Origin of the sequence: Flavivirga aquimarina, assembly GCF_030540835.1 — a bacterium.
GTDB lineage: Bacteria > Bacteroidota > Bacteroidia > Flavobacteriales > Flavobacteriaceae > Flavivirga > Flavivirga aquimarina.
On sequence record NZ_JAUOEK010000140.1, the window covers coordinates 1 to 57,671 of the forward strand.

Below are 57,671 nucleotides of genomic sequence, written 5' to 3' on the forward strand. Positions count from 1 at the left end.
TAGAGGTATTTCGCTGGTTTCATTTTGACCTAAAAAGGTCAAAAACCGAAATTCTGTATTTAGATTCCCGTTTTCACGGGAATGACAATTTCAACGGAAACCCCGAGGCAGAGCCTCGAGGAATTCTTTTCGATTAAATTCGAAAAATCCCTCCAACTGCAATAATGCGTTCTAGAAATAGAAAATTCTGAGATGCTCTGTCTTCGATAGATTCTGTTGTTCTTATATCTTTCATATTAATATAACCTCCTTTAAGTTCTGCTTGTACAAAAAAATATTTCAAAAAAGTTAAATTCAAACCTCCTTTTAATGATAAGCCATAACCTGAAATATGGAAATCATCATGTCTCTTTTTCCCTAATAGAGTTGCGTTTGTTTTTGGGTAAAGTAAGCCCCCAGATATTCCTTCGGTTAAATTAATCTGTATAATGTCTGTATTCCGAATTCTAAATATCTTTGAAAGGTCATCCATTCTGGCAATTTCAATGTTTATGTAATTAAGCCCATCGGTATGTTCAAATTCCAAAAAGTTTTCTGTTAAAAAGATGGGGACATCATTGTACACGCCATTAAAAGTTGCTCCTGTTTCAGTATCTGGTAAATTTATTGAACCTGAAATGTTTGCCCTCTGATTTTTGGTTACTACATATTTCATGTGGTCAACTCCAATAGATACATTATAATGATTCGTAAAAAAATAGCCCAACCTAAAATTAGTTTGAGGAATTGTCATTCGGAATGGATTAATATAATCTATATGATACCCTTTAGGTTTGTCGTGGGCAACCATATTATTTAATGTGAAGTTATAATCTTTACCCTTAAATGTTATGTCTGTCTTAGAAAAATAACCTCGGTTCCCTCCCCAATAAAGAAATATCTTTCCTTTATTGGTAGATGTATATTTAACTTGATCTAAATTCGTTTGCTGACCGTAGGTTTGATTTAAAAAGAGACTTATATATAGTGTTACTAAAATTAATTTTTTAATCATAAATAGTTTATTCGAGGTATTGGTATTTCTGCTATTAGGGTCTTTTATTTATAGAGTTTTTTTACAAACGTTCCTATACTTAAACCTTGTACAATAATTGAAAATATTACAATGATATATGTTATGTGTAGTATTAATTCTCCAGAAAGAGCTTTGTTCAAACTTAAGGCTAGCGCAATGGAAATGCCTCCACGTAATCCTCCCCAAGTTAAAATAGCAACAGTCTTAATAGGCTTTTTCTCTTCGTGCTTTAATAATGAATACGGTAAAAACACAGAAATAAACCGTGCTAGCATCACAATTAAAATAGCTAGTAGACCTAACAAAATATAAGTTGAATTAAAATTTAATAAGTGAATGGCAAGTCCTATAAGGACAAATAAAATGCCGTTAAAAATATCATCTAAAATTTCCCAAAAAGAATTGATGGCTTTTTGTACAGGGTTTTCATCTTTATTGATGTGTACTTTATTTCCAATTAACAAGCCTGCAACAACCATCGCTAATGGTGCCGATATATGCAACATAAATGCGCCTGCTGTTCCACCCATAACTACAGCAAGGCTTATCATTACTGCTAATTGTGGGTTTTCTTTTAATGACTGAATACATTTTAATCCTAGAAATCCAATGGCTAACCCATAGAGTAATCCGCCTATAGCTTCTTCTAAAAATAACATGCCTATTTCTGCTCCAATCTCTGCGGTACTATGTTCTCCTGTTGCAGTTGCAATTAATAAAACTCCTGAAAAAACAACAACTCCAATACCATCGTTAAATAAGGATTCACCTTCAATTTTAATACCTAAGCTTTTAGAAATATTTGCTTCTTTTAAAATGGCCATAACAGCAATTGGATCTGTTGGTGATATTAAAGCACCAAATAAAAGTGCATGTAGAAAGGGTAATTCTAAACCAATCAATTGTGCTGCAAAAAAGACTAGCCCACCAACCAAGAATGTAGATATTAGGACACCTAAGGTCGCAAATAATAGAATTGACTTCTTCTCTTTTGCTAGTGCTGCCAGATTAACGTGCAATGCTCCTGCAAAAAGTAGAAAACTTAAAATACCATCTAGTAATAGTGTTTTAAAATCTGCGTTAATTATAATATCACAAAAGAAGGTGTAAAATTCTGGAAATACTGTCTTACTTAGTGTAATAGGAATAATCAAGATTAAACTTAAAATCATTAAACCAATGGTAGTTGGTAATTTTAACCACTTATAATTGACATAATTAAAAAGAGCCGCAATGGTAAATATGATACTGAAAGATTCGAACATTTATTTAGATTTAACGTTAATATACTTGCCTACAAATACACCAATAACAATGGCTAGATAAAATTGACCTATAATATTCATAACAAGGGTAAGGGATTGTGCTGAAGTTGTTACTGGAGTAATATCTCCATAACCAACAGTTGTAATACTTATAAAACTGAAATAATAGAAACTATAACCAGAGAAACCTTCTATTAATTGAAATGAATTTGAATCGAAGTAATGAATAGCTTCAAATAGAATACCTCCAATAATTCCCAAGTAAAGAAAACCTAATAAGGGACCTAGGATAAACTGGAGGTTAACCTTTTTTATTTTTAATAACTGCCTAATAAGAATGATACAAAAACAAGCAAACAGTAAAAAAGAAAATACTAATCTGCAAATTAAGATTGATCGAGAATTCGTGTTAGAAAATTCTAACCAAATAGCTAATAATGTTAGAAAACCTATGATATATGTAATAAGTTTTGCTCTTTTTTTAGAAGCAATTAATGCGCTACTTAAAATAACCAAAGTATAATTTATAACTATAATATAAGCAGGGTTAGAACTATTTATGGCTATATGAATTGGTGTCAATAAAAAATTGAACGTAGCCGTTAGCGCTATTAAATACTTATATTTAGTAACTTTTTTCCAATTACTTATTAATTGTAATCCCATTTATTTTGAAAAATTGGCTTCAAGAGCTATTACCTTCCCTTTTCTTAAAACTTCAATAAGTACTTTGTCACCAACTTTGAGACTTTCTATCTGTTTTTTAATAGTACCCAAATCGTGAGGTGCGTTACAGCTTAAACCTTGAATGCTTAATATAATATCGCCTCCTAGCCATATTTTTTGACCTAATATTTCTCCTTGAATAACTCCAGGTTTTATACCTATTTTATCAGCAAATGAATTAGGAGTTACACGTTGTATTAAAACTCCAGATTTTTGGGGTGTATTAAAAACCCCTGCTAACCCTTCACTTAAAAAAACACCGTCAAATCCTGTCCAAAAACTGTTTACGTCAAACAAAACTTTTTTTGTGGTATCAATATCTACTGCAAATCCTAAACCTTCAAACCCTCCGCTATTCGATAAAATAAAACTCACGATACCAATAAGTTCTCCATGCATATTAAACATGGGTCCTCCAGAATTTCCTTGGTTTATAGAAGCATCTGTTTGTAAAAAACCTGCCATTTCACCATTAGAAATAACATTTTTTTTCATCTTACGACTTATATATCCCACAGACAATGAGTGTTCAAGTCCCAGAGGTGCGCCAATAATAAGTATCTGCTCTCCAATTTTTGAAGTACTAGAATTTCCTATTGTTGCAGGTTTTAAACTTATTGGTACTGTCCTTAATTTAAGAAGTGCTACGTCTGCAACCGTAGAACTTGATAATACATCTGCTGTGAATGTTGCTCCACTTTGAAGTTTTACAGAAACTTCATTTGCAGATTCGACAACGTGAGCTGCTGTAAGAATAAATCCTTCTTTATTAATGATAACACCTGAGCCTAAGCCACCAGAAGTTGTTAGTTTTTGGTCTTTAACCTTATATTCTATAACTTCTATGGTTACAACTGATGGATCAAGTTGTTTAAATAAAGTCGACATGTCTTGTGCATTAAAAGCTGTAGTAACACACAACAACAATAAATACCCTATGTTTTTAATTTTATTTATCATAATTCTTATATGCTTGCTTTACAGCATCTGCAACCTTTGAAGCAATTTCTTTGTTTAAACTTTTTGGTATAATATGTTCCCTGTCTGGCTGCATCACACAATCTGCAATAGCATAAGCCGCTGCAATTTTCATTTTAGGTGTTATACGTTTCGCTCTGCAATCTAGTGCACCTCTAAAAATACCAGGAAAAGCTAATACATTGTTTACTTGATTAGGATAATCGCTACGTCCTGTTGCAATAATTGCGGCACCTCCTTTTAAGGCTTCTTCTGGCATAATTTCAGGGTCAGGGTTTGCTAATGCAAAAATAACGGGGTTTTCAGCCATCGTTTCAATATCTTCTGCCGTTAAAATATTAGCAACGCTTACACCGATAAAGACATCTGCGCCTTTAATAGCATCCTTAAGGGTTCCTTCAACATTTTCTGGATTCGAATAGTTAAGCAATTCAATTTTGACCGGATTTAAATTGGTTCTGTTTTTATGAATAATACCTTTGCTATCGCATACTAATACTTGCTTTACAGGAATACAAACATTAGGGTCTATACTTATACAACGCAATAAACGCGATATCGCAATTCCTGCTGCACCAGCACCGTTAATGACTACTTTTAAATCTGAAAGATTTTTTCCTAATACTTTACAACTATTTAAAATTCCAGCTAGAGCAACTATTGCTGTTCCGTGTTGGTCGTCATGAAATACAGGGATTCCAATATCTTGCAAAGCAGTTTCAACTTCAAAACTACGAGGTGCCGAAATATCTTCTAAATTTACTCCTCCAAATACTGGTGCAATCCGTTTTACCGTTTCAATAATTTCTGAAGCAACTGTAGTATTTAAACAAATAGGAAATGCATCAACATTTGCAAATTTCTTAAATAACATGGCTTTTCCTTCCATAACTGGAATAGCTGCCTCTGGGCCAATATTTCCTAGACCTAACACTGCGGTTCCATCTGAAACCACAGCGATTGTATTACCTTTTATAGTAAGGTCGTAGGCTAGAGTAACGTCGTCGGCAATTGCTAAGCAAGGTGCGGCAACTCCCGGCGAATATACACGAGAAAGATCGTCTGTAGTATGTACCTCTATCTTAGATACTACTTCAATTTTTCCTTTATGTTTTTTATGAAGTTCTAGGGATTCTTTATTAAAATCGTGCTGAGCCATTATGCATTCATTTTAGCCCAAGCTGTATCTGCTAAAGCTCTTAATTCTTCTGGTTTTTTAACCCATTGCCTTTTAGCATCAATAATTCCGAAAAGCATTCTAGTGAAAAAGTATAATTTCCCATCACGAACTTCCCAACTTTTAGGATTTGGATTAACTTCTTTCTCTTCAGACATCGCTATGGCGCAAAAACCTCCATATTGTGGTGTATAGGCTTCTGGAGATTTTTCAAACTCTTCTTTATCTTCTAGTGAAGCAAAAAGATACTTTGCATCATTGTATGTTGAAGTGTACGCTTCGTTTCCTTTTTTAGGGCTTCCGTTGAAAAAGGATACAACATCATATCCTTGTGCTGCTATTCCGTTTTTTAAATTTTGTTTCATTAGGTTTTATTTTTAAGTGTTATATTAAATTTACATCTGTAATGACCTCTAAAAGTGCAGGTCCATTATGTTCGCTAAGTTTTTGCATAGCTGGGATTAAGTCTTCCAACTTTTCTACACGAATGCCTAGTGCACCACAGTTTTCTGCATATTTAGCGAAGCTTGGATTTGTTAATGAAGTTTGCCATACGTCTACTTCTGCTGCACGTTGTTCTTTTGATATTTTTCCGAGTTCAGAATTGTTTAAGACAATATGTTTAATATTCATATTGTATTTAACTAGCGTATTTATTTCGGCCAAATACTGCCCCAATCCAGCATCTCCAGATACAGACCAAATAGGTCTTTTATCGCCTTCTGCTGCCCAAGCTCCCATGGCCGCTGGTAAAGCAAAACCAATGGACCCTAGATAACCAGACATCAATACTGCCTGATTTTTTGGCTCAAAATACCTTCCAAAAGAATAGGTGTTATTACCCACATCTACAGCTATTACTGCATTTTCTGGCGTAACCTTATTCATGGCATCAAAAACAGCGATTGAACTCAAAGCACTTCCACAATCTTTAAGACGGCTTTCTTTTTCTTCTTTCCAATATTGCCATCTATCTGCTATTTCTTTTCGTTGACTTGTCGTATTTGTGTTTCCTTTTGTTTGTTCTGTTAATAGCACCAAAGTTTCTGATATTTCTCCCCAAAGAGCCACATCAACTTTGTGATGCTTACTCAATGCCATGGGGTCAAAATCTACTTGAATAATTGGTTTTTTAGGTGTTATACCAGTATGGTTAGAAAAAGAAGCTCCAAATACTAGCAATAAATCACATTCATTCATAAACCAAGAAGCTATTGGTGTACCACTTCTTCCTAGTACACCACAGCCTAATGGGTGATTATCTGCTATTAATCCTTTTCCTTTAAAGGTTGTAATTACCGGGCAATCTAAAGTTTCTGCATAAGCGATAATCGCATCCATTTGAAAACGTGCACCATGACCTACAATAATAACGGGTCTTTTTGAAGCTTTAAGCAAATCAACTGCTTTTTGCGTCATCTCTTTTGGTGGTGAAATATTGAAAGGTGTAATTCTATTCTCAGGTGTTTGAGGTTTAGAGTTTTCAGGCTTTTTTGTGAAAGCAACTTCGTCTGGAAATGTTAGGTGAACAACATCTCTTTTTATCAAAGCTGTCTTTACAGCAAGTGACATAAGTTCACTATGATTAGAATTTAAATGCACCGCATGATTGAATTCTGAAACGCTATCAAAGGCATTGACTAAATCTACTTCTTGGAATGCTCCAGTACCAATAACTTGGGTGTTTACTTGTCCTGAAAGTGCTAACAAAGGTGCTCTATCTACCTTGGCATCCCACATGCCTGTATACATATTAGTAGCACCTGGACCTGCTATACCAAAACAGGCTGCGGGTTTACCTGTTAATTTTGCATAGCCCGATGCAGCAAACGCAGCAGCACCTTCGTGTCTAATTCCAAAAAACTGTAGTTTTCCTTTTTCTTCTTGTCTTCTCATAGCATCTGCAACAGCAAGATTACTATGACCTACCATTCCAAAAACAGTATTTACACCCCAATTTACCATGGTTTCAATCATAACATCTGAAATGGTATCTTCATGAGGTGCTTCTTCTGTAAGTCCAACATATATCGCATCCCCTTCTTCTTTTACTTCAAATGTTTTGATACTATCGTCGTGGTCTCCTGGTGATTGTCCATTGCATGGGTCAAAATCCCAACCGTGCCATGGGCAACGCAGCATGCCATTTTCAATAGACCCTTCGCCTAGTGGCCCACCTTGATGTGGACACGCATTATCTAATGCCGAGAATTTTCCTTTATAATGTGTTAGGCAAATACCTTGGTGACCAGCGGTTACCGTTTTTACACGTCCTTCTGGTAACGTTTTTCTATTATCTAAAACTTTATACCACTTTTTATTTTCTGAGCTCATAATCTTTTTAAATTAATGTGTATAACATAAAAGCACCAACTACTATAAATAGGATAGAAATACCTACTTTCATCTTATCTGCTGGTATCACTTTTTGTAATTTAGGGCCTACTTGACCACCTATAATAACTCCCGGAATTGTAAATATGATTAAATTAAGAACTTGGTTCATGACTTCGCCGCCTTCTTGAGCAAACTCATAAAAATGACCTACAGAAGCAACTAAAACTGTAATAACCACCACAAAAATGGATGTTGCTACTGCTACTCGCGTTGGTACTTTGCATTTTGCTACTAAATGATATTCTTGTAATTCTGCAAGTCCAACGGAAATCATACCTAAAAAAGCACCACCAATGGCTGCAAACATTCTCCCCATATTTTTATTACATACGGTGTAGTTATAGACATTACCATCTGAGTCTGTTAAAGTGCTTTCATAGGTGGTTTCAAACTCCTTTTTATGAGCTGCTTCTAATTTTTCTTTTTCTTCTTCGCGCCAAGACACATAGAGTTGGTAGCCTATAAATATAATTCCAATACCAAATATGGCTTTGAGTATTAAAGGCGGCACCAGATCTCCATATACAGTTCCTAAAATGGCAAAGGGGACGGAAATGAGTAACAAGTTTAACCCCAATTTAAAGTCAATTAACTTGGCTTTCCAATACGCCATTAAACCAGAGCTAAAGCCAAATAACTCGGTAGCTAATGCTGTACCTATCGCAATTTTAGGGTCAAGTCCTAAACCTATCATAAACAAAGGTGAAAAAAATACAGCGCCACCTATTCCTGATGACATAGCTATTGTCGCAATTGCTATTGATATTGGTAATAAGTACCAAAACTCCATTGTTAATTCCATAATATTTATGTTTAATTATTTAAAAAACTGACGTACGCCGTAGCTTGCTAATACACCTTCTCCTGTTGCTGCTGCTACTTGTGCTATGGCTCCTTCTCTACAATCTCCTGCTGCGAAAACACCTTTTATGTTCGTTTCTCCTAAACCTGTTGTCGTTATAAAACCTCGTTCGTTTAGGTCTATTAAGCCTTTTACGTTGTCTGTATTTGGGATAAGACCTATAAAAATGAATGACCCATCGGCATATAGTTCTGTTTCTTCATTTGTAATACTGTCTTTTAGTTGTAAGCCTTTAAAATTATCGTTCTCATCTTTTATAAAGGCTACGGACTCTTTATTCATATGCACTTCAATATTTTTAATTGAAGGCAGTTTTTCTATATAAGTTTCTGAAGCACTAAAGGCATCTCCACGGTTTACTATGATTACTTTTTTACAAAAGGAAGCCAGAAAAATACCTTCTTCTAATGCACTATTTCCTCCACCAACTACAATAACTTCTCTGTCTCTATAAAATGCACCATCACAGGTAGCGCAAAAATGAATTCCTGCACCTATTAATGCTTCTTCATTAGGGATTCCTAATTTTCTATAGGTAGAACCTAAAGCTAAAACCACCGTTTTACTTTGATATGCTCCCATATTAGTATCTACAGAAAAAATACCACCTTCTTTTTTAAGTGATTTTACACTAACGCCTGTTTCTATTTTTGCTCCATACGTTTTTGCTTGTTCTGCCATTCTTTGGGTAAGCTCTGGACCGGATATGGTTGTAAAACCAGGGTAATTTTCTATCTTTTCTGTTAAGAACGCATTACCGCCTATGTTCTTTTTTTCGAGAATAAGCGAATTAAACCGGTCTCGTTGGATATAAATTGATGCTGTTAATCCAGCTGCTCCTGCACCTACTACTATGGAATCGTAAACTGTTTTTTTGGATTCTTGACCTATGTTTAAAACAGTTTTTAAAATGGCATTATCTGGGTTTGTATAACTTTTATCTCCAATAAAAATGGTCGGAATAATACGTTTTCCATTATTAATTTCTTCTACTTTTTGAGCAGCCCAAGAGTGTTTGTCAACTTCTATATATTGAAAGTTAATATGATTATCTTGTAGATAGCTTTTTGCGCGCTGACAATCTGGACACCAATCTGCGCCATATAAAATCACTCTTCCTTGAGCATTAATCCCTAGTATGTTTGCTAATTCATTATTATCTGGATTAGTTAATGGTTTTTCACCAATAATAATGGTTGGTATGATACGTTTACCATTATTGATACTTTCTACACGAGCTGTTGCATCTTTATCTAAATCGACATCAATAAAATTGAAATCAATGTCGTTCTCTTTTAAATATGCTTTAGCTCTTTGACAATCTGGACACCAATCGGCACCATATAAATCTATTGTATTCATGGTCATCTATTTTAATCCTGCGTAATTAATTCCTGTTAGATAATGTATATCTCTGTTATATGTTGAAAGGTCGTCGTGATTAAATTTCGTTACATCGTCATAACCACAAGAACGTGCTACAACTCGTATTAAATCGTTTGTGGCTTCAAAGTAATTTTGTAATTGTTTTGCGGAAGTATCTATAATTATTCTACTTCGTAAAGATTCCTTTTGCGTTGCTATACCTACTGGGCAGTTGTTGGTTCCACAAGCACGCATACCTAAACAACCTATAGCTTGTAATGCAGAATTAGAAACTGCAATAGCATCTGCGCCTAACATCATAGCTTTTGCAAAATCTTCGGCAACACGTAAACCTCCTGTAATTACTAGGGTTACATTTGTAGCTCCTACTTTATCCATATATTTTCTAGCTCTGGCTAATGCAGGAATTGTTGGTACATTAATATGGTCTCTTAAAATGGTAGGCGCAGAACCTGTTCCGCCACCACGACCATCTAGAATAATATAATCTACGCCTACATCTAACGCAAACTGAATATCTTTTTCAATATGACTTGCTGCTATCTTAAATCCTATTGGAATTCCTCCTGTACGGTCTCTTACTTTATCAGCAAATATTTTAAAGTCTTCAACGGTATGAAAATTTGGATTTGCTGCCGGTGAAATAGCTGTTTCTCCTTCTTTTAATCCTCTTACTTCTGCTATTTCTTTACTTACTTTATTTCCTGGTAAGTGGCCTCCTGTTCCTGTTTTTGCGCCTTGACCTCCTTTAAAATGAAAGGCTTGTACGTTATCTAATTTGTCCCAAGAGAAACCAAATTGAGCCGAAGCTAACTCATAAAAATATTTTGAATTATTAGCTTGTTCTTCTGGTAGCATGCCCCCTTCGCCTGAACAAATTCCTGTGCCTGCTAATTGTGCGCCTTTTGATAAAGCTATTTTTGCTTCACGCGATAATGCACCAAAACTCATATCACTTACAAACAAAGGCATATCTAATTCTAATGGCTTTTTTGCATTTGGTCCAATAACAACTTTGGTAGCCACTTCTTCGTTATCTAATAAAGGTCTTGATGCTAATTGCGCTGGTAAAAATTGAATATCATTCCATTTTGGAAGTGTATTTCTATCGACTCCCATTGATGCTGAAAACCCATGGTGTCCTATGTTTTTCAGTCCATTTTGTGCTAATTCTTTTATATAACCGGTATAAGGTTCTGTCTCTTCTGGATGTGTATCTGCATAGGCTCCTAAATACGCATCGCGATTAAATGGTTGTGGATGGTTTTCTAAATATGCGTCTATTTCAAAAGCATCAACCAGTAAATTATCGCCTTCTATCTTGGTAGAAAATTTATGTAAAACCTCTTTATTGTTGTATTCTGAAACTCCGGAATCTACTCTATAATCCCATCCATGTACGCCACAAATAAGGTTATGACCATCTACATGTCCATCAGACATTAATGCACCTCTGTGAAGGCATCTTCCGTACAGCACAGATATATCATCGTCAAATTTTACGATAACTAAATCCAATCCATTTACCAGTGCGTGTTCTGGTTGTTTGTTTTTTAATGTACTTACTTGCGCAATTACTGTTGGTTTTTTCATGATTTATTTCAATTTCTTGTTTTATATTTAAAAGGAGAAACCAAGTATAAAGGAGATTATGCCTCCATCTGCACTTGAATAATATCCTGCATTTAAAGTGAATGTTTCCAAACCACTAATCCAAAAGGAACCTCCTATACTATTATGCCACTTATCTGATGCATCGTTTTCTAACCATACTCTTCCATAATCAAAACCTCCAGTTATACCATATTTTGTTGGAATAATACCGCTATTAAAATCACCTATTTTAAGTCTTATATCTGTACTCTGAAATGTTGAATATTTACCAATAAAACGTTCTTTTCTATATCCTCGAAGATTTTTACCTCCTCCTAATTGTGCAGCGTGATATAACTCAAAATCATTTCCAAGAATGGCTTCTCCTCCTATTTTTGTAGCAAATACAAGGCTAGCACTTTTATTTAATTTATGGTTTATAGCTATATGCGGTTTTATATAACCAAAGGCATTGTTTTTATTAGCTCCATCTATGGCTGCTTTATACCCAACGGTAATACCAGCATCTAAGCCCATTGTTGGATAGGCAATATCATTTTTATTTTTAAAAGTGTAATTTATTTCACTGCCTAAATACGTTTGCTTATCGAAGAGTGTTGCATCTGCAGGTAACGTATTTATGAACCTATCTGATGCGTTTTCAACTTCAAAAGATTCTATTAAAGGCTTAAAATAAAAAGAACCTCCATGTCTTCCATTCCATATTAATGAAATGGCAGCACTCAATTCTCTTATACTTACTCTATTAAAATCAAGGTCTACATCGTCTTTATTATAGGTGGTTTCATTACCAAAACCAAAGAAATTTTGTGCAAAATTCGGACTGGTATATTTAGCTTCTACTCCAAAATTCCAATGGTGAAAAATATTCGAAAACTCTCCTGCATAAGACAAGTCATAACCAGAATTACCCGTATAATATGCGGCACTAATGCTATGTTTATATGTAAATTCATTTCGTTGAAGTCCGAAGTATGAAAAATTATTTAGGGCTCCAATTTTCACGCCATCATCGGGGTTTAGTCCCAATAAAGGCAGTACTTGACTAAAACTATGTTTTACCTTTTTATGGTCGTAATTGTTAATGCCATAATCATCTACCAACCACTTTTTAGATTTTTTATTTACGATTGTATTTTCTTTACTCTTATAATCATAGAGTTTTACTTTTTTAGTGTTTTTAAAATCGTACGTATCGTTTTTCTTTCCACCAACTATTCTAATTTTAATAAGGTCATTTCCTTCACCGTCTACAACAAAAGTATCTTTTCCATCCAAACCATAAACCCATATTTCTTTGGTAATATCATGAGAAAATGTTCTATTTAAAAGCCCAATATCTTTGCGGTCTATTTTTATTGAAGTCTCGCCATTGGGAAGACGTGTTATAGTGAATTTATCAGATTTTTGAGTCCCTACAACTACTTCGAATTTATTTAAATATTCATAATACTCTTTTGCTATTTTTATTAAATTAGCACGTCTTCCTTTGAGCTTTTCTTTTATATCTGTAATTACCTCTCCTCTTATTTCTGGAGGAAAAGCTTCAAAAGCTTTTTCTATAACTGAATCCTTCAGGTTATCTTGGATATATTGCGCTTGTTTTTCCCATTCATCCCAACCAGAGGCATTAACTAGCATTAAATCTAAATGATATGGTGAGGAAGCTAACCACTTAACACTCCTAATGTCTTCATCGTAGGACTGCATTTTACGTAGCGCTGGTACGGCACGTGTTAAAAAGGAAATTAGAGCTCCATCATATTTCGAAAATGCCTGGTCTCTATCTCTAGGGATAGGTTTGCAATATGATGTTCCGTTTTCATCATCAAAAAAGGCCCAACGCCATTGGTCTTCGTGTCTGTCCCAATCTCCCAAAAGCATATCAAAAAGTCTTGCTTTGATATATGAAGGTTCATCGACAACTGATTTTCCTGTTTTATGAATTTCCTGCAACACGTCTGCGGTACTAAGTATTTTTGTTGGGTTTCCAAAACTATTTAAACCAACCTGTGTACTTCCTACATGTTCTTCAATCATATATAATTCGTCTCCAAAATCTTCATTAAATACGCCTAATGTTTTTTGCTTAGGAATATAATATAATACAGGATTCGTGTGATTAACTCCTACTGCGCTTGATAGTGTACCAATTGCAAATGGACCGTAAGGGTTGGATGTTGTATAAAAATCGGATAAAAACTTATCAATAGCTGTATCGTCAAGTGAGTTTGCTATATAAGCATGAGGAAAAACATTTGCTTGAAGAAATTTAGTAGTACTCTTTTTTATAGCTCGCATTACAAATTGCTTTCCGTTCTTATCTTCTAACCTAAGTGATTTTGATTGTTGACCACCTCCTCTTTTTATAGGAGAAAGCCCTCCCATTAATGTGTCTAATAAAACTACTGGGGCTTCTACATCTGTTCCATAAAACGGTCTATAATGTTTTCCCCAAAGTGTTTTGTAAAAACCACTTTTATTGATGGCTTCTTTTGTATAGACTGAAGCTGATTGTGTTTTTGGGAATTCATCTTTAAAGGTATAGTTTGTTCCTTTATTATTTTCTTGTCCTTTTAGAATATTGGACTTAAAAACCTCATTAGATATGCCATTTTTCACAGTATAATATTTTACATGTACTGCTCCTGTATTATTAATTTCTAACTTTGCAAACCCTCTTTCTGCCAACCCAAAATCTACTTCACTAACATTAGTAACATTTCTAGTTTCTCCAACAGCACCACTTATAATTTGTGGCACTCCATTATTTATGTATTGTAAATTTTTATCTTTCCCCGATATAAAAATGATATTATCTGCGGCTTGACCAATCGTTTTTAATCTGTTTCTAAGTTTTCTATATTTCTTATTTTGAAAATCTTGTGGATTAATTCCTCCAACGTTACTTAACAAACCTTGTTTCGTATTTGTTTCAACTGGATGGTGTAATGCTACTAGAATTATTTTACCATGTGCTTTCTTAATTCTATTTTCAAATTCTAAAAAGAATAAGGTTCTGTTTTTAATATCACTATCATCATTTATATAAGTATCGGTATCCCAATCTTCTAAAAACCATTGTGTATCTACAGTAATAAGGACTATGTTTTCTGATATGTCTTTATGTTTTATGGCTTCGCCATCATCTGGATAAAATTTTGAATCACTATTTTTTTGAATATATTTTTCAATAGATTGAACGCCTTTATGCCCATTAATTATCCATTCATTTTTTCCTGGCATAAAGAATGTCTCACCAGCAAATGAAGATAGCTTATCAAGTTGATGCGTTATGCTTTTTTCGAAATCTTTGTTTTGAGCTTCTGTATTAACTGAGTTACCTAACAATAATAATATTGGATTATCAGCTTTTTTAGAATCATTGATAATTTCTAACAACACATCCGTTTTATCTGTTGTACCTGTATTACCAATTAAATAAATTGTTTTATCAATTTTCTGCCCTAAAACAATGGAACTCATTAACAAGAAAAAACATATAATATTCTTTTTAAAGCTTTTTAAAATATTCATAATTTGGTTGGTTTTTGGTGGTATATTTTTAGTAGAATTAAGCTACTAAACAGTATTAAAGAATAGTAACACATTGGTGTGCCTGAAGTGGTTTTTGGGCATTCAGCATGTCCAGTAAATTGCATAATAGAAGCTACTAATGCTATACTGCTTGCTAATCCTGTAAATAAAAAATATAAGATATTCCATTTCTTAAAAAGGTGTGCTATGAATGGTATAAGAAAACAGATTAGAATAACTAGACACATTGGTATATGCATTATTTTGGGGCAACCTTCGCCTGTCTTAAATTCTTCGGTTACTAAACCTCCTGCTCCAAATAACCCTATAATTAGGATAATAAGAATGACATAATATGTGAATGTTTTAAGCATTATTTTTTGTTTACAATGACGCAAGTAGGACATTCTGTTCCTGTAACTGTACTCTTAAGTTTAATACCCTTGAGGTGTGTTACTATAAAATCCTGTACAAATGCATAATTAGCACTGTGATTGTTAACACTTATTTGCGCGTCTTTATGTTTTTCTCTTATTAGGTTATCGTATTCTTGGTGTCCCCAACAATTTGGACAATAGCCTTTAGATAATTCCTTAATTTCTTCTTGCTTATTCTGTCCGAATAATTGTTTAATAAAATTCATTCTTTTAGTTGTTTTTAATTCTTTGGTTTCTATATCAGTTTCTGAAATAATCTTTGTTTTTTCAGTATATTTTATTTTAAATAAAGGCGAAATAATTCCCCCATCACATAATATAAATACTATGTAATTTCATTACCAACAGGCAAGTTACTGTCTAATCTTAATTGGGGAAAGCTTTATTTTTTCAATACTTACTTTAGACGACAATCTAAAGCGATTCTTATACTATTACTTATTAAAAATATAACATAAAATGAAGGTCTATACCTCCTCATCTTTATAAATTATAATCTTTAGTCTTGTTGCACATCTTCAATAGTTGTTTCTAAAGTTGTGCTGTGTTTTTCAACTTCTGCTTTTAAATCAACAATGCTATTGATTTTTGGATTATCAATACTAATTTCTTTATTATTCGCCAAGTGAACTTTAAGGTTCAAAATGCTAGACTCTTTACCTAGTCCAAATTGAAGCAATGCTGTTTGGTCGCTTGCTAAACCTTCTCCTGTTACCATCCATTCGGTGAGCGTTTTTGTAGGTGTTGTAATAGTAACTTTTGCTCCTTGTACGTTTACAGATTCTCCTAAATCTACTTGCAAATAATTGTTGGTGCCTCCCTTATTTATATAAGCTAAAGAGGGTGTATTAATATTTACCCAAATCATATCAAGGTAGCCGTCTTGATTAAAGTCACTAACTAAAGAAGTAATCGCAAAATGCGGATTAACGACACCGCTTTTTTCTTCGGTTGGCGCAAAAGTGCCATCTTCTTTTTGAACTAAGAATCTACTTTTTAATCTAAATAATTTATTAGGTGCTAAATCCACATAATTTTCGGCAACCATTAAATCTTGTAATCCATCATTATTCATGTCTGCAAAAGTGCAACCCCAAGAAAATTCGTAATCTGCTATTTTAGTTTCTTCGGCTGTATCTGTGAATTTAAAGTCGCCATCGTTTCTAAAGAGAATCCATTTTTCATTGAATAAAGAGGCGTCTTTTATATCTCCTTTTGCTAACGCTCTTGGTAGGGTACTTCCTGTATTAGAGAACATAAAATCTACCAAACCATCATTATTATAATCACCAACAGCTAATCCCATGGGATAGGCAAATTTTTTGGTTAATGGGTTTGGTTTCATTGTATATGTTAAATCACCATTATTTTTATAGGTTCTAGCTTCACCTGTATCATGAACCACTACTAAATCTAACCAGGAGTCATTATCGATATCAACTAGCACACCTTGAAATGTATTGTGTACATAATCTAATCCAGCAGATTTAGTGATGCTTTTAAATGTATCGTCTCCATTATTGAGTAATAATTCGCTTGTAGAACCATAGGTGTAATCTTCAAAAATGGTTTGCCCTTCCATTAATTCTTTTTTAAGATAAGTGGCGAGGAAAATATCTAAGTCTCCATCTTTGTCTATATCTCCAACGGTAATCCCAGCTGGGTTAGATTTCTCATTCATTGGTGTATCGATAATTTTTTCTGTAAACGTTCCGTTTGTATTATAATAAATACGTAAACCGTCTTCTCTTCCTAAAATAATATCAGAAAAACCATTGTTATCGAAATCGGCTGATACTATACCAACTGTTGTTGTTGTATTTCCTTTTTTAGGCAAATTGACTTCGGAAGATATATCAACAAATTCATTATTTCGGTATGCAAAAATGGCATCTTCTTGATTCATGCCTCCTCCAAAGAACACTTCATCCACATTGTCGTTGTCAATATCTATTAATGCTGCAGGTGCAATTGGTAATGATTTTTCACTATTATATTGATGGTTAAAATTAAGTGTTACTTGTTCAAACAACGGTATTTTATTATCATCTATAGTAATATCATATTTCTCTGAAGCAGCGTCGTTCCAGAAAAACCAAAGAACAACTGCTATTAATGCTACTAAAATTAAACCTATTACGATAAAGGTTTTCTTAAATATACTTAAGAGGTTTCTTGTGTTTTTACTTAACATTATTGTTGGCTTTTTGTTAGTTTACTTAGTTGGTATAATGATAATGTGAAAAGAATAAAATGAGTAACATTCATTAGGATAGGCAGCATATGCTTGCCTATTGATGGTAATAGTTTGCCAATAACTACTAGCAAAATAAGTATAACAATGGGATTGAAAACAGCCATCCATTTTTTGTAATACGTACCTCCTTTTAAAATGGTGATTGCAAAGACAACAGATAGTGTCGCTATTACTATGCGAAGGGCTTGCACTAATACTTCCATATGGTTTGTGTAATGTGCTAATAGGTTTTGATATGTAGAGGCATCCATTGTATCTTTTAAATGAACGACATTACCTATTGAAGCTCGGGAACCAATCCAAACACCGCCTACTGCAAAGGCTACAAAACCAATTGCTAGAACAATTCTTGCCAAGTTTTCGTTGCCAGATTTTAGCATTCTATAAATATGAATGTATCCTGCAAAATAAAAGGGCAACCCTATAACTGCTAAAAAATGTCCTGTAGTAAGATTATCTAATGATACAAATTTGAAAAACTCATAATCTTTAGAATGTTCTAAAATATCTGAAGAATAATGTAATAGGTATTCGCCTAATCCTACAAGAATAGACGCAACAATGCCTAAACACCCTAATATTTTAGTTAGTTTCATTTTGTGGTTAATTGGTTAGTTTTAAGTTTGTCGAAATATGTTAAAATTACTTTCAGAAAAAAGAAAAATATTATACCTGAGGGGATTGCGGTTAGCGTCCACCCGACAAAACCACATAATAATTCATAGGATAAGGTTTTAATTGTATTAAAAAAACTAAGCTCGTAGCTTGCTTTAATAGCTTCAAAAGTAAGTAGTGTGTGTTCTGTACCAAACACCATGGCTCCTAAGTTTATAAATGGAATAAGAACTAAAAACTTTAAAGGTTCAATAATATAGCTAAATGCAATCATTATTGGTAGGTTGAGTCTAAACGGCAAAGCTATACAGGTTAATACTATGGTACTGACACCAAACATTGGAAAAATAGAAACCAACGTAGAAATCACTAAACTCATGGCCAATTGTTTTGGTGCTAAACCTTGTTTAAGTAATGTCTTAAATGTATTCCAAAGCTTAACTAGTTTGGATTTCATCTAACTATTTGGTGTTAGAAATAAATTGAACGTTATAATCTATAACTCCTTCTTTTCGCATTTTGCTTAATACATTACTAACTGTTTGTCTTGACGTATTAGTAAGGTTTGCAATCTCTTTATGGGACAATAAATTTTTAGCAATTGATATGCCTCCATCATTTTTTTCACCAAACTCTTCTAAATAATCTAAAATAAATTCTCTTATTCTTGTTGTACTATCTTTATATAATAAATCGTGAAGTCTTCTTTCTAATTTTTGAATGCGTAGACCATAAATTTTAAGTACGCCATTTTTTAGTGACTTATGTTTTTCCATAAGTTTTTCCATCTGTTCAGATTCTATGTAACAGATTACACAGTCCTCCAGGGCATAAGCTACTTCTTCGGTTGCAGCTTCTTTGTTATAAAGAGAAAGTTCTCCAAAGATATTACCGCGCTTTACAACATATTTTACGGTATTATTTGTCGTGTTTACAATTTTAACACTGCCTCTTTTTAGAAAGAAAACACTATCCTTATGTTTATCATTAAGCTCAATAGATTTGCCTTTTTCAATATTATCCATTTCCAGAATCTCACAGATTTTCATCATGTTGAGCATTCCGAGTTTTCTAAAAAGATTAAAGCCTTCTAAAAACCAATATTTTGTAATTGCTTTCAAGTATAATATCGTAATAGTTACAAAATCAAAGATATAAATTTAAGGTTTGAATAATTATATTAAATTTTTGATAGTTACTTTGGGCGACACATTGGTGTATTTTTGTTTTAAAATTGAGTAAAAAAGAGCATTTTGCAACCAATTGAAAAAAAGTTTAAACAACTTCGATTTCTTCTTTGGAGATTGGTATTATTTAGATTCGATTATTTTATATTTCCAATAACCAATTTATAATATCCTTTCTAGAAAATGTTAATGGCCTTCGTTTGAATATGACAGGAACTTCGAAGTGACATACTTTCGAGTAGATAGTTGATTTTTATTAGCTTAAATTATATTTTTCTGGTAAGTAATTATTTACCGATACAAAAATTAGCAAAAATATTTCCTAATAAATCATCATTAGTAATTTCTCCTGTAATTTCACCAAAATGGTATAATGCTTGACGAATATCTATAGCCAATAAATCGCCTGATAAACCAGAATCTAATCCAGATTTAACTTTATCAATTTCTTCAAATGCTTTTAAGAGAGAATCATAATGACGTGAATTAGTTACTATGGTATCATTATTCCTTAAAGCGCCTGTATTTACAAAACTTAATAAGTGCTCTTTAAGTTCCTCGACTCCTACCCCCTGCTTTGCTGATAGTAACAGACTATGGGATTTCTCGCTAGCGCTCGAAATGACAGAGAGCTCCTTATTTAAAACAGCAACTGCATTTTCTGAAAGTTTATCAATTTTATTGGCAATAACAATTAAGGGTTTTTGTGGATATTTATTTTTAATCTTTTCTATCTCTATCTTAATACTTTGAGATTTCTCACTAGCGTTCGAAATGACATCCGATTCAAAAAGATAAACAACAACTTGCGCTTGTTCTATCTTTTCAAAGGTCTTTTTAATCCCTATACTTTCTACCACATCTTTGGTATCTCTTATTCCGGCCGTGTCTATAAATCTGAAACCGATTCCTCCTATAGATATTTCATCTTCAATAGTATCTCTGGTAGTCCCTGCTACATCACTTACTATAGCACGTTCTTCATTTAAAAGTGCATTTAAAAGCGTCGATTTCCCAACATTAGGTTCTCCCACTATAGCAACCGGAATACCATTTTTAATAACATTACCTACGGCAAATGAATCTATCAGGCGTTTAAGTACAAACGTAATACGTTCTATTAAATCTTTAAACTGGGTTCTATCGGCAAACTCAACATCTTCTTCGGCAAAATCAAGTTCTAATTCTATTAAAGATGCAAAATTTAAAAGTTCTTCGCGAAGCTTAGCAATTTCAGACGAAAAACCACCACGCATTTGTTGCATAGCTATTTGATGGGATGCTTCATTATCACTAGAAATTAAATCTGCTACAGCTTCTGCCTGGCTTAAATCCAGTTTGCCATTTAAAAATGCTCTTAACGTAAACTCACCAGCTGTTGCCATTCTGCATCCCTGACGCAAAAATAATTGAATAATTTCTTGCTGAATATAATTTGATCCGTGACACGAAATCTCAACCACATTTTCGCCGGTATATGAGTTAGGGTTTTTAAAAACCGATACCAATACTTCGTCTATAGTTTTGTTTCCATGTATAATATGCCCTAAATGAATAGTATGTGTGGCTTGTTTACTTAGCTTTTTTCCTGAAATTGATTTAAATTGACTTTCTACAAAATCTATGGCATTTTTTCCAGATAATCTTATAATAGCTATAGCTCCAGCTCCTGATGGTGTTGCTAAAGCTACTATGGTTTCTTGATTAATCATCTGGCAAAAATACTAAATTTGAAACGCTAATTCCTACAACTTAAACTACAAAAAGTATTTTTTATAAAATAGTTCAACCTTATATATAATAAATATTTTTTAATATTTTAACATAAAAATTAAAAAAAATATAACCAATTTTACATTACAGTAAATTATCCGCAATAATATAACCAACTGATATTTTATCTTGAATATATAATGTGTTCATATTATATTTGTTACTTGTCGATCTATTTATATTAGATTAACAAAAATTATAACTTCCAGTCTCTCAATCTCTAACAAAAGAAGTATAATTATATGAAAATTGCTGAATCTGATTTTTCAAATCATATTGTGAAATCTACACAAAAGGAATTAGGTAATATATTCTTTTTTAACCACATTGCCGTTATAGAATTTAACGAAGGCGTACATATCGATATTAATAATTCCAATGAAATTTTTGAAGAACTAATAAACTTTTTTGGTAATTCAAGACCATTTGGAATAGTTGCTAATAGAATAAACTCTTATTCTATAAATCTATTGGATGCAGACTTATTTAAAAAAAAGATTTCGAATCTATGCCATTATGCAGTGGTTGGACATAATAGGGCCAGTAAAATGAATGCAGAAATAGAGAATAGCTTCTGTAATTTTAATAAAATTAATTATGACTGTATTCATGAAGCTATGACTCATACTTATGGCAAAGTAAAAAAAGACATTTTACTTTCTTTACACTGAACTCATCTTGACTTTTTGTTTTTAACCGAAAATGAGATAAAATTTGTTCAGATGAGACACTTTTTGAAAAGCATAGCATAGCTAAGCATAAAAAAAGTAACGAAATATGGGCGAATTTTAGCCGTTTTTTAGGAAATAGAAAAAGTCAAGATGAGTTCACTAAATAAAACACTCACTTATAATATTTAATTTGCTAAATAATAGCACTGCTATATTTTTATTTATTTATAAAAATTCCTTCCTATACTTCTGGTATTTAAACACATGCAAATATTAAAATCCTATACAATAAGCATTTCTCTTGTAAGATTAGTAAATAAATTCATACTATTTTGTTTTTGTTTAAATAAGTAATTGTCAATATTTATTAATAAAACCGTGTTTTTTTTAAAAAAAACATTAGTTATTTAAACTTTTTAAAACAAACCCAATAAATTATTGAATTTTAAATAATAATAAAAAACACTACAAATATATTATGCAAGCATAGTATATTTGTAGGCTGAAAAATTAAATAACAAAACTAACTGTACCACAACAATTTAAACCATAAAAAATTTAAAAAAAAGCATCTATAAATTAAGAACATGAAAACAATTGAGTCTGAAATCTCTAACCATATTTTAAAAACTAAAAAAAAGGATTTGGGTACGATATTCTTTTTTAATCATATGGCTATTATTGAATTTAATGAAGGAGCACATATAGATATTAATAATTCTAATGTTTTTTTTGATGAATTTAAATCATATTTTGGTGAATCAAGACCATTTGGTGTTGTTACAAATAGAATAAACTCTTATTCTGTAAAATTGATGGATATAGATTTATTTAGAAATAAAGCAAAAAACTTATGTGCTTACGGCGTTGTAGGACACAATCTTGCCAGTAAAATGAATGCAAAGATTGAAAGTGATTTTTGCATATCTGATGATAAAATTGATTATGACACTTTATATGAAGCTATGGACAGTGTTTATAGCAAAGTAAAACAAAAACTTATTACTACATTAAACTAAATAAATACCATCAGGTTTTATTTCCAAAAGTTTTTGTTTGTATAAGGTACCAACTGCTTTTTTAAAACTTTTCTTGCTCATTTGGAGCATATCTTTTATAACTTCAGGATTCGATTTATCTGTAAGGTTTAAATACCCGCTGTTATCATGAAGCTCATTCATAATACGTTCTGCATTAGGTTCTATATTTCTATAGCCTATTTTCCCTAAGACAATATCTAGTTTATTTCCGGGACGTACTTTCTTAACAACACCTTTTAATTTATCGCCTACGCTTAGGTCTGAAAATATAACATTCTTATAAATGAGTCCAGAATGTATTTTGTTTACTATAACATTCATTCCTATGTCTGAAGGATGCGATACAATTAAATCAACTTCATCAAATTCATTTACCGTGAGTTCTTTGTTATCTAAAAACCTATTTGTTTTGCTTGAAGCTACTAACCTATTGGTTTTTTCATCCAAATAACAATGTACCAAATACCAGCCTCCTGGTTTCATTTTAAAAGCTTGTTCTTTAAACGGACAAAATAGTTCTTTAACCAACCCCCAATCTAAAAAGGCACCATAATCGGTAACTTGATTACAACGTAACAATGCAAAATCATCACGTTTAATATATGGCATATCTGTGGTAGCAACTGGGCGTTCCTCATTATCTAAATACACAAAAACTTCTAGTTTGTCCCAAATTTTAAAAGACTCAGGCACATACCTATTAGGTAATAACACTTCATTATCTTCTTCATCAATTAAATACACACCATGATCTGTTTCACGAAATATATCTAATGTATTTATCTGTCCTAAATGTATCATGGGGCAAAGGTAATGATATTAGATTGAGTTTTTTTGCTTGAAAATAAAGAATTTCTTGAAATGAAATACTCTTACTTTAGAATTGTAAAGACACAAGATATTTCGTTGGTTACAACTTAATAAATGAAACCCAGAACTCAATTCATGGTACAAAAAAAGCACTACAATAATTGTAATGCTTAAATTAAATATCTATATGAAAATTGACTAATAAACAGATTCTTTTTTGAAATGTTTAGTCAGTAAATAATATACAACTGCTCTGTATTTATTACGATTAGATTGTCCATATTTGTCCATTACAGCAGCAATACCTTTATCTAAATCAGCACTGTCTTTTAATCCTAATTTTTTAATTAAAAAGTTATTTTTTACTGTAGCAAGTTCAGATTCGTCTGAACCGGAAACTGTTGAGGAATCTGCATTATAAATTGATGGACCACAACCAATAGTAACTTTAGTTAATAAATCCATGTCTGCATTAACGCCGCATTTATCTTTTAAATCTGCAGCATACTTTGCAATAAGTTCATCTCTTTTACTCATAATAAATAATGTGTTAAGTGTGTTTGTAAAATAATTATATTAATAACTGTTTTAAAGATAACTGTTTTTTAGACACAACAAATTAGAGAAAGTCACATAATTATATTAATCTATATATTTAAAGTACTCTAAAAGGATCTCGTCATTAAGATCTTTTGGCGTAAAAACCTCTAATAATTTAGGTTGGTTATCTTCTGAATAAAATGATTTTAACATCATTTTCAAAGCCATGTCATCTGAAGCCGATTCATATTTTAAACCATACATGTTACACAAATGCTCTGCTGTTAACTGGTGATTCGTTTCAAAATAGGTGTCAAAATTTTCGGTGTTTTTATGACCTGGAAGAATTCTAAAAATCCCTCCTCCTTGGTTATTAATAACAATGATTCTAAAATTATCAGGAATGTAATTATTCCATAAGGCATTGCTATCGTATAAAAAACTTAAATCGCCCGTAATTAAAGTCGTTTGTTTATTGTTTGCAACTGCGCAGCCAATAGCTGTAGATGTGCATCCATCAATACCACTGGTACCACGATTACAAAACACCTGTAATGTTTTATTTAAATCAAATAATTGTGCATAGCGTACGGTAGAACTGTTTCCTAATTGTAAAATAGTATTGTTTGGTATTGAATCTAATATAACATCGAAGGCTTTTAAATCACAAAATTCTATATTATTTAAGTAATTATCGTGTTTTATAAGTCTCGATGCTTTTATACCATCCCAGTAAAGCCTGTAATTACTTTTAACTGGTTTTGTTTCTGGTAAAAATTTAGAAAAAAAGTGATTCGGTGTGGTTTCTATAAAATTACTTAAACTAAAAAAAGTGTCGTTCGCTTTCTTTAAATCGACATGCCAATGGTGTTGTGGTTTATATTTTCTTAAAAAAGCTTTTATTTTTTTAGAAACTATTAAACCTCCAAAAGTTAGTAAAATATCCGGTTGAAGCATGTTAAACCCTTCATCGTCTAAAGGAGCTATTAACTTATCTATACTTGGGAAAAAATCATTATGATAAATATTAGATGTCGTTTCTGTAAATACAATAACACTGTTATCCGTTGCCAGCATATCTAACCAGCGTTGTTCTATTTGATTAGGATAATTAACACCAACAACGACCATTTTTTTCGAAACTGCATTCCAATCTTTTATACAAGCAGTCAAAACAGCATCATCAACTTGTAACGGTTCATTTTCTGGAGTAGTTGATTTAGGACTTACAGATAATTCATCTACCATATCATATAAAGGCTCTTCAAATGGCGCATTAATATGAACAGGCCCCTTTTTAAGAAGGGTCATATTTATAGCCTTACCGATTTCCTCTTCATTATATTCTTGAATGGTTTTCTTTAACCCGAGTAGCGTTTCAACCTTATCTTCCAGGTTTTTAAAAATGGGTAACTCTTCTACTACATCATTGGTATTTTCTTCTTTTAAATCTAGTTTTAAATTAGCCGAATATAAAATATGGGTTTCAAATACATTTTTTTGGTTAATAGTTTGTCCGTCGCCAACCCCTATTAAATGCTTGGGTCTGTCTGCCGAAAGTACAATTAAAGGAATATCACTATAAAACGCTTCGGCAACAGCAGGATAGTAATTTAACAATGCACTACCAGAAGTACAAACAACTGCTGTAGGTTCTTGGAGTTGCTGAGCGATTCCTAAAGCAAAAAACGCAGCACAACGCTCATCTACAACACTATAGCATTTAAAATAATTATCGTTAGAAAAGCCTATGGTTAACGGGGCATTTCTACTACCCGGAGAAATAACAATATGTTTAACACCCTTTTTTTTATATAGCTGTATAACAGTTTGGGCTAGTGGGATTTTTGGATAAATCATGTAGTAATAATCTAGGCGCTAAAATAACAAATAGGCAGAAATACTTAGCAACAAAACGTTTTTAATTATTATTGTTTTTGCCTTTTACTGTCTCTCAAGGTAAAGTCTCGCCAGAATATTCAAGCTAGTTTCAATATTAAGAATTCATATAAAAACATATAAAGCAAGATTGGAAAAGTCTATAATTTATATGGTGGATACATTTGTTTTATCATTTAGATACTTAAAACATTGCTTTTAGTAACAGAAAAGTTTGAAAAATCATTTTTGTAGTATTTCTAAAGGCATACATACTTAAAAACAAATTATTAATAATTAAAAACGAATATTATGAGAATAACATCTGGCACAGAACACAATAAAACACCAAAAGACATAGGTTTTAATAACAAAAAATATAATTATGTCCACCGACAAAGAACATATCGATTTCATCCTCATTATATTCCGGGGTGGTTTTCTTTAATTCAGGTGTGGTTTCAATTTTATTTTCCGGATTTTTGAAATACAAAATCACAAAACATTTTTAATTATCAAAGATTTAGATACTGTTTCCTGCCATTCTTTTTCCGGAACAGAATATTTTGTAATACCGCCACCAACATAAATAATAGCCTCTTTATTCTTTAGTTGCATACACCTTAAGTTTACATACAATCGGGTACTCTTTTTATTGATGGTGTACGCTCTGTTTTCAATATTGCGTTTTGCAGATCTTGACTCTAATTTGGTTGCCATATTAAGTTCTCCTAAAAAACCGGTATAAAATGCCCTGTTATAAGATTCATTTTTTAAAATAAATTGTTTTGCATCATGTTTTGGCAAACCACAAACAGCAGGTGTTGGATGCAATACAGAAACAACCTCTTTTAAGTTTGATTCTGGTTTTAAACGGGCAGAAATCATCGTTTTTAAATGCAGTAAATTACCAGCCTTGACTGTTTCGACATCAGATACTTTAAAACTCTCGACCGAAGGCTTTAAATTGTCGATAATAAAATCAGTAACAAATTGCTGCTCTTCTTTTTCTTTATCCTCCCAAACCACATCTAAAGTACCTTTATAATCTTGCGTACCTGCCAACGCCATAATTGAAAATCGATTTCCTTCAATTTTTATTAGTGTTTCTGGCGTAGCTCCTAGCCACAACCCTACTTGTGGATGATACCAGCAATACACAAATGCCGATGTATAAGCGCACAACAGACTTTTAAAAACAGATATGGGATTAGGGTCTGCAATGGTAACGGTTTCCTGTCTGGAAAGCACTACTTTTTTTAATTGATTATTAGCAATAGCATCAACACCTTTTTTAATTAAATTGATATGTTGCTGCTTTTCTTTTGAATCTTCGGTAGTACTTCCTTCTTTTTTATCTGTAAGTTCGATATGACTCTCAATATCTGTAACGTCGGCAAATATGTTCTCAGAGTCTCTTAAAGGTATTAAAACTGTTTTTTTAGTATCATCGAAGGGAGAAAACACAAAGCCTTCTTCTACAAAATCGTTTGTGGTATGTAAATCGTTTGTCTGTTGTAACAACACACTTACCCGGTTCTCATTTGGTTTTCTATAAGCTACAAAAGGTAATTTACTATTGTATTGCGTTTCTAAACGTTTAAAAAAAGATGTCAACGTCATTAACGGTCTCTTTTTGGTAAAGCAATAGTCGATAATTTACAAATTGAAATTAAATTATCGGCCTCGTCTGTAACTCGTATATCTAATAATTGTGTTGTTCTGCCTTTATGTAAAAAAGTTGCTTTGGCATAAACAAACCCTTCTTTTATACTTTTTATATGATTTGCTGTAATTTCTATACCTCTCACAAAGAATTTTTCGGTATCTATAAAAATATGCGATGCAAAACTGCCAACACTTTCAGCCAAAGCTACAGTAGCACCTCCATGTAATACGCCATCTGGTTGGTGTACTCTTGAGTTTACAGGCATTTTAGCTATTAAAAAGTTATCTCCGTAATCTATAACTTCAATACTCAAGGTTTCCATTAAAGTATTTTTACAAGCGGCATTTGCCTGGGCCAAAACTTTTTCCTTAGATAATTGCATAGAATAATTTATTTTTAAGAACTTGTTTTAACAAGTTAAATATCCGAAACAAAAGTACAAAACCTGTTTAAGAAATGAATTCCAGTGAAAAAGAAATATCATACCAAACTACAAATACTTATTCTACTTTAAATATATTAACCGATAAAACAAAGTATGTTTGGTTGGTGTGCCATGGTATGGGGTATTTAAGCAGGTATTTCTTAAAATATTTTAAGCAACTTAATGCTGAAGAAAATTATATTATCGCCCCACAGGCAAGTAGCAAATATTATTTGCATTCAAAATTTAAACATGTTGGGGCCAGCTGGTTGACTAAAGAAAATACACTAAGGGAGACCGAAAACGTGATGCGTTATCTGGATGCTGTTTTAGAATCCGAAAATATTTCTAAAGATAAAAAACTAATCATTTTTGGATATTCGCAAGGCGTGAGCATTGCAACTCGTTATGTAGCAAAAAGGAAATTACAATGCAGTCAATTGGTATTACATTCGGGAGGTATTCCTAAAGAATTAGTTGTCGAGGATTTAAAATTCTTAAAAGCTAAAGTATCATTGATTTACGGCAAAGATGATGACTATATAAATAAAGAACGTATAATGCTTGAAACTAAACGAGCTTCTGAATTATTTGGAAACCACGTAAGTATTATACCATTTGATGGTGTACATGAAGTTAATGTGGAGCTGATTAATAATATTACTTATCATTCTTGACCTACCTCTATAAATCAAATCAAAAAAGTTAAAACATTAATTTTTGGTTTCTTATATGTGTATTCTTAAGAAGGCAGGAATTTATAATTTAGTTTCAATTTAAAAGATTCCTGTCTGCGAAGGAATGAACACATTCAGCAAGTTTGGAAAAGTTTATACTAGTATTAGTGAATACATTTGTCACATCAATACGATAAAAATGACACTGAAACAAAACAACAAAGCGTTTTATAATCAAAAACTAAATGTAATTATAGAGTATATACATAATCATTTAGACAGCAAAATAGATATTAAGACGTTGGCTGAGATCTCACATTTTTCGCCGTTTCATTTTCATCGTATTAGTAGAGCGTTATTAGGAGAACCCATAGGGGCATACATTTCTAGAACACGTGTAGAAACTGCTGCAAAAATGATTCGTTATACTTCTTTGGACATTGAAAGCATTGCTTATAATGTTGGTTTTGAAACACCATCGTCATTATCTAAAAAGTTTAAAAATCATTTTGGGGTGTCTCCTACCGCGTATCGCAAAAACAAATTATTTACAATTAAAAAAACGAATACCATGGAAACGACATCCAGTGCTAAACACAATAAAAATTTAAATATTAAAAAACCCAAAATCTTAGATATAGAAGACAAAAAATGTATGTACATCCGTATGCAAGGTGCTTATCAATCTTTAGATTATCCTTCGGCTTGGAAAAAACTTTGGGAGCAGGTAAAAGAACAAAAGTTATTTACAGCTGGGATTGAACATATAGGGCTAGCACACGACGATCCGAAAGTAACCGACGAAGATAAAATTAGATACGATTCTTGCCTAATAATACGTAAAGATGCAAAAGCCACTGGAGATATTGGAGTTAAAACACTTAAAGGCGGTAAGTTTGCAACGTTCTTATACCAGGGAAATTATGAATGTTTTTCAGATGTTTACGACTATATTTTTAACGAATGGTTATTAAACAACGACTACGAATTGCGCGATGAAGTTGTTAGGGAAAAATACATTAGTAACCCAGAACGGGTAGAGCCTCATAAACTTAAAACGGAATTTTATATCCCGATAAAATAGAGATGATTTTAAAGTCTAACTTCTTTTTCTAAAGCTAAAAGGTGTGTTGTAGCATTTGTAGCATCTTTAAGAGGGTAGATTTCAATATTACAATAATACATCTCTCCATTTTTTCTATAATTAGCAATGGTTTCTTTAAAATGAATATCCTCTTTTAAATAACCGCGTATATTGTTTAAAGTTTTGGGAGATGTATCTTTACCCTGTAAAAAATTAGGTTTTTTTCCTTTTGCATATTTAGCAGAATATCCTGTCATTTTTGTAAACCCCTTATTTACCCACTGAATTTCTTGTTTGAAATCGGTTAAAACTAAAGCTTGAAACTCTTTATTGGTTATTATAGTTTCAACATCAAAAGACCAATCAAATTTGTTTTTGAAACTATTTAAAACCTCAATTTCTTCATGCTTCATAAAATCAGTAGCTTGTTCTACTAAATGCATTGAAAAAATATCCCAACATTTTAAAGGACCTCGAAGTAGATGTGGTTTCTTTTTCATTGCTTCTGTATTTTGTGCAGGGATAAAAGGAGCTAGACACCAACTAAGTAAAATAACTTAAGTTGAACATTACGTTTGTCTTGATTTGCCTTGAATCACAAAAGCACTATTATCAACTTTAAAGGAAAGTGTCTGGCTTGCAATGAATTACTATTACTTACAGTTGCGCGGCAGCTTGTAATTTTAACACAACCCTTTAGTAATTTAGTGTTTAACTAAACCTTTAAAAGAATACTCAAATATATGGCTTTTTTAGAATTAAAAGACACTCAACATATATTTAACCAGACTTTGTTGGCAAACCATTTTTTGAGCTAATGAATTTAATTCTTTGCAATATTTATCATATAAAGTTTGTGAGTAAATAACAAACAATTACATTTACATAGGTAAAATTTCACAGTTTATGAGACACATTTTTATTGGCTTATTTGTTAGTTTTAGTTTTTTTTCAAAAACGTATTCTCAAGTAACAAAAGAAATTGAGCCTTCTTGGATAGATGAGATAAGTTATTCAACATCTGAAATAGATAAAAGTGAGGTAGCTGCTGGAACGTATATTCTACTTTTTGATACTCAAATAAATATACCAAAACAGACATTATTTAACAGACTAACAACTAAAATCACTGATAATGTTGGTATTCAAAATGCCTCTACTATTAATATTAGTTATGATCCGAGCTATCAAAAGTTAAAATTTCATAAAATAAATATTATTAGAAACGGTAAAGTTATAAACAAACTAAATGTTTCTAATATTCAAGTTATGAGGCGTGAACTGAATGCCGAAAACTATTTGTATGATGGCTCCTTATCTGCAGTAATGAACATTTCTGATGTTAGAACAGATGACATCATAGATTATTCATACTCAATTGTTGGTTTTAATCCAATCCACAAAAACATCTTCTCAAGCAATTTTTATTTAAATAATTTTGAATCTGCTGGAAAAATAAATGTTACTCTTTTATCAAAAAATAAGTTAGAATATAAATCTTTTAATACATCTATTAAACCTATAATTTCTAAAATAAATAACCTACATAAATATCATTGGGAAACTACCAATACCAAAAAGTTAGATTACGAAGAAAACACTCCCTCTTGGAAACTCATTTATGAATCTGTTTTTGTTAGTGAAATTAATTCATGGAAAGATGTAGTAAGTTGGGGTGTAGATGTTTACACAATAAGTAAAAATGTTGACTCTGATCTACAAGCTAAGATTGATGAGATTAATTCCAGCGATAAAACAACTGGGGAAAAAATAAAATCTACTTTAAACTTTGTACAAAATGAAATAAGATATTTAGGTTTAGAATCTGGGATTGGAAGTTATAAACCATTTTCTCCGAATCAAGTTTTTAATCAACGATTTGGAGATTGTAAAGATAAGAGCTTATTAATGGTTACTATGCTAAATAAAATGAATATCGAAGCATATCCTATGTTTGTAAATACGTCTTTAAAGCAAACCATAAAAGATTTACTACCATCTCCTAAATTTTTTGATCATTGTGTTGTAAAAGTAATACACCAAAAAAGTAGCTTTTACTATGATCCTACAATTTCTAATCAGGGAGGAGATTATGATAGCACTTATTTTCCAGACTATAGGTTTGGTTTAGTAATAAAAGAAGGAAACGACGATTTTGACGAAATCGCTCCTTATTCAGAAAATAAGGTAGAAACACAAGAAGAATATACTATTAAAGAAGTTGGCAAAGGAGCTCGTTTAAAAGTAGTAACTACTTATTATGATTCTGAAGCTGATAATATGCGTAATTATTATAAAAATAATAGTATGAATTCTATTCAGAAAGAATATGAAAAATTCTATTCTAGCTATTATTATAATGTATCATCTGTAGAGAAGCCAAAATTTAAAGATGAATTATATAGTAATATTTTTAGAGTATTTGAAGAATATCAAATAGATAGTATTTGGCAACCAATGTTAGAAAAGGAAAATTATATTTCTGTATCCTTTACTCCTAGTAGCCTTTTAAATACTTTATATATGCCAACGAAAGATAAAAGAACTACAGAGTTATTTATGGCATATCCATTAATTAGAGAACATAAAATTAAAATTAACCTACCAACACATTGGGGTATTGAAAATGAGAAACTATATGTAAACTCACCGGGTTTTTATTATGAATGGAAAGTCGACTATGACGAAAAACAAAAAGTAGTTGATCTTTATTATTATTTAAAAACTCAAAAAGACTATATCACTAAGAAAGAATATAAACAATATATTCAAGATATAAAAAAAATAGACCGAACTACCGGTTATTCAATTTATATTCCTGAAAATTTTTCAGTATCTAATTTTTCATCAAATAACAATGGCTTTTTTGACGGTATAATTGTTATAGTAAAGTTTCTAATTTTACTTGGTGTACTTGTAGTTATAGGGTTATTTATATTTTGGTATTTAGGGAAGAAAAAGGAAAATCAAAAATTATAAATCCTTTTCGTACCGCTTAATCATATCTTCTCTGGATTCAGGAACTTCACTAGCCCCTAATTGGTCCTTTAACATTTGCCCCATAGTTGGAAACGATTTTCTATCAATCTTCGCCCCTTCATCCCATAATTTAGAACGCATAAAGGCCTTGGCACAATGCAAAAACAATTCTTCAATCGTAACAACAACACATGCTTTAGGCTGATTTTTATCTGAAGCAAACAATTCTAAATATCGATCATCTTTACTAATAAAAGCGCGACCATTAACACGTAGTGTTTCGTCTATTCCTGGTATTAAAAATAATAAACCAACTGTACCGGTTTCCAAAATATTACTTAAGCTATCTGTAATATTATTTCCTTTAGCATCAGGAATTACGATTTCATTCTTATTTAATACTTTAACAAACCCAGGGGTTCCACCTCTAGGTGAAGCATCTAGTTTATTCTCAATATTGCATGTAGACATAACTAAAAAAGAAGACTTTTCTATAAAATGAATAGCATGTTTTTCTAAGGTAGTAAGTACTTTATTTTTAGATCTTCCACTAGGAAAACCATATAAATCACGCAGTTGAGCTTCTGTTTTTATTTGCATTAATTGTGATCAAGAATTTGATAATCAAAAATAGTTATTATAACATTAAAAAGCTCCTGCTATCAAATAAAATTGTATTTCAACAAGTTTTTGTTAGTCTGGTCGTAAAAATTATATAAACTTATACCATAAAGACTAAACATAACATTTAATGAAAACTATTATTATAACTTTAGTATTATCCTTTACAGGTTTATGTCATGCACAATTTATATCAACTGATGATAAACTACACTTTGGAGCAGGTGCCTTAATATCGGCAACAACATATACGGTTGTTTATACTACAACAAAAGACAAGAAAAAAGCTTTTTGGTTTAGCTTAGGAGCTTCTGCACTGGCTGGTTTAGCTAAAGAGGTTTACGATAGTAATAAAGAACTTAACCGTTTTGATACCGGCGAACTAGTAGCTACTTCCTTAGGAGGTTTAACTGCCAGTACTACTATTAGCTTATTTGTTGGCAAAAACAAAAACAAGAAAAAAAGAAGAAATGTAGCCTTGGTCAATTAACCAAACGATCAATAATACTCTTTGTTGGGAGAATTTTTTTGGTATGCTCAATGCTAGGTCCAGCTACCCAAACCGTTTTATAAGTTGCTTTAGTAGCCGCATTTTTTGTGGCGTTCATACCTATAGAAAACCGAATCATTTTAACCCATTTTTTAAGTTTTCTATTTTTATTCAATACGGACTCTAACCAAGTTTGTTTAGTACCTATTTTTTGAACGTAAGGTGTATTAATAACAGTACACGGTGTTCCAGAAATACGTTCAGTCATAACAATATCTTTAGCGCCATAATCAACACAAGCTTGCTTGTATTCATCTGTAACATAAGCTTCTACAGAGGCTATAAAAGGGCTTCCCACCGATACTCCTGCGGCTCCATACCCTAACATTCTATCAATATCTACCTTACTACCAACACCACCAGCAGAAATTATAGGTATATTACAACTAGAACTTAATTCTTTAATTAAGTCTTCTGGTGATTTATCGCCTCGGTGACCTCCTGCCTGATTGTTTACAGCTATAATGGCATCTGCTCCAAGTTGTTCTACTTTTTTTGCAAATTTCAAATCTACCACATCACAAAACACTTTAATACCAACTTTATGTGCTTGATTAATCGTTTCTTCCGGACTTCCTAAAGATGTGATAATAAAATCACACCCCTCTTCACAAATTACTTCTAACTGTCCTTTATATTTAACATTGGATTTATTAACAATTAAGTTAAACCCGAAAGAACCACCTTCTACCCTATTTGCTTTTAATTCTTTTATGGCCGAGCGTAATTCTTCAAGTGTTCTATAATTAAGAGCAGGAATACAACCAGCAATACCACCTTTCATTGCTTCTGTAACCATGGCTACATTAGACACTAAAAACATGGGGGCTTGAATTATTGGATGCTTAATGCCAAGAAGTTCTGTAAGCTTTGCTTCCATTTTAAAAATAATTTAAACAAATATAATAAATATTATGCATGCATAGTAATTAATGTTTATTTAAATTATTTTTTGGAAACCTTTTAAATTACATTAACAAACAATCTGAATAACATACAGAACATACCAAAATTTGCCTATAAATTAAATTCTAGTAAGATGGGATCAATTACTACTTAAATTGATAATACCCACATTTTAAATAAGCGCCTTCAGGAAAACTAACTGGATGGTCAATATCATGAAACGTATTTAAAGTATTAGTAAACGGTCTTGTCTGATTGTTTAATACCTGTAAATTAATATCAAAAAAGGATTGTGCTAAGACTCTAGAGGAACAAGATGCTAAAACTAAAAGCCCTTTACCAGCAGTTAATTTAACACCTAATTCTGCTAATTGTGTGTATTTTCTTTTTGCAAGATCTATTTCAGATTGTTGCTTTGCAAAACTTGGTGGATCAATAACTACCACATCAAAAGTTTGTTTGTTTTTAATTAATTTTTTTAGCTCAACAAAAGCATCACCGGCAATAGTAACATGTTTTCCTTTATAAGCATTAAGTTTACCATTTTGGTAAGCAATTTCTAATGCTTGTTTACTTATATCTAAACTTGTAACCGATTTTGCTCCATGAAATAAAGCATGTACAGAAAACCCACCGGCATAAGAGAACACATCTAAAACAGTTTTATTTTTGCTAAGTTCTCCAACACGCTTTCTATTATACCTATGATCTAAAAAATAACCCGTTTTATGCCCTTTAATAACGTTTGCTGAAAATTGTACACCGTGCTCTATAAATTGTACTACTTCATTTTCTAAGATTCCGAAAACGACGTCACCATCTTTTAATTGATGGTTTTTAGATTGTTGTAACCCACGACTTAAACGAATAACAACTGTGTCTGCATTAGAAACTTCTTGTAAACTTTTTAAAATAGGTTCTAAATATGGTAACCAAATCTCGGAATATATTTTTACAACTAAAACTTTGTTATAAACATCTGCTATTAAACCAGGGAATCCATCGTTCTCCCCAAACAACAAGCGATAACTTGTTGTATTTGTTTTTAATAAATCGGAGCGCTTATGATAGGCTTCTTCTATTTTATGGTGAAAAAAATCGGCATTAATTTCAGCTTTTTCCAAACTACTATGCAACATTTTAATACGAATAGGGGAATTCGCATCATACAAGCCCAAACCAATAACTCTGTTTTTGTTTTTACTAAAAACAATTGCTAAATCTCCGGTTTTTGCACCATCATTAATCTTAACAATATTATTTGAAAACACCCATGGATGTTCTTTAATTACAAACTGCTCGCCTTTGGCATTTAACTTAACTGCTAAGCGTTTGGGCTTATAATTTGAATTGATTTTAGATAAAAATGACATATTGTGATTTACTAGCGTTCAAAAGTATGGGTTTTAAAAGCGATTAAAAAACTAACAAAGTAAAAACGCAACTAAAAATAGTTGCGTTTTTACTTTTAAATTCTAACTTTTTTAAGATCCTTCGGCTTCGCTCAGGATAAGTGATTCACTCAATTTTGTTTAACAAAATTGGTTCTCTACTTACTTTACTTCCTCGAAGTCTACGTCTTCTACATCACTTCCTTCAGCTGATCCATTTTGACTAGCATCAGGTCCTGCTCCTGCATCTGGTCCTGGAGCTCCTCCTTGAGCTTCTGCCTGTGCTTTATACATTTCTTCACTAGCAACTTTCCAAGCTTCGTTTATTTTCTCTAAAGCAGGCTCAATAACAGCAAGATCTTTAGTTTCGTAAGCTTTTTTAAGTTCTTCTAAAGCTTCTTCTATTGGTTTCTTTTTATCATCAGATAATTTATCACCAAACTCTTCCAATTGTTTTTCCGTTTGGAAAATCATTGAATCTGCTTCGTTTAATTTCTTAGCACTTTCAGCTGCTTTAGCATCAGCTTCCGCATTTGCTTCTGCATCTGCTTTCATTTTTTCGATTTCCTCCTCTGTTAAACCAGAAGATGCTTCTATACGAATATCTTGTGTTTTATTTGTTGCTTTATCTGTAGCTGTTACATGAATAATTCCATTCGCATCAATATCGAAAGTCACTTCAATTTGTGGCGTACCACGTCTTGCTGGTGGAATACCATCTAAGTGAAAACGACCAATCGTTTTATTGTCGGCAGCCATGGCTCTTTCTCCCTGTAACACATGAATTTCAACTGATGGTTGATTATCTGCTGCAGTAGAGAATACTTGCGATTTCTTAGTAGGAATCGTAGTGTTAGCCTCAATAAGCTTCGTCATAACATTACCCATAGTTTCAATTCCTAATGATAAAGGTGTTACATCTAAAAGTAATACATCTTTAACATCTCCAGTTAAAACACCACCTTGAATTCCTGCTCCTAACGATACTACTTCATCTGGATTTACTCCTTTACTTGGTGTTTTTCCAAAGAATTTTTCAACAGCCGTTTGAACCGCTGGAATACGCGTAGAACCACCTACCAAGATAACTTCATCAATATCATTTTTTGATAAACCAGCAGCTTTTAATGCTGATTGACAAGGCTCGATAGTACGTTTTACTAAATCGTCGATTAACTGCTCAAATTTAGAACGTGTTAATGTACGTACCAAGTGTTTTGGTCCGCTTGCAGTAGCCGTAATATATGGTAAGTTGATTTCTGTTTGCTCAGAAGATGATAATTCAATCTTAGCTTTTTCCGCAGCTTCCTTTAAACGTTGTAAAGACATAGGATCTTCTCTCAAATCCATAGACTCCTCTGCTTTAAACTCATCTGCCAACCAGTTAATGATTTTTTCATCTACATCATCACCACCTAAATGCGTATCACCATCTGTAGATAATACTTCAAATACACCATCACCTAATTCTAGGATAGATACATCATGTGTTCCTCCACCAAAATCAAAAACAACTATTTTTTGGTCTGTCCCTTTTTTGTCCATACCATAAGCCAAAGCTGCTGCTGTAGGTTCGTTTATAATTCTACGAACTTTTAAACCTGCAATCTCTCCAGCTTCTTTAGTTGCCTGACGTTGTGCATCATTAAAATAAGCAGGTACAGTAATAACTGCCTCGCTTACATCGGCTCCTAAATAATCTTCAGCCGTTTTCTTCATTTTTTGAAGAATCATAGCCGATAATTCTTGTGGCGTATATAAACGACCATCAATATCTACTCGAGGTGTATCATTATCGCCTTTTACAACTGTATAAGGTACACGCTCTGCTTCTTTCTTAGATTCAGAATATTTATTCCCCATAAAACGCTTAATAGAATAAACCGTTTTTGTTGGGTTAGTAACTGCTTGACGTTTAGCCGGGTCACCAACTTTAATTTCGCCACCTTCTACAAATGCGATAACCGATGGCGTAGTACGCTTTCCTTCTGCGTTTGGAATTACAACAGGCTCATTACCCTCCATTACAGAAACGCAAGAGTTAGTTGTTCCTAAATCGATTCCAATAATTTTGCTCATAATATTTTATACTTTAAATATGTTGAATGTTCTTTTTAAACTCGATTTGTAATAGTCAATCACTATGCCATTTGAAAAATACTGACAAGCTGTCATTTGTAGATACATTATTTTAAAGAATCTTATTAGATCTGGTAAAACAATCTATATTTGCGTTACTAAAACGATATAGTTACATGGAGTGTATTTCTGTTTTTGACATGTTAAAAATTGGTGTAGGGCCATCAAGTTCGCATACATTAGGGCCTTGGAGAGCTGCTGAGAGGTGGATTAAAGAGTTAAAAGACGCCAATAATTTTGATAAGGTTGAAAAAATAACTGTGGATCTGTATGGCTCTTTATCATTAACAGGAAAAGGACATGCCACAGATCTTGCTGTAATGCTAGGATTAAGTGGTTCTGACCCAGAAACAATACCTACAGAGACTATTGCTTCTATTATTGCAGAAATTAAAAAGACCAAAACATTACGCTTTAATAATGAAAAGTCTGTAACTTTTAATATAGAAACCGATATTGTTTTTAATAAGAAGTTTTTGCCATTTCATTCAAACGGATTAGTCTTTACTGCTATTATAAATGGAAAAAGCACAACATCAACTTTTTATTCCATTGGTGGAGGTTTTGTAGTTAAAGAAGAACTCGAAAACTCTAAGAAAAATTTTGAAATTAAATGTTCTTTTCCCTACCCTATTGATAAGGGAACAGAACTTTTACAATTTTGCGAAACTTTAAATAAATCAATCTCTGAAGTTGTTTTAGAAAATGAAAAATCAATTCGTTCAGAAAAAGAAATAGACTTAGAGTTAAAACGCATTTGGGATACCATGCTTGAATGTATGTATATAGGTTGTCATACAGAAGGCAATCTTCCCGGAGGATTAAATGTGAGACGTCGTGCTTTTGATACCCATCAAAGTTTAAAAGGAGAAAAGACTTATGCAACGCCAGTGGAATGGGTTTATGCCATAAGAGATACCGAAGTTAAATTTCGACAAATTCTAAAATGGGTTAGCTGTTTTGCACTTGCAGTAAACGAAGTTAATGCCTCATTAGGAAGAGTTGTTACGGCTCCTACCAATGGAAGTGCCGGAGTAATCCCTGCTGTATTAATGTATTATTTAGTGATTGAAAATCATGATGCCAATTTTGAAGATATTAAACGCTTTTTATTAGTTGCTGGCGAAATTGGTAGCATCTTTAAAAAAGGAGCAACAATAAGTGCAGCTATGGGAGGTTGTCAGGCAGAAATTGGAGTATCGTCAGCTATGGCTTCCGGGGCACTTTGTGAACTTCTAGGAGGTACACCAGACCAAGTACTTGTTGCTGCAGAAATCGCTATGGAACATCATTTAGGTTTAACCTGCGACCCAATTGGCGGATTGGTACAAATCCCCTGTATCGAACGTAATGCCATGGGTGCCATTAAAGCTATAAATGCGGCCGAAATGGCTTTAGATACAGATCCGAAAAACGTAAAAGTACCGTTAGACAAAGTCGTTTCAACCATGTGGGAAACCGCAAAAGACATGCATACAAAATATAAAGAAACTTCTGAAGGCGGTTTGGCTGTTGGAGTAAATATGGCAGATTGTTAGATTATTTTTTTTGAGGTATCCTTGTCGGGTCGAACTCAATCATTAAGTTAAAGATTTTAAGAGCTCAATTGTCCGGTTGAGCCTTTCGGCTCCGCTCAAGACAAGCTAAAGTCGAAACCTCTTTATTTATTAGAATGATGAGTTCTCGACTGCGCCTCGAACAGACATAAATAAATAGCCTTAACTTAATAACATTAGGATCGGGCTAGTAGTTTTTCTTGAACACAACGAATATATACAAGTTCTCACTCATTCCTAGCTCCTATTTTGTAGCTAAAGTAAATACATCAACTAAAACATCCTATTTATCACAAGTAGACTTCCTCCGAGTATCAATTAAGTAAATAATCTTCCATTGGACTCCATCTTTAAACAATTGAAACGAATTAACGCCACAATGACTAAACGCGTCATTAAACCAAAACTCATAAGGTGTCCAGGCATTGGCCATATTACCATCTACTTGAATGCTATAACTTAATAAACGTTCATCCCATTTTTGATCCGAAGTTCTATCTGCAATGGCACGTATTAATTGTTCTGGCTTGTCTGTGACTAAAATATCTTTACCTTCCTTATTTCTATAAGCAGTCTGCAAAATTATTTTATCTGCCATAACAGATTTCATAAGTGTCGTGTCTCCTTTATGAAATCCTTCAAAAAAAGTATCAACAGTAGCTTTTACTTTTATTTTTTCTTCCTCTTGACCAAAAACAGTAGCAGTCATTAAAAGCACTAAATAGATTATAAAACGTATCATAATTATAAGTTCTAAACTAAAATAATACAACATTTATAATAGTGATGCTACTTAAAGAAAAATTTAACAGTTAATTTATTACTTTTACGTGCTATCTTTAAAATTAAATAAGAAATTATGTCTACAGTAAAGAAAGAATATAAACGCGTTACCGTAAAATCATTGGTTGACATGAAAGCCAATGGTGAAAAAATATCGATGCTTACTGCATACGATTATACGATGGCAAAAATTGTTGACGGTGCTGGTGTAGATGTTATTCTTGTCGGAGATTCTGCCAGTAACGTCATGGCAGGACATGAAACAACTTTACCTATTACTTTAGATCAAATGATATACCATGCATCTTCTGTAATTCGTGCTATATATCGTGCTTTAGTGGTTGTAGATTTACCTTTTGGTAGCTACCAAAGCGACCCCAAAGAAGCCTTACGATCTGCTATTAGAATTATGAAAGAAAGCGGTGCTCATTCTGTTAAATTAGAAGGAGGAAAAGAAATTAAAGAATCTATTAAACGTATTTTAAATGCTGGTATTCCGGTTATGGGGCATTTGGGTTTAACACCACAATCTATTTATAAATTTGGAACGTACACGGTAAGAGCTAAAGAAGAAGAAGAAGCCGAAAGACTTATTGAAGATGCTAAAATGCTGGAACGTATTGGATGCTTTGCCATTGTTTTAGAAAAAATACCTGCTATGCTTGCACAAAAAGTAGCCGAAAGTGTAAAAATACCAATCATTGGTATCGGAGCAGGAAATGGTGTAGATGGTCAAGTATTAGTTTTACACGATATGCTGGGGATGACTCATGAGTTTAATCCTAGATTCTTACGTAGGTATCTTAACCTATATGAAGATATGACCAAAGCGATGCAGCAATATGTGGCAGATGTTAAGAGTTTAGATTTCCCTAGCGCAGACGAACAATATTAGTCTCAGTAAACAAAATTATTCGTGTATTAGTGGCTGAAAAAATCTTATCCAATAAAAATAACCTTCAAGTATTATATGAAGATAATCACATTATTATAATTAATAAGCGTGTTGGAGACATCGTACAGGGTGATAAAACAGAAGATAAACCATTAAGTGATGTCGTTAAAGAATATATTAAAGACAAATACAACAAACCGGGTAATGTGTTTTTAGGAACTGTACACAGGCTTGACAGACCTACTACAGGGCTGGTTATTTTTGCAAAGACTAGTAAAGCATTACCAAGACTTAACAAATTATTTGTTTCAAAAGACATTAGTAAATCTTATTGGGCAATCGTTAAAAATGAACCTCCTAAACATCATGATACACTAATAAGTTGGTTAAAAAAGAATCCCAAAAACAACAAATCTTTTGCTTACTCTAAGGAAGTCTCCAACAGTAAAAGAGCTGTTCTTCATTATAAAACCATTAAGAAACTCAATAATTATTACTTACTGGAAGTAACTCTTGAAACTGGCAGGCACCACCAAATACGCACACAGTTATCAAGTATTGGTTGCCCTATTAAAGGGGATTTAAAATACGGTTTCGATAGAAGCAATAAAGATGCCGGTATCCATTTACATGCTAGACAGATACAATTCATACATCCTGTATCTAAAGAAGTCATAAACATAACTGCACCACTGCCAAAAGATGCTATTTGGGATGCTTGTTTAGCATAATTTTGAATATCTTTATAAAAAAGACTTTTTGGATACCATACCTAAAATACTTTCTAAACAAAAGACGTTTTTTAAATCTCAAAAAACGAAAGACATACCTTATAGATTATCACTTTTAAAAGCATTAAAGCAAGAAATAGTGTCTAACGAACAAGCTATCTATGATGCCTTAAAAAATGATTTTAAAAAACCAGCATTCGAAACGTTTATTAGTGAATTCGGATTGGTAATTTCTGAGTTAGACTTAGTTATTAAAAACCTTAAAAAATGGGCTAAACCAAAACGGGTGAAAGCATCGATGCTCACATTTCCTTCTCAAGATTATATCTACAAAGAACCTTACGGTAATGTCTTAATAATTGCACCTTGGAATTATCCGTTTTTATTAGCCATAGAGCCTTTAATCATGGCCATTGCTGCTGGAAATACGATTGTTTTAAAACCCAGTGAATTAACTCAACATACATCGCAGATTATCACAGACATTGTTCAAAAAACATTCCCAGAAACTGTTGCAATATCTGTTGAAGGCGGTGTTGAAACTGCCACAGAGTTACTGGCTCAAAAGTGGGACTACATATTTTTTACTGGCAGTGTTCCCGTTGGAAAAATTGTGGCTAAAGCAGCTGCAAAACACCTAACTCCTGTTACTTTAGAACTGGGTGGAAAATCACCATGCATTATTGATGACACGGTTGATTTAAAACTGGCTGCACGACGTATTTCCTGGGGAAAGTTTTTAAACGCCGGACAAACATGTATTTCTGCCGATTACATTATTATAAAATCTAACATCAAAGAGGTTTTTATTGAAACTTTAAAAAACGAAATCGTTAAAAGGTATGGTGTAAACCCAAAAGAATCTCCCGACTTACCTAGAATTATTAACAAAAAAAATGCGTTAAGAATAGCTAACATGCTAGAAGACTCTCATGTGGTTTTTGGTGGAGATATAGATGTTGAGGATTGTTATATCGCTCCTACATTAATTGACGTTCCAGATCTGGATAGTAGAATAATGAGTGATGAAATTTTCGGACCTGTTTTACCTATTCTAACTTATAACACCGAGCAAGATATAGAAGATATTATATGGAATTACGAAAAACCATTAGCACTTTATGTATTTTCAAACAATAGCTCTTTTGTTGATCAAACTATTAAAAAATATAGTTTTGGTGGTGGTGCGGTAAACGATCTGTTAATTCATTTTGGAAATCACAGATTACCTTTTGGAGGTATTGGATCCAGTGGTATGGGGGCTTATCATGGAAAAACAGGTTTCGATACGTTTTCACACAATAAGTCCATATCCAAACGAGGAAATTGGACCGACCCTAGTGTAAGATACGCGCCTTATAAAGGGAAATTAACACTTTTAAAAAAAATGTTTAAGTATTTCTCTTAGATATTAGGGAATAGGATAATTTATCGTCAATTGTACTCCTTCATTAGGTTTGGATGACAAATCTAATTTTGCATTAATTAACGATGCCCGGCTTTTCATGTTTATTAATCCAGATCCTTTTTCTATTTCATTAATATCAAATCCTTTACCATCATCTATTGCAGTAATTTTCAAGTTTTCTATTTGATACTCAATTGTAATAGTCAGGTTTTCTGCTTTAGAATATTTTACCGAATTAGACATAAACTCTTGTAATATTCTAAAAATAATAATTTCATGTTTTTGGTTAGTAAAATGAACCTTCTCTCCTATTGTTTTTAGTTCAGTAGAAGCGAACTTCATTTTTTTAAGTCTATTTAATTCATTAGTGATAGACTTTTCAAAACCAATATTTAAAACAACCTCATTATTTAATGTTTTAGAAAGTGCACGTACTTCAGACAAACTGTTTTTAAGAGCATCAGAGGTGTCTTTAAACTTCTCTTTTACATCATCTGCTACTTGCATTTTTAAAATGTTTAACTGGATATTAGCAAACGATAATAATTGCCCTACATTATCATGCAATTCCCAACCCACATTTTTAAGCGTTTGCTCTTGTATTTCTGTTTGTGCTTGTGCTATTTCCTCTTCAAAAGCTTGCTGTTGTTTTATTTTATCTAACAACAGTTTGTTTTTTCTTTTTTGAAATACCACAAAAAAGATAATTACCAATGAAGTTACAATTACTAAAACAGTAATCATATACACCAGTAAATAGCGTTCTGAAGCGGTACTCGCTAATCGTTCTCCAGTTTGCACCATATTAAAGCAAAGGTATATGTTAAATACATAAACATGTTAGCAAATAAATAAATTTGTCCTCTTAATGCCACAAAATCCCAATCGCTAAAAGAGTTCTTAATATCATATACATAATATATATCAAAAAATACTATTGGCGTTATAATCAACCACCAAATAAATATAGCCAAACTGATGTAAAAGTTTATAGACCTATAAAAGGTTAATATTTTATCGCTTTGTAATATTTCAATAAAATAAAACACAGTGCACATAAGTATAATAACGGCGCCTAGTATACTAATTATAGGGAAAAAGCGAACAAAAAAATCGTCCCAGTTTAAAATTATATATATTAATGAAAAAACAAGGAAAATAAAGCTACCTAATTTTATAATATTTCTAAAACGCTTTACTTTAAGAATTATATAATAATAAAAGCCGAAAAATAAAATAGCACCTATTTTCCAATACAGTGTAGACCACCAATGATTTTTTTCAAAAACAGTCCCTATAAAAAAACTTAAAAACCTGTCAGGTCTTACAAATCGTGTATAAAGGCTAATAAAATCACAAATAGTTAGATAAACCAAAAAATATATAAAATATTTGGCAGCAGTAAGTTTATATTTTTTATAAAACAACAAACCTGTTACAGCTGCCAGTATTTCTATACTGCTATTTATAAAGCGATAGTTTTGCCTTATAAACTCATCCATATAATTTACTCATATCCACCTGAGCCTCCATTTCCATCATTAAGAGGATCAATAGGAAGATTTTTATTACGGTTTTGAAAACTAAAAGGGATCATACTAGCCGCTTCTTGTTTTTTCTTTCCTCTAGGTACTATAAACATGGTTGTTAAATTCTTTTTTTTAGGCCCTGAATCTTCTCCATAAACACCTAAATAAACACGAACTCCGTTCATTTTATAGCCTAAGAGATCTGCCATGCCTTGTGAGTAAACCAAGTATTCTTCAAGCTCTTCTAAAGACCATTCTGTCCAACGGTTATCTTTTTCCCTTCCTTGTCTTTGAGCTGCAGAATCTACTGCCGGTTCTCTATACTCAGTCCAATTTTTGTTTAATTTTTGAGCATAATCCTGTTCAATAGCTCCATCTGGTCTTACTAATTCTTCTGCAGTTTTCACTTTTGTTTCCATGGTTTCTGTGTCAATGCTTTTTGGACAAAAATAATACGTTAATACTGCCCCAATAATAAAGCCCAAAATAATATAGCTTAATTTTTTCATGTTTTTAATGTTGTTAGTTAAATTAGTTAAAATTAAATAGCAGGCTAAAAATAAGAAAAAGATTTAATAATAGTAGTTTTTTTACAAAGTTGTAAACTTATCGATGAATTATGCAGGAAATCCAAGCATACTTCCCATTCCAACTGTGAATAGCCAACACCCATAAATGGTATGCTCTATAGAGACTAATAGTGTAGATTCTGTCTTTTTATATGTTAAGGCAAACAGTAACCCTCCAAAAAAAGTTAATACAAGGACTAAACTATTCTTAAAAAAAATATGACCTAAAGAAAATATAATAGCATTAACAAAAATAAACAGCAATTCACTTTTAAATAACCCCTTATAACGCTGAAAATAAAAAGTTCTATAAATGATTTCTTGTGGATATACCGAAAAAAAACTATAAATAAATAATATAAAAACCCACAATTTGGGTTTCTCTAATAGTACACTAAAAAGTGATTTACTATCGGTTAACCAAACAAACAATGTCGTAATAATGGCAATAACGACTAATTTAAAAAAGGTTTGTCTCCAAAAAATACGCCATTTTAGATTGGGGCCTATTTTAATTTTTCTCTTTTCAACTTTCAATAGCACGTAAATAATATATAAAAATCCAATACCTCCAATACCCATTTTAAGTTTTATAGAATAATCAATAACAAAACTAACGGGTAGTAGAATGAAAATAATTAAAAACTCAACTATTTTATATCTAACAGTATTCATATTATATATTAATTGCTGTGGTGTGTTTTACTTCGTTTATTACAAACATACTATGGGTACTACCAATATGATCGATTGTAGTTAACTTTTTAACCATAAATTCACGAAAAGAGTGCATATCCTTTACTAAAACCTTTAATAAGTAGTCGTAATCACCACTAATATGATAACATTCTAGCACTTCTTTTATTTTAGCAACCTCTTTTTCAAACTTTACGACATATTCCTGACTGTGCTGCACCAATTTGATATGACAAAATGCGACAAAAGCCCTATCCACTTGTTGTTTATTTACTAAGGCCACATATTTATTAATATAGCCTTCTCTTTCTAGTTTTTTAATACGTTCATAAACCGCCGTTACAGAAAGGTTTAGTTTATTAGAAAGCTCTTTATTTGTTTGTTTACTATCTGCTTGTAAATAATCCAGTAATTTTCTGTCTATAGCATCAAATATCATAATTGAAAAATTTTCATCAATATACACAAAAATCAGTATATTATAAATATATAATCTACAATAAACAATATGGATAGTTTTATTTTCTCAATTTTTAAATATATATTGTTTTTTAATCTAAAAATAATGAATTTTGTAATACAAATAAAACTTTAAACATAATGGCTTTTAAACCTGCAAACAATATACAAGACTTACAATATTTTGGTGAATTTGGAGGTGTAAACCCTTCTATTTCTGATGCTTCAACCTATACTTTTTTGTCTGCAAAAACCATGTTCGACACTTTTGAAGGCAATGCAGATGGTTGTTATTTGTATTCGAGACACTCCTCCCCTTCAAATTTATATTTAGGTGAAGCTCTAGCAGCTATGGAAGGTACAGAGACTGCTAATGTTTCTGCTTCGGGAATGGGAGCTATAACTCCTGTATTACTGCAATTATGTGGCACAGGAGATCATATTATTTCCAGTAGAACTATTTATGGAGGTACGTACGCGTTTTTAAAAAATTTCATACCCCGATTTAATATTGATACCTCTTTTGTAGATATTACAAATCTGGATATGGTCGAACATGCTATTACAAAAAACACGAAAGTGTTGTATTGTGAATCTGTAAGCAACCCGCTTTTAGAAGTAGCAGATATTAAAGGGTTAGCAGATATAGCAAAAAGGCATAACCTAAAACTTGTTGTAGATAATACCTTTTCGCCATTATCAATATCTCCAGTAATATTAGGAGCCGATGTTGTTATTCATAGCTTAACAAAATTCATTAACGGTTCCAGCGATACCGTTGGAGGTGTTATCTGTGGTACTCAAGAACTTATAAATGATTTACGCAATGTAAACGATGGAGCCTCTATGCTATTAGGTGCTACAATGGATAGTTTAAGAGCAGCATCTGTTTTAAAGAATTTAAGAACATTGCATATTAGAATGCAACAGCATAGCTATAATGCCATGTATTTAGCCAAAAAATTTGAGGCTGACGGTTTAAAAACCGTTTATCCCGGATTAGAATCTCATCCATCGCATAAGCTATTTAAAAGTATGATGAATGAAAAATACGGCTATGGAGGTATGCTAACTATCGATGTAGAATCTTTAGATAAAGCCAATGAACTTATGGAAATGATGCAAGGTGAAAACTTAGGGTATTTGGCTGTAAGCCTAGGGTTTTATAAAACACTTTTTAGCGCTCCGGGCAGTTCTACCTCCTCTGAAATTCCAGAAGAAGAACAAAAAGAAATGGGACTCAGTGATGGTCTAATTAGGTTTTCCATAGGGTTGGATGCAGATATTGAACGCACTTACCAAATGATGCGTTCATGTATGGAAACACTTAATATTTTAGATTCAAAAAGAGACAACAAATTTTCAAAAATTTAAGCAAATCATTTCGTTTAGTTTAATTGAAAAAGAGTTTAGTAATTTTTAAGAGTCTAATAATCAAAGGGCTTTCTCGTTTTTCCTTTTTTGAAATTTAATATCTCCTCGAGGTCGCTTATTTTCCTTTAAGACGTTCCCACAATGCTTGAATGGCATCAGAAATATTATCTTCATTACGTCCAAAGGGTTTCATGTTTAGCTGATTATTTTCCTTATAAAGCAAGAACCTAAAAACTGAAGATTTAGAATCCTCACCGCTAATTATTGGATAACGCAGATCGTTGTATTCATATTCATTATCATCAAGTTTATAAATACTATAAAAGTGATTACTAAACCAAGCTAATTTTTTTATTCGTTCAAACTTTTCAGCTGTAAGTGCCCTTTCTTTAGGTAATTCTTTAAAATCTATAAATTGATTTTTTTTATCTAACAACGAATAATATGCCACATAATATGAAACCTCCGTTTCAGCTATGCCATACCACAATATATTATTGAAAATGGTTGGTTGTGTGTAATACCTATTAAAATCTATCTCTTTTGTTTTTAACGATTTTTTGAACAATGAATCCATATATAATTTATTCCCAAATGTGAACAGCATATAAACAGAACTTATTCCTAACCCCAACTTTAGCCAAAGCTTTCTCCGATTCGATTTCCTATTAAAAAACATTAAAACAATCATACAGATAAGAAACGGCAATGTATAAATGGGGTCAACTACTGCAATGTTGTTAAAAGCGACACGGTAATTGCTAAATGGCGCAAATAATTGGGTGCCATATGGTGTAAAGCAATCTAAAATGGGATGGGTAAATAACGACCAAAAGAATAGTTTAATCCAATCATTTTTAGTCGTAGTATGCAATCGTTTACCCGAATTGTATAATTTATAAAAAAGCCATCCGAAAAGAAATGCTGCTAAAACCGAAAACAAAATAGAATGCATAAACCCTCTATGAAATAGCATGGCATCAATTTCATTATGATATAACAAACTTCCCATATAAACATCTAAATCGGGAATTGTGCCACCTATAGCTCCAAATAACAAAGCTTTATTTCCTATTTTCTTACCTAAGACAGCTTCTCCACAAGCTGCTCCTAAAACAATTTGAGTTAATGAATCCATGTATGCTGATAAAAATACAATTTAAACCAGAATACACATTCGAAGTGGTTTAAACTTTTTTGATTGAAGTGAAAAATAGTCATTTTATTATCAAATAAAGACTTTTTTGAAATGCATAGTATTAGCTACGGAGAAATAAAAAGGTAAAATGCTATATAAAAAGACATTTTGGATTACATAAATATATCATTGCTTAATTTATTTTACAATGACTTATAATAATTTATTTTTTGGGCAATCTTTATAATATGCTTTTGAATATTATTTTTGAATTTTAAAAGTTCTTTAAAACGTTTCGTTTCACATTTTTTCTCGTAATTAATTTCTAACATATAAATATATTCTAGAGTTTTTAAATTTCTAGATAATTGCCGATTATAATTTTCAAGTTTTATCCTAACATCTTTTTTATTGAGAGAGATCCTTTTAGTTGGTACAACTGTGTTCTTCATTGCTATGAACTCTAATTAATTAAACTTAAGCCTTGGTGAGAGTTTTACTAATAAGTTAAATGGCAACTAACTTAAGAGGAGAAGGTTTTAATTGTAAAATAGTGGTGTTAAAAACAATAGGATTATAGTAAAACCCAAATTATAAATAACATCCTTTTATTATGAATAAAAATTTACAATGTACTGGTTATAAGACACACCTTTTGAAGAAAAGTCACACATTTTTTAACTTATCCATTAAAAATCGAAGTTCAGCAATTTACTAAAAAGGAATTATTTTAATATTACATAACTAAAATTTCTTTTAGTCGGATACCGTCGTTATGTAGTAATTAAAAATAAATGTAGGTATAAAAGAGTTATTAGTTGCCAATTATAAAAAGTTAAAAACACGTTATTATATTCCATAGGGTTTTAATTTATTTTGCATAGACTTATAATAATTTATTTTTTTTACAGTCTTTATTACATGTTTTTGAATATTATTTTTGAATTTTGAAAGCTCACCAAAATGAGCCATTTTATGTTCTTTTCCATAATTCATTTCTAACATACTAATATATTCCAGTGTTTTTAAATTTCTAGATAAATACCGATTATACTTTTCTAGTTTTAGTGTAACATCTGTAATTTTACGAGATGTGTTTTTAATTGATATAACAGTGTGCTCCATAGTCATTGGGTTTAATTTATTATATTCAAACTGGAATATTGAGTATGCGACATTAATAATGTATAAACTAGAAGAATAAAGTCAATTGTATTTTTTTTAATTCTTATCATTTATTGAAATTAAAGGCAAAAACTGTATTTATTAAAAAATAATCATTTAAAAAATACTTGTACAAATTATTAAACTAAGTTAAATGAAATAAATATTTAAAGGCCACGCATTTATACCATTTTATGGGTAATTATGTATCTATTTTTTGCAGTTCATAGAAATCAGTAATCAGTTACTTACAAATTCAGCTCAATCTGTTTTTATTGAAATTAAATCAAGCATTTATCTACTTAATATTTAGGTATTATAAAATCGAAGCTCAGTAATTTGCTAAAAAATAAGGATTATCGTAACATTACATGACTAAAACTTTCTAAATGCAAGACGAAAATAATATCTCCGAAATTAAAATAGAAGATCAAAAAATAATAGAAAATAAAGAACTTAACATTTGGGAAGCACTTATTCCTGTGATAGCTTTAGTTGGTATGTTGGCATATAACATATATGTTTATGGCGACGATGCTTTAAGCGGCAGTAATCAATTTGTGTTATTATTGGGAGCTGCCGTTGCAGCAATTGTTGGTTTTAAAAATAAAGTGTCTTATAAAAGAATGCTTGAAGAAGTAGCAGAAAACATAAAATCTACCACTGGCGCTTTACTTATATTACTCATGGTAGGATCATTGGCAGGAACCTGGTTAATTAGCGGTATTATTCCAACCATGATTTATTATGGTTTACAAATATTAAACCCAACCATATTTTTAGCTGCTTGTGTCGTTATATGTTCTATTATTTCGATAGCTACCGGAAGTTCCTGGACGACTTCTGCCACTGTTGGTATTGCCCTTGTGGGCATTGGCGAAACATTAGGCATATCTATTGGAATGACAGCTGGAGCCGTTTTATCTGGTGCCTATTTTGGAGATAAATTGTCCCCACTTAGCGATACTACCAATCTTGCACCTGCTATGGCTGGTGGTGAATTATTTAGCCATATTAAATACATGTCATTAACAACAGTACCAACCATAGTAATCACACTTATCATTTTTATAATAATAGGATTAAATCTCGATATAACCGGTACACCACAAATAGATGATAAACTATCTGCAATTAAAAGTGCTTTTAACATAAGTCCATGGTTATTTATTGTTCCTGTTTTAGTTATTATTATGATAGTAAAGAAAACGCCTCCTTTAATCGCTTTGTTAACAGGTGCTTTACTTGGAGGGGTAGCTGCACTGATAGCGCAACCGGATATCGTAATAAAAATTGCTGGAGCAGAATCATTAACATTTCAATCCGCTTATCAAGGTATTATGAATGCTTTAACTGTAGATACTGCCGTTGAAACTTCAAGCCCAGAATTAAACGATTTATTTACAGCTGGTGGTATGAAAGGTATGTTGGGTACCATTTGGCTTATAGTTTGCGCCATGGTTTTTGGAGGCGTTATGGATGCCATTGGAGCATTATCCAGAATCACCAAATCTTTATTAAACCTAGCTACTACTACATTTGGCCTGTTTGCAAGTACTGTAGCTAGCTGTTTGGCTTTAAACCTTACCGCATCCGATCAATATTTAGCTATCGTAGTTCCTGGAAAAATGTTTAAACAGGCCTACAAAGACAAAGGTTTAGCTCCCGAAAATTTAAGTAGAACACTTGAGGATTCAGGTACCGTAACCTCCGTTTTAATTCCCTGGAATACTTGTGGTGCTTACCATTCAAAAGTTTTATTTGGCTATGCCGGAGCTACAGCATATATCCCATATGTATTCTTTAGTATTCTTAGCCCGTTTGTTACATTATTATTCGCTGCTTTTTCAATTAAAATAAAACAATTGGCAACAAAATAAAATCATAACAATCTCATTTTCAGACACCATAAACAAATACTATAATTCAATAGTTATTTAAAATTTTATCTTTATTTCATTTTCTCTAGTTATAACTTATTTTTGCACTCTTAAATAGAGATTATTAATTATAAAATTTAAATACAAATGGCTTTAGTAGGAAAACAATTTCCAGATTTAAATGTGGATGCAATGAACGAAATGGGAGATACTTTCAAAGTAAACGTTCTTGAAGAAGCAAAAAACAACAACAAAAAAGTATTATTATTTTGGTATCCTAAAGATTTCACTTTTGTTTGTCCAACAGAATTACATGCATTTCAAGCTGCATTAGCAGAATTTGAAAAACGCAATACTATAGTTATAGGAGCATCTTGTGATACTCCCGAAGTCCATTTTGCATGGTTAAATACAGCAAAAGACAATGGTGGTATAGAAGGTGTTACATATCCGCTTTTAGCAGATTCTAACAGAAATTTAGCATCTACTCTAGGTATTTTAGATATCACAAATGAAGAATACGATAACGAAACTGGTGTTGTAATTGTAGAAGGTGACAACGTAACCTACAGAGCAACTTACGTAATAGATGAAAATGGTATTGTACAACACGAAGGGGTAAACAACATGCCTATAGGAAGAAATGTCAATGAGTTTTTACGTATCATAGATGCCTTAACACATGTACAAGAAAAAGGTGAAGTTTGTCCTGCTAACTGGGAAGAAGGCAAAGAAGCTATGGGTGCCAACAGAAATGCAACTGCTGAGTATTTATCTGCTCATGTGAATTAATATAAAAAGTTCCAATAAATAAAATACCAAATTCCAAGCCTTTTCTTTTGGAATTTGGTACTTGATTTACTTAAAATTCAAAAAATATTATGGTACAAGAATTAAGTCAGGATAATTTAGGTGAATTGATTGCCAATAACAAGACTGTGGTAGTACAATACTCTGCATCATGGTGTGGTAACTGCCGTATAATGAAACCTAAAGTTAAAAAATTAGCTTCAGAGTTAGAACATGTAACTTTTGTTATCGCAGATGCAGAAAAGTTTCCAGAATCCAGACAATTGGCAACTGTAGATAATTTACCAACGTTTGCAACTTTTAAAGATGGTAATTTTGTGAATCAAGTTCAAACGAATAAGTTTGATGTACTAAAAGATCTAGTTAATGAAGTTACCAGTAATTAAACACCTCACTCAATTTATTGAAGACAACGATGAAGATTATATCGTTGAAACAATTGAAACATTAGAAGCCTTAACTGAAGTTTCTTCCCTTAAAGATGAAGAACTAGATGTTATTGGTGAACTTATTTCTAATATGTATGGGGCCATTGAAGTGAACAAAATGATAAAGGAAGGCAAACCGCAAAAAGATGCTTTAAATAGTTTTATGAAGCGTGTTATGGGTGCTATAGACAGTTGAAAAGAAAAATTACCAATAAAAAGCACTTCTAACGAAGTGTTTTTTTTGTCTTAATCATAATTTGTAAGAAAAATTATCTAATTTAGTTGAGAAACCTATAAAGTTTTTGTGCTGAACTTATTTCTGTAATAAAAACAGAATTTAATCTTTATATCGTACTTAATTAAAATGAAAATTTTACTAACAGGAGCAACAGGCTATATTGGCAGAAGACTTTTACCGGTTTTAGTTAAGGAAGGATACGAACTTGTTTGCTGTGTGCGAGATTCAGATCGGTTTAAGGTGCCCGATTCTTTTCAAGGTAAAGTTCAGGTTATTGAAAATGATCTTTTAGATTACCAATCTTTAAATAATATTCCGCATGACATAGACGGTGCCTTTTATTTGGTACATTCCATGTCTTCATCAACTAAATACCAGAAACTTGAGAAGAAATGTGCCATTAATTTTAGAAAGGCATTGAATAAAACCAATGTTAAACATGTTATTTATTTAAGCGGCATTGTAAATGAATCTGAATTATCCAATCATCTCGCATCACGAAAAACTGTAGAATTTGAACTTAGCAAAGGACAATACAACTGTACCACATTAAGAGCAGGAATTATAATTGGATCTGGCAGTGCCTCTTTCGAGATTTTAAGAGATCTGGTTGAAAAACTTCCTATTATGGTTACCCCAAAATGGTTAAATACCAGATGCCAACCAATAGCTATTACAGATGTTATTTCCTTCTTATCTAAAAGCATCTTAAACAAGAAAACCTATAATGAAAATTTTGACATTGGTGGGCCAGACATACTCTCTTATAAAGAAATGCTCCTAAAGTTTAGTAAGGTAAGAGGTTTAAAGCGAAAAATTTACACGGTTCCTGTAATGACTCCTCGCCTATCTTCTTATTGGCTTTACTTTGTAACTTCTACCTCATACAAACTTGCAGTAGCCCTTGTTAATAGTATGAAAGTTGAAGTTATTTGCAGGAATAACACAATCAATCAAATTTTAGACATAACTCCAATTACCTATCAAGAAGCTATTAACAATGCCTTTAAAAAAATAGAGACAAACGAAATCGTTTCGAGTTGGAAAGATGCTTATGCTAGCAGTGGAAACAATAAAAATATATCGGATAATATTCAGGTACCTACCTTTGGTTGCTTTAAAGATCAAAGAACAAAAAATTTCAAAAACAGAGAAACTTGCATTGAAAAAATATGGAGCATTGGTGGAGAATCGGGCTGGTATTATTGTAATTGGCTATGGAGAATAAGAGGTTTTGTAGATAAATTAGTTGGAGGAGTTGGTCTTAGAAGAGGTCGAACCAATAACAATTCATTAAAAGCAGGAGACGCCTTAGATTTTTGGAGGGTTTTATATGCCAATAAAAATGAAGGACGGTTATTACTATATGCAGAAATGAAACTACCCGGTGAAGCCTGGCTTGAGTTTAATATAATAAACAATGAACTGATACAAACAGCTACGTTCAGGCCTTTAGGAATATCAGGAAGGCTTTATTGGTATGCCGTATTACCGCTTCATGGTCTAATTTTTAAAGGGATGCTTAGAAAATTAACAACGTAAAATAGTTTGGTTATTTAAATTTTATCTTATTATTGATTCATGAAGATTAATCTAATCTGGTTTAGAAGAGACTTAAGACTAGAAGACCATACGGCATTGTATGCAGCCATGAATGGTAACAATAAAGTATTACCTCTTTTTATTTTCGACGAAAATATTCTAAACGAACTACCAGATGATGATCCCCGCGTAAACTTTATATATGAATCGCTTAAGAAGTTGAATCAACAGTTAAAAGAGCACAATACTTCGATTGCTATCTTTAAAGGAAAACCCGAAGACGTTTTCAAAAACCTTATCGAAACTTATGCAATAGAACAGGTATATGTAAATAAGGATTATGAACCTTATGCCATAAAAAGGGATCAAAAAATAAAAGACTTATTATCTGAAAATGGTATAAGCCTTATAAGCTTTAAAGATCAGGTTATTCATGAAGAGTCAGAAATTTTAAAGAATGATCGCACTCCTTATACCGTCTTTACACCTTATAAAAATAAATGGCTCCAATTTTATAAACCAAAAAACATGTTGCCTAAGGTAAACTTCGATAATTTTTTAAAAGGAAATCACCCCTTTCCAAGCTTACAGGATTTGAGACTGAAAAGCTCCAAAATCATTGTGAAACCATATAACCTAAACGTGATTGGTAATTATGCCAAAACCCGAAATTTTCCTTATCTGGATGCTACAAGCTATTTAAGTCCACATCTTCGCTTTGGTACCATTAGCATACGACAAATTATAGCTAAAATTCAGAATAAAGACGACGTATTTTTAAGTGAATTGATTTGGCGAGAATTTTTCATGCAAATTTTGTTTCATTTTCCAAAAGTAGTACACCAAAATTTTCGTTCTAAATACAACGGCATCCAGTGGTTAAATAATAAAACCGATTTCGAACTTTGGTGCCATGGTAAAACAGGGTATCCACTTGTTGATGCAGGTATGAGAGAACTAAACGAAACAGGCTATATGCATAACAGGGTAAGAATGGTAACTGCTAGTTTTTTATGTAAGCACCTTTTAATTGACTGGAGATGGGGTGAAGCATATTTCGCAAAAAAATTACTCGATTACGAATTGTCATCAAATAACGGAAATTGGCAATGGGTAGCAGGTACAGGATGTGATGCTGCACCTTATTTTAGAATTTTCAATCCAATAGAACAACAGAAAAAGTTTGATCCCGATCTAACTTATATAAAGAAATGGATACCCGAATTCGGATCGACGGACTACCCCCTACCCATAATTGAGCATCGTTTTGCCAGAGTAAGGGCTTTAGAACGATATAAGGCAGGGATAGGAAACTAAGTGTCTGTTGTTGCTTGTTTGTAAATGGTATTTAAAAATCAATATCAATGAGGTTTCCCATATTCTATCCACCCGTTTTTGCCTTATTATTGTATTAAATATAACGGAATCGTTTATCACAAAGATTAGCAAGTTTAATATACTTTTTTGCTTTAAAAATCACTAACCGTTTTCGTTTCTGTCTGTCGATAGGCAAGTAGCAGTCTATAAAATTGACTTATACTAAACTTATTTTCAGTATTAAAATGGAATTTTATCTTATAACACATATAGAAGATATATAGTTACTGATAACTATATATCTATGTTGAACAACATAAGAAGGAATGGAATACGATTATAAAAAACATAAGAGCGATGCTATAAGTAGTTATTCAAAATTGAGACCTACTTATGAATTATTTGCATATACATTAAAAGAGATTTTGACTAAAACTCTCAAAGAAAAGAGAATCAATTATCATTCTATAGAAGCCAGAGCCAAAGAAATTGAAAGTTTTGGTAATAAAGCCTCAAAACCAAGCGAAACTAATCCAAACAAACCTAAAT

At 32.1% G+C, this 57,671-nt stretch carries 55 protein-coding genes and 1 riboswitch (1 of these 56 running past the window's edge); of the genes, 19 read left to right on the top strand and 36 right to left on the bottom strand.

All coding sequences use genetic code 11. From position 1 onward, the window contains the following. Nucleotides 1-133: 133 nt before the first annotated feature. The 18 genes from Q4Q35_RS14260 to mnmE all read right to left on the bottom strand — a co-directional run bounded on the left by Q4Q35_RS14260 (nucleotide 134) and on the right by mnmE (nucleotide 21,165). The gene (locus Q4Q35_RS14260) at nucleotides 134-994 is read right to left on the bottom strand and encodes a hypothetical protein (protein WP_303278663.1); all 861 of its coding nucleotides are present in this window, start codon (nucleotides 992-994) and stop codon (nucleotides 134-136) included. Nucleotides 995-1,038: 44 nt separating this feature from the next. Next, nucleotides 1,039-2,280, bottom strand: a complete 1,242-nt coding sequence (locus Q4Q35_RS14265; protein ID WP_303278664.1) for a cation:proton antiporter — start codon at nucleotides 2,278-2,280, stop codon at nucleotides 1,039-1,041. Next, nucleotides 2,281-2,946: an ion channel gene (locus tag Q4Q35_RS14270; protein ID WP_303278665.1), complete on the bottom strand. Its 666-nt coding sequence runs from the start codon at nucleotides 2,944-2,946 to the stop codon at nucleotides 2,281-2,283. It abuts the gene before it with no gap. Next, the gene (locus tag Q4Q35_RS14275; protein WP_303278666.1) at nucleotides 2,947-3,966 is read right to left on the bottom strand and encodes a S1C family serine protease; all 1,020 of its coding nucleotides are present in this window, start codon (nucleotides 3,964-3,966) and stop codon (nucleotides 2,947-2,949) included. Further along, complete coding sequence (locus Q4Q35_RS14280; RefSeq protein ID WP_303278667.1) at nucleotides 3,956-5,143, bottom strand: NAD(P)-dependent malic enzyme; 1,188 nt, start codon at nucleotides 5,141-5,143, stop codon at nucleotides 3,956-3,958. Before Q4Q35_RS14280 ends, Q4Q35_RS14275 begins: the two co-directional genes overlap by 11 nt. Then, on the bottom strand, nucleotides 5,143-5,526 hold the full coding sequence (locus Q4Q35_RS14285; RefSeq protein WP_303278669.1) for a YHS domain-containing (seleno)protein: 384 nt from the start codon (nucleotides 5,524-5,526) through the stop codon (nucleotides 5,143-5,145). Before Q4Q35_RS14285 ends, Q4Q35_RS14280 begins: the two co-directional genes overlap by 1 nt. Before the next feature lie 19 nt (nucleotides 5,527-5,545). After that, a complete protein-coding gene (locus Q4Q35_RS14290; protein ID WP_303278670.1) occupies nucleotides 5,546-7,495 on the bottom strand; it encodes a thiamine pyrophosphate-binding protein in 1,950 nt (649 codons plus the stop codon). Between the two features lie 7 nt (nucleotides 7,496-7,502). Then, nucleotides 7,503-8,360 carry a sulfite exporter TauE/SafE family protein gene (locus tag Q4Q35_RS14295; protein ID WP_303278671.1) on the bottom strand — a complete coding sequence of 286 codons (858 nt, stop codon included), beginning with the start codon at nucleotides 8,358-8,360 and terminating at the stop codon, nucleotides 7,503-7,505. A 15-nt stretch (nucleotides 8,361-8,375) separates the two neighbouring features. After that, nucleotides 8,376-9,782: an FAD-dependent oxidoreductase gene (locus Q4Q35_RS14300; protein ID WP_303278673.1), complete on the bottom strand. Its 1,407-nt coding sequence runs from the start codon at nucleotides 9,780-9,782 to the stop codon at nucleotides 8,376-8,378. A 6-nt stretch (nucleotides 9,783-9,788) separates the two neighbouring features. Further along, nucleotides 9,789-11,399 carry a glutamate synthase-related protein gene (locus tag Q4Q35_RS14305; protein WP_303278674.1) on the bottom strand — a complete coding sequence of 537 codons (1,611 nt, stop codon included), beginning with the start codon at nucleotides 11,397-11,399 and terminating at the stop codon, nucleotides 9,789-9,791. Nucleotides 11,400-11,426: 27 nt separating this feature from the next. Next, on the bottom strand, nucleotides 11,427-14,957 hold the full coding sequence (locus Q4Q35_RS14310) for a bifunctional metallophosphoesterase/BamA family protein (protein ID WP_303278675.1): 3,531 nt from the start codon (nucleotides 14,955-14,957) through the stop codon (nucleotides 11,427-11,429). Continuing rightward, the gene (locus Q4Q35_RS14315) at nucleotides 14,954-15,331 is read right to left on the bottom strand and encodes a hypothetical protein (protein ID WP_303278676.1); all 378 of its coding nucleotides are present in this window, start codon (nucleotides 15,329-15,331) and stop codon (nucleotides 14,954-14,956) included. Before Q4Q35_RS14315 ends, Q4Q35_RS14310 begins: the two co-directional genes overlap by 4 nt. Further along, nucleotides 15,331-15,600 (bottom strand): hypothetical protein, encoded by a 270-nt coding sequence (locus Q4Q35_RS14320; RefSeq protein WP_303278677.1) that lies wholly within the window; start codon nucleotides 15,598-15,600, stop codon nucleotides 15,331-15,333. The genes Q4Q35_RS14315 and Q4Q35_RS14320 overlap by 1 nt, the downstream gene beginning before the upstream one ends. A 293-nt stretch (nucleotides 15,601-15,893) precedes the next feature. Beyond that, a complete protein-coding gene (locus Q4Q35_RS14325; protein ID WP_303278678.1) occupies nucleotides 15,894-17,588 on the bottom strand; it encodes a CRTAC1 family protein in 1,695 nt (564 codons plus the stop codon). Continuing rightward, complete coding sequence (locus Q4Q35_RS14330) at nucleotides 17,588-18,247, bottom strand: DUF6796 family protein (protein WP_303278679.1); 660 nt, start codon at nucleotides 18,245-18,247, stop codon at nucleotides 17,588-17,590. The genes Q4Q35_RS14325 and Q4Q35_RS14330 overlap by 1 nt, the downstream gene beginning before the upstream one ends. After that, nucleotides 18,244-18,723, bottom strand: coding sequence for a DUF2062 domain-containing protein (locus tag Q4Q35_RS14335; RefSeq protein WP_303278680.1), 480 nt, complete (start codon nucleotides 18,721-18,723; stop codon nucleotides 18,244-18,246). Before Q4Q35_RS14335 ends, Q4Q35_RS14330 begins: the two co-directional genes overlap by 4 nt. Nucleotides 18,724-18,727: 4 nt before the next feature. After that, entirely contained in the window at nucleotides 18,728-19,387 is a 660-nt protein-coding gene (locus Q4Q35_RS14340) for a Crp/Fnr family transcriptional regulator (protein WP_303278681.1), read from the bottom strand. Between the two features lie 353 nt (nucleotides 19,388-19,740). Next, entirely contained in the window at nucleotides 19,741-21,165 is a 1,425-nt protein-coding gene (gene mnmE, locus Q4Q35_RS14345; protein WP_303278682.1) for a tRNA uridine-5-carboxymethylaminomethyl(34) synthesis GTPase MnmE, read from the bottom strand. A 303-nt stretch (nucleotides 21,166-21,468) separates the two neighbouring features. On the opposite strand from mnmE, the gene Q4Q35_RS14350 reads away from it, so the two are divergent. Together Q4Q35_RS14350 and Q4Q35_RS14355 are read left to right on the top strand one after the other, a co-directional pair. Then, nucleotides 21,469-21,897, top strand: a complete 429-nt coding sequence (locus tag Q4Q35_RS14350; RefSeq protein ID WP_303278683.1) for a hypothetical protein — start codon at nucleotides 21,469-21,471, stop codon at nucleotides 21,895-21,897. Nucleotides 21,898-22,484: 587 nt separating this feature from the next. After that, nucleotides 22,485-22,916, top strand: coding sequence for a hypothetical protein (locus Q4Q35_RS14355; protein ID WP_303278684.1), 432 nt, complete (start codon nucleotides 22,485-22,487; stop codon nucleotides 22,914-22,916). On the opposite strand, the gene Q4Q35_RS14360 is transcribed toward Q4Q35_RS14355, so the two are convergent. From Q4Q35_RS14360 to menD, 3 genes are all read right to left on the bottom strand, one after another. Further along, nucleotides 22,908-23,738 carry a CvfB family protein gene (locus Q4Q35_RS14360; RefSeq protein ID WP_303278685.1) on the bottom strand — a complete coding sequence of 277 codons (831 nt, stop codon included), beginning with the start codon at nucleotides 23,736-23,738 and terminating at the stop codon, nucleotides 22,908-22,910. The genes Q4Q35_RS14355 and Q4Q35_RS14360 overlap by 9 nt on opposite strands. A 207-nt stretch (nucleotides 23,739-23,945) precedes the next feature. After that, the gene (locus tag Q4Q35_RS14365; RefSeq protein ID WP_303278686.1) at nucleotides 23,946-24,284 is read right to left on the bottom strand and encodes a DUF2853 family protein; all 339 of its coding nucleotides are present in this window, start codon (nucleotides 24,282-24,284) and stop codon (nucleotides 23,946-23,948) included. A 105-nt stretch (nucleotides 24,285-24,389) separates the two neighbouring features. After that, nucleotides 24,390-26,147, bottom strand: a complete 1,758-nt coding sequence (gene menD, locus Q4Q35_RS14370; protein WP_303278687.1) for a 2-succinyl-5-enolpyruvyl-6-hydroxy-3-cyclohexene-1-carboxylate synthase — start codon at nucleotides 26,145-26,147, stop codon at nucleotides 24,390-24,392. A 330-nt stretch (nucleotides 26,148-26,477) separates the two neighbouring features. Here menD and Q4Q35_RS14375 point away from each other — a divergent pair, with 330 nt between their 5' ends. Beyond that, complete coding sequence (locus tag Q4Q35_RS14375; protein ID WP_303278688.1) at nucleotides 26,478-26,651, top strand: hypothetical protein; 174 nt, start codon at nucleotides 26,478-26,480, stop codon at nucleotides 26,649-26,651. Nucleotides 26,652-26,660: 9 nt separating this feature from the next. Here the strand turns inward: Q4Q35_RS14375 and Q4Q35_RS14380 are convergent, their stop codons facing one another. Continuing rightward, nucleotides 26,661-27,788: a chorismate-binding protein gene (locus Q4Q35_RS14380; protein WP_303278689.1), complete on the bottom strand. Its 1,128-nt coding sequence runs from the start codon at nucleotides 27,786-27,788 to the stop codon at nucleotides 26,661-26,663. Further along, complete coding sequence (locus tag Q4Q35_RS14385) at nucleotides 27,788-28,216, bottom strand: PaaI family thioesterase (RefSeq protein ID WP_303278690.1); 429 nt, start codon at nucleotides 28,214-28,216, stop codon at nucleotides 27,788-27,790. The genes Q4Q35_RS14380 and Q4Q35_RS14385 overlap by 1 nt, the downstream gene beginning before the upstream one ends. Before the next feature lie 74 nt (nucleotides 28,217-28,290). Here Q4Q35_RS14385 and Q4Q35_RS14390 point away from each other — a divergent pair, with 74 nt between their 5' ends. Further along, the gene (locus tag Q4Q35_RS14390) at nucleotides 28,291-28,935 is read left to right on the top strand and encodes an alpha/beta hydrolase (RefSeq protein ID WP_303278691.1); all 645 of its coding nucleotides are present in this window, start codon (nucleotides 28,291-28,293) and stop codon (nucleotides 28,933-28,935) included. A 199-nt stretch (nucleotides 28,936-29,134) separates the two neighbouring features. Further along, entirely contained in the window at nucleotides 29,135-30,019 is an 885-nt protein-coding gene (locus Q4Q35_RS14395; RefSeq protein ID WP_303278692.1) for an AraC family transcriptional regulator, read from the top strand. An 8-nt stretch (nucleotides 30,020-30,027) separates the two neighbouring features. Here the strand turns inward: Q4Q35_RS14395 and Q4Q35_RS14400 are convergent, their stop codons facing one another. Continuing rightward, complete coding sequence (locus Q4Q35_RS14400) at nucleotides 30,028-30,519, bottom strand: PAS domain-containing protein (RefSeq protein ID WP_303278693.1); 492 nt, start codon at nucleotides 30,517-30,519, stop codon at nucleotides 30,028-30,030. A gap of 106 nt (nucleotides 30,520-30,625) precedes the next feature. Further along, nucleotides 30,626-30,759, bottom strand: a riboswitch (cobalamin riboswitch). A 166-nt stretch (nucleotides 30,760-30,925) separates the two neighbouring features. On the opposite strand from Q4Q35_RS14400, the gene Q4Q35_RS14405 reads away from it, so the two are divergent. Beyond that, complete coding sequence (locus tag Q4Q35_RS14405) at nucleotides 30,926-32,998, top strand: DUF3857 domain-containing transglutaminase family protein (RefSeq protein WP_303278694.1); 2,073 nt, start codon at nucleotides 30,926-30,928, stop codon at nucleotides 32,996-32,998. On the opposite strand, the gene Q4Q35_RS14410 is transcribed toward Q4Q35_RS14405, so the two are convergent. Then, a complete protein-coding gene (locus Q4Q35_RS14410) occupies nucleotides 32,993-33,598 on the bottom strand; it encodes an MSMEG_1061 family FMN-dependent PPOX-type flavoprotein (protein ID WP_303278695.1) in 606 nt (201 codons plus the stop codon). The two genes, Q4Q35_RS14405 and Q4Q35_RS14410, sit on opposite strands and share 6 nt — an antisense overlap. A 151-nt stretch (nucleotides 33,599-33,749) precedes the next feature. Between Q4Q35_RS14410 and Q4Q35_RS14415 the strand changes: the two genes are divergently transcribed. Continuing rightward, on the top strand, nucleotides 33,750-34,109 hold the full coding sequence (locus Q4Q35_RS14415) for a hypothetical protein (RefSeq protein ID WP_303278696.1): 360 nt from the start codon (nucleotides 33,750-33,752) through the stop codon (nucleotides 34,107-34,109). Here the strand turns inward: Q4Q35_RS14415 and Q4Q35_RS14420 are convergent. The 3 genes from Q4Q35_RS14420 to dnaK form a co-directional block, all read right to left on the bottom strand. Further along, a complete protein-coding gene (locus Q4Q35_RS14420) occupies nucleotides 34,102-35,049 on the bottom strand; it encodes an NAD(P)H-dependent flavin oxidoreductase (protein ID WP_303278697.1) in 948 nt (315 codons plus the stop codon). The genes Q4Q35_RS14415 and Q4Q35_RS14420 overlap by 8 nt on opposite strands. Nucleotides 35,050-35,221: 172 nt before the next feature. After that, the gene (locus Q4Q35_RS14425; protein WP_303278698.1) at nucleotides 35,222-36,448 is read right to left on the bottom strand and encodes a class I SAM-dependent rRNA methyltransferase; all 1,227 of its coding nucleotides are present in this window, start codon (nucleotides 36,446-36,448) and stop codon (nucleotides 35,222-35,224) included. A gap of 180 nt (nucleotides 36,449-36,628) precedes the next feature. After that, nucleotides 36,629-38,545, bottom strand: coding sequence for a molecular chaperone DnaK (dnaK, locus tag Q4Q35_RS14430; RefSeq protein WP_303278699.1), 1,917 nt, complete (start codon nucleotides 38,543-38,545; stop codon nucleotides 36,629-36,631). Nucleotides 38,546-38,721: 176 nt separating this feature from the next. Between dnaK and Q4Q35_RS14435 the strand changes: the two genes are divergently transcribed. Next, nucleotides 38,722-40,143, top strand: a complete 1,422-nt coding sequence (locus Q4Q35_RS14435) for an L-serine ammonia-lyase (RefSeq protein ID WP_303278701.1) — start codon at nucleotides 38,722-38,724, stop codon at nucleotides 40,141-40,143. 301 nt (nucleotides 40,144-40,444) lie between these two features. Here the strand turns inward: Q4Q35_RS14435 and Q4Q35_RS14440 are convergent, their stop codons facing one another. Continuing rightward, a complete protein-coding gene (locus Q4Q35_RS14440; protein ID WP_303278702.1) occupies nucleotides 40,445-40,903 on the bottom strand; it encodes a nuclear transport factor 2 family protein in 459 nt (152 codons plus the stop codon). A 117-nt stretch (nucleotides 40,904-41,020) separates the two neighbouring features. Here Q4Q35_RS14440 and panB point away from each other — a divergent pair, with 117 nt between their 5' ends. The 3 genes from panB to Q4Q35_RS14455 are packed head-to-tail and all read left to right on the top strand — an operon-like array spanning nucleotide 41,021 to nucleotide 43,978. Continuing rightward, complete coding sequence (panB, locus tag Q4Q35_RS14445) at nucleotides 41,021-41,839, top strand: 3-methyl-2-oxobutanoate hydroxymethyltransferase (RefSeq protein ID WP_303278703.1); 819 nt, start codon at nucleotides 41,021-41,023, stop codon at nucleotides 41,837-41,839. Between the two features lie 29 nt (nucleotides 41,840-41,868). Beyond that, nucleotides 41,869-42,570: an RluA family pseudouridine synthase gene (locus tag Q4Q35_RS14450; protein ID WP_303278704.1), complete on the top strand. Its 702-nt coding sequence runs from the start codon at nucleotides 41,869-41,871 to the stop codon at nucleotides 42,568-42,570. Nucleotides 42,571-42,607: 37 nt separating this feature from the next. After that, a complete protein-coding gene (locus tag Q4Q35_RS14455; protein ID WP_437439750.1) occupies nucleotides 42,608-43,978 on the top strand; it encodes an aldehyde dehydrogenase in 1,371 nt (456 codons plus the stop codon). A gap of 3 nt (nucleotides 43,979-43,981) precedes the next feature. Here the strand turns inward: Q4Q35_RS14455 and Q4Q35_RS14460 are convergent, their stop codons facing one another. From Q4Q35_RS14460 to Q4Q35_RS14480, 5 genes are all read right to left on the bottom strand, one after another. After that, on the bottom strand, nucleotides 43,982-44,782 hold the full coding sequence (locus tag Q4Q35_RS14460; protein WP_303278706.1) for a sensor histidine kinase: 801 nt from the start codon (nucleotides 44,780-44,782) through the stop codon (nucleotides 43,982-43,984). Beyond that, nucleotides 44,758-45,480: a hypothetical protein gene (locus tag Q4Q35_RS14465; RefSeq protein WP_303278707.1), complete on the bottom strand. Its 723-nt coding sequence runs from the start codon at nucleotides 45,478-45,480 to the stop codon at nucleotides 44,758-44,760. The genes Q4Q35_RS14460 and Q4Q35_RS14465 overlap by 25 nt, the downstream gene beginning before the upstream one ends. A gap of 5 nt (nucleotides 45,481-45,485) precedes the next feature. Next, a complete protein-coding gene (locus tag Q4Q35_RS14470; protein WP_303278708.1) occupies nucleotides 45,486-46,016 on the bottom strand; it encodes a hypothetical protein in 531 nt (176 codons plus the stop codon). A gap of 108 nt (nucleotides 46,017-46,124) precedes the next feature. After that, a complete protein-coding gene (locus tag Q4Q35_RS14475; RefSeq protein ID WP_303278709.1) occupies nucleotides 46,125-46,751 on the bottom strand; it encodes a CPBP family intramembrane glutamic endopeptidase in 627 nt (208 codons plus the stop codon). A gap of 1 nt (nucleotide 46,752) precedes the next feature. Beyond that, entirely contained in the window at nucleotides 46,753-47,211 is a 459-nt protein-coding gene (locus Q4Q35_RS14480) for an Lrp/AsnC family transcriptional regulator (protein WP_303278710.1), read from the bottom strand. A gap of 161 nt (nucleotides 47,212-47,372) precedes the next feature. Between Q4Q35_RS14480 and Q4Q35_RS14485 the strand changes: the two genes are divergently transcribed. Beyond that, the gene (locus Q4Q35_RS14485) at nucleotides 47,373-48,605 is read left to right on the top strand and encodes an aminotransferase class I/II-fold pyridoxal phosphate-dependent enzyme (protein ID WP_303278711.1); all 1,233 of its coding nucleotides are present in this window, start codon (nucleotides 47,373-47,375) and stop codon (nucleotides 48,603-48,605) included. Nucleotides 48,606-48,720: 115 nt separating this feature from the next. On the opposite strand, the gene Q4Q35_RS14490 is transcribed toward Q4Q35_RS14485, so the two are convergent. Together Q4Q35_RS14490 and Q4Q35_RS14495 are read right to left on the bottom strand one after the other, a co-directional pair. Then, nucleotides 48,721-49,743, bottom strand: coding sequence for a metal-dependent hydrolase (locus tag Q4Q35_RS14490; protein WP_303278712.1), 1,023 nt, complete (start codon nucleotides 49,741-49,743; stop codon nucleotides 48,721-48,723). Between the two features lie 849 nt (nucleotides 49,744-50,592). Further along, a complete protein-coding gene (locus Q4Q35_RS14495; protein ID WP_303278713.1) occupies nucleotides 50,593-50,868 on the bottom strand; it encodes a hypothetical protein in 276 nt (91 codons plus the stop codon). Nucleotides 50,869-51,296: 428 nt separating this feature from the next. On the opposite strand from Q4Q35_RS14495, the gene nhaC reads away from it, so the two are divergent. From nhaC to Q4Q35_RS14530, 7 genes are all read left to right on the top strand, one after another. Beyond that, on the top strand, nucleotides 51,297-52,787 hold the full coding sequence (nhaC, locus tag Q4Q35_RS14500) for a Na+/H+ antiporter NhaC (RefSeq protein ID WP_303278714.1): 1,491 nt from the start codon (nucleotides 51,297-51,299) through the stop codon (nucleotides 52,785-52,787). A gap of 147 nt (nucleotides 52,788-52,934) precedes the next feature. Next, complete coding sequence (locus Q4Q35_RS14505) at nucleotides 52,935-53,579, top strand: peroxiredoxin (protein WP_303278715.1); 645 nt, start codon at nucleotides 52,935-52,937, stop codon at nucleotides 53,577-53,579. A gap of 89 nt (nucleotides 53,580-53,668) precedes the next feature. Continuing rightward, a complete protein-coding gene (locus tag Q4Q35_RS14510; protein WP_303278716.1) occupies nucleotides 53,669-53,983 on the top strand; it encodes a thioredoxin family protein in 315 nt (104 codons plus the stop codon). After that, nucleotides 53,964-54,221, top strand: a complete 258-nt coding sequence (locus Q4Q35_RS14515) for a DUF6952 family protein (protein ID WP_303278717.1) — start codon at nucleotides 53,964-53,966, stop codon at nucleotides 54,219-54,221. Before Q4Q35_RS14510 ends, Q4Q35_RS14515 begins: the two co-directional genes overlap by 20 nt. Nucleotides 54,222-54,389: 168 nt before the next feature. Continuing rightward, nucleotides 54,390-55,805 carry an SDR family oxidoreductase gene (locus Q4Q35_RS14520; RefSeq protein ID WP_303278718.1) on the top strand — a complete coding sequence of 472 codons (1,416 nt, stop codon included), beginning with the start codon at nucleotides 54,390-54,392 and terminating at the stop codon, nucleotides 55,803-55,805. Between the two features lie 39 nt (nucleotides 55,806-55,844). Further along, nucleotides 55,845-57,122 (top strand): cryptochrome/photolyase family protein, encoded by a 1,278-nt coding sequence (locus Q4Q35_RS14525; protein ID WP_303278719.1) that lies wholly within the window; start codon nucleotides 55,845-55,847, stop codon nucleotides 57,120-57,122. Nucleotides 57,123-57,448: 326 nt separating this feature from the next. Continuing rightward, nucleotides 57,449-57,671: the start of a GTP pyrophosphokinase gene (locus tag Q4Q35_RS14530; RefSeq protein WP_303278720.1), read on the top strand. It continues 836 nt past the right edge of the window; only the first 223 of its 1,059 coding nucleotides appear in the window; its start codon is at nucleotides 57,449-57,451; the stop codon falls past the right edge of the window.

Bases quoted from the DNA above. Each gene is read 5' to 3' on its own strand.
- Q4Q35_RS14260 (WP_303278663.1), bottom strand. From the start codon at position 994: ATGATTAAAAAATTAATTTTAGTAACACTATATATAAGTCTCTTTTTA.
- Q4Q35_RS14265 (WP_303278664.1), bottom strand. From the start codon at position 2,280: ATGTTCGAATCTTTCAGTATCATATTTACCATTGCGGCTCTTTTTAAT.
- Q4Q35_RS14270 (WP_303278665.1), bottom strand. From the start codon at position 2,946: ATGGGATTACAATTAATAAGTAATTGGAAAAAAGTTACTAAATATAAG.
- Q4Q35_RS14275 (WP_303278666.1), bottom strand. From the start codon at position 3,966: ATGATAAATAAAATTAAAAACATAGGGTATTTATTGTTGTTGTGTGTT.
- Q4Q35_RS14280 (WP_303278667.1), bottom strand. From the start codon at position 5,143: ATGGCTCAGCACGATTTTAATAAAGAATCCCTAGAACTTCATAAAAAA.
- Q4Q35_RS14285 (WP_303278669.1), bottom strand. From the start codon at position 5,526: ATGAAACAAAATTTAAAAAACGGAATAGCAGCACAAGGATATGATGTT.
- Q4Q35_RS14290 (WP_303278670.1), bottom strand. From the start codon at position 7,495: ATGAGCTCAGAAAATAAAAAGTGGTATAAAGTTTTAGATAATAGAAAA.
- Q4Q35_RS14295 (WP_303278671.1), bottom strand. From the start codon at position 8,360: ATGGAATTAACAATGGAGTTTTGGTACTTATTACCAATATCAATAGCA.
- Q4Q35_RS14300 (WP_303278673.1), bottom strand. From the start codon at position 9,782: ATGAATACAATAGATTTATATGGTGCCGATTGGTGTCCAGATTGTCAA.
- Q4Q35_RS14305 (WP_303278674.1), bottom strand. From the start codon at position 11,399: ATGAAAAAACCAACAGTAATTGCGCAAGTAAGTACATTAAAAAACAAA.
- Q4Q35_RS14310 (WP_303278675.1), bottom strand. From the start codon at position 14,957: ATGAATATTTTAAAAAGCTTTAAAAAGAATATTATATGTTTTTTCTTG.
- Q4Q35_RS14315 (WP_303278676.1), bottom strand. From the start codon at position 15,331: ATGCTTAAAACATTCACATATTATGTCATTCTTATTATCCTAATTATA.
- Q4Q35_RS14320 (WP_303278677.1), bottom strand. From the start codon at position 15,600: ATGAATTTTATTAAACAATTATTCGGACAGAATAAGCAAGAAGAAATT.
- Q4Q35_RS14325 (WP_303278678.1), bottom strand. From the start codon at position 17,588: ATGTTAAGTAAAAACACAAGAAACCTCTTAAGTATATTTAAGAAAACC.
- Q4Q35_RS14330 (WP_303278679.1), bottom strand. From the start codon at position 18,247: ATGAAACTAACTAAAATATTAGGGTGTTTAGGCATTGTTGCGTCTATT.
- Q4Q35_RS14335 (WP_303278680.1), bottom strand. From the start codon at position 18,723: ATGAAATCCAAACTAGTTAAGCTTTGGAATACATTTAAGACATTACTT.
- mnmE (WP_303278682.1), bottom strand. From the start codon at position 21,165: ATGATTAATCAAGAAACCATAGTAGCTTTAGCAACACCATCAGGAGCT.
- Q4Q35_RS14350 (WP_303278683.1), top strand. From the start codon at position 21,469: ATGAAAATTGCTGAATCTGATTTTTCAAATCATATTGTGAAATCTACA.
- Q4Q35_RS14355 (WP_303278684.1), top strand. From the start codon at position 22,485: ATGAAAACAATTGAGTCTGAAATCTCTAACCATATTTTAAAAACTAAA.
- Q4Q35_RS14360 (WP_303278685.1), bottom strand. From the start codon at position 23,738: ATGATACATTTAGGACAGATAAATACATTAGATATATTTCGTGAAACA.
- Q4Q35_RS14365 (WP_303278686.1), bottom strand. From the start codon at position 24,284: ATGAGTAAAAGAGATGAACTTATTGCAAAGTATGCTGCAGATTTAAAA.
- menD (WP_303278687.1), bottom strand. From the start codon at position 26,147: ATGATTTATCCAAAAATCCCACTAGCCCAAACTGTTATACAGCTATAT.
- Q4Q35_RS14375 (WP_303278688.1), top strand. From the start codon at position 26,478: ATGAGAATAACATCTGGCACAGAACACAATAAAACACCAAAAGACATA.
- Q4Q35_RS14380 (WP_303278689.1), bottom strand. From the start codon at position 27,788: ATGACGTTGACATCTTTTTTTAAACGTTTAGAAACGCAATACAATAGT.
- Q4Q35_RS14385 (WP_303278690.1), bottom strand. From the start codon at position 28,216: ATGCAATTATCTAAGGAAAAAGTTTTGGCCCAGGCAAATGCCGCTTGT.
- Q4Q35_RS14390 (WP_303278691.1), top strand. From the start codon at position 28,291: ATGAATTCCAGTGAAAAAGAAATATCATACCAAACTACAAATACTTAT.
- Q4Q35_RS14395 (WP_303278692.1), top strand. From the start codon at position 29,135: ATGACACTGAAACAAAACAACAAAGCGTTTTATAATCAAAAACTAAAT.
- Q4Q35_RS14400 (WP_303278693.1), bottom strand. From the start codon at position 30,519: ATGAAAAAGAAACCACATCTACTTCGAGGTCCTTTAAAATGTTGGGAT.
- Q4Q35_RS14405 (WP_303278694.1), top strand. From the start codon at position 30,926: ATGAGACACATTTTTATTGGCTTATTTGTTAGTTTTAGTTTTTTTTCA.
- Q4Q35_RS14410 (WP_303278695.1), bottom strand. From the start codon at position 33,598: ATGCAAATAAAAACAGAAGCTCAACTGCGTGATTTATATGGTTTTCCT.
- Q4Q35_RS14415 (WP_303278696.1), top strand. From the start codon at position 33,750: ATGAAAACTATTATTATAACTTTAGTATTATCCTTTACAGGTTTATGT.
- Q4Q35_RS14420 (WP_303278697.1), bottom strand. From the start codon at position 35,049: ATGGAAGCAAAGCTTACAGAACTTCTTGGCATTAAGCATCCAATAATT.
- Q4Q35_RS14425 (WP_303278698.1), bottom strand. From the start codon at position 36,448: ATGTCATTTTTATCTAAAATCAATTCAAATTATAAGCCCAAACGCTTA.
- dnaK (WP_303278699.1), bottom strand. From the start codon at position 38,545: ATGAGCAAAATTATTGGAATCGATTTAGGAACAACTAACTCTTGCGTT.
- Q4Q35_RS14435 (WP_303278701.1), top strand. From the start codon at position 38,722: ATGGAGTGTATTTCTGTTTTTGACATGTTAAAAATTGGTGTAGGGCCA.
- Q4Q35_RS14440 (WP_303278702.1), bottom strand. From the start codon at position 40,903: ATGATACGTTTTATAATCTATTTAGTGCTTTTAATGACTGCTACTGTT.
- panB (WP_303278703.1), top strand. From the start codon at position 41,021: ATGTCTACAGTAAAGAAAGAATATAAACGCGTTACCGTAAAATCATTG.
- Q4Q35_RS14460 (WP_303278706.1), bottom strand. From the start codon at position 44,782: ATGGTGCAAACTGGAGAACGATTAGCGAGTACCGCTTCAGAACGCTAT.
- Q4Q35_RS14465 (WP_303278707.1), bottom strand. From the start codon at position 45,480: ATGGATGAGTTTATAAGGCAAAACTATCGCTTTATAAATAGCAGTATA.
- Q4Q35_RS14470 (WP_303278708.1), bottom strand. From the start codon at position 46,016: ATGAAAAAATTAAGCTATATTATTTTGGGCTTTATTATTGGGGCAGTA.
- Q4Q35_RS14475 (WP_303278709.1), bottom strand. From the start codon at position 46,751: ATGAATACTGTTAGATATAAAATAGTTGAGTTTTTAATTATTTTCATT.
- Q4Q35_RS14480 (WP_303278710.1), bottom strand. From the start codon at position 47,211: ATGATATTTGATGCTATAGACAGAAAATTACTGGATTATTTACAAGCA.
- Q4Q35_RS14485 (WP_303278711.1), top strand. From the start codon at position 47,373: ATGGCTTTTAAACCTGCAAACAATATACAAGACTTACAATATTTTGGT.
- Q4Q35_RS14490 (WP_303278712.1), bottom strand. From the start codon at position 49,743: ATGGATTCATTAACTCAAATTGTTTTAGGAGCAGCTTGTGGAGAAGCT.
- Q4Q35_RS14495 (WP_303278713.1), bottom strand. From the start codon at position 50,868: ATGGAGCACACTGTTATATCAATTAAAAACACATCTCGTAAAATTACA.
- nhaC (WP_303278714.1), top strand. From the start codon at position 51,297: ATGCAAGACGAAAATAATATCTCCGAAATTAAAATAGAAGATCAAAAA.
- Q4Q35_RS14505 (WP_303278715.1), top strand. From the start codon at position 52,935: ATGGCTTTAGTAGGAAAACAATTTCCAGATTTAAATGTGGATGCAATG.
- Q4Q35_RS14510 (WP_303278716.1), top strand. From the start codon at position 53,669: ATGGTACAAGAATTAAGTCAGGATAATTTAGGTGAATTGATTGCCAAT.
- Q4Q35_RS14515 (WP_303278717.1), top strand. From the start codon at position 53,964: ATGAAGTTACCAGTAATTAAACACCTCACTCAATTTATTGAAGACAAC.
- Q4Q35_RS14520 (WP_303278718.1), top strand. From the start codon at position 54,390: ATGAAAATTTTACTAACAGGAGCAACAGGCTATATTGGCAGAAGACTT.
- Q4Q35_RS14525 (WP_303278719.1), top strand. From the start codon at position 55,845: ATGAAGATTAATCTAATCTGGTTTAGAAGAGACTTAAGACTAGAAGAC.